The 54,729-nt window shown below is 72.3% G+C and carries 57 protein-coding genes (2 of these 57 running past the window's edge); 32 read left to right on the top strand and 25 right to left on the bottom strand.

Going from position 1 to position 54,729, the window contains the following annotated elements; genetic code table 11:
- The 6 genes from AB6L24_RS23245 to mshD all read right to left on the bottom strand — a co-directional run.
- Positions 1-65, bottom strand: partial view of a CHAD domain-containing protein gene (locus AB6L24_RS23245; protein WP_405658003.1) — the 5' end (the start) only. 1,303 nt of this gene lie to the left of the window's left edge; only the first 65 of its 1,368 coding nucleotides appear in the window; its start codon is at positions 63-65; its stop codon lies off the left edge, out of view.
- Positions 46-2,439, bottom strand: coding sequence for an RNA degradosome polyphosphate kinase (locus AB6L24_RS23240; RefSeq protein WP_405658000.1), 2,394 nt, complete (start codon positions 2,437-2,439; stop codon positions 46-48). Before AB6L24_RS23240 ends, AB6L24_RS23245 begins: the two co-directional genes overlap by 20 nt.
- Positions 2,440-2,550: 111 nt before the next feature.
- Positions 2,551-3,540 (bottom strand): ABC transporter permease, encoded by a 990-nt coding sequence (locus AB6L24_RS23235; RefSeq protein WP_405657997.1) that lies wholly within the window; start codon positions 3,538-3,540, stop codon positions 2,551-2,553.
- On the bottom strand, positions 3,537-4,445 hold the full coding sequence (locus AB6L24_RS23230) for an ABC transporter ATP-binding protein (RefSeq protein ID WP_405657994.1): 909 nt from the start codon (positions 4,443-4,445) through the stop codon (positions 3,537-3,539). Before AB6L24_RS23230 ends, AB6L24_RS23235 begins: the two co-directional genes overlap by 4 nt.
- Positions 4,442-4,882 (bottom strand): GntR family transcriptional regulator, encoded by a 441-nt coding sequence (locus AB6L24_RS23225; protein WP_405657991.1) that lies wholly within the window; start codon positions 4,880-4,882, stop codon positions 4,442-4,444. The genes AB6L24_RS23230 and AB6L24_RS23225 overlap by 4 nt, the downstream gene beginning before the upstream one ends.
- Before the next feature lie 111 nt (positions 4,883-4,993).
- Positions 4,994-5,926, bottom strand: coding sequence for a mycothiol synthase (mshD, locus tag AB6L24_RS23220; protein WP_380846598.1), 933 nt, complete (start codon positions 5,924-5,926; stop codon positions 4,994-4,996).
- 211 nt (positions 5,927-6,137) lie between these two features.
- Between mshD and AB6L24_RS23215 the strand changes: the two genes are divergently transcribed.
- Both AB6L24_RS23215 and AB6L24_RS23210 read left to right on the top strand, forming a co-directional pair.
- Complete coding sequence (locus AB6L24_RS23215; RefSeq protein WP_405657986.1) at positions 6,138-7,973, top strand: bifunctional metallophosphatase/5'-nucleotidase; 1,836 nt, start codon at positions 6,138-6,140, stop codon at positions 7,971-7,973.
- A gap of 53 nt (positions 7,974-8,026) precedes the next feature.
- Positions 8,027-9,310, top strand: a complete 1,284-nt coding sequence (locus AB6L24_RS23210) for a DUF2993 domain-containing protein (RefSeq protein ID WP_405657983.1) — start codon at positions 8,027-8,029, stop codon at positions 9,308-9,310.
- 151 nt (positions 9,311-9,461) lie between these two features.
- Here the strand turns inward: AB6L24_RS23210 and abc-f are convergent, their stop codons facing one another.
- From abc-f to AB6L24_RS23180, 6 genes are all read right to left on the bottom strand, one after another.
- A complete protein-coding gene (abc-f, locus tag AB6L24_RS23205) occupies positions 9,462-11,231 on the bottom strand; it encodes a ribosomal protection-like ABC-F family protein (RefSeq protein ID WP_405657980.1) in 1,770 nt (589 codons plus the stop codon).
- Between the two features lie 195 nt (positions 11,232-11,426).
- The gene (locus AB6L24_RS23200; protein ID WP_405657977.1) at positions 11,427-12,842 is read right to left on the bottom strand and encodes an ATP-binding protein; all 1,416 of its coding nucleotides are present in this window, start codon (positions 12,840-12,842) and stop codon (positions 11,427-11,429) included.
- Positions 12,839-13,600 carry a response regulator transcription factor gene (locus tag AB6L24_RS23195; RefSeq protein ID WP_405657974.1) on the bottom strand — a complete coding sequence of 254 codons (762 nt, stop codon included), beginning with the start codon at positions 13,598-13,600 and terminating at the stop codon, positions 12,839-12,841. The genes AB6L24_RS23200 and AB6L24_RS23195 overlap by 4 nt, the downstream gene beginning before the upstream one ends.
- Positions 13,601-13,783: 183 nt before the next feature.
- The gene (locus AB6L24_RS23190) at positions 13,784-14,845 is read right to left on the bottom strand and encodes a S1C family serine protease (protein WP_405657971.1); all 1,062 of its coding nucleotides are present in this window, start codon (positions 14,843-14,845) and stop codon (positions 13,784-13,786) included.
- A 277-nt stretch (positions 14,846-15,122) separates the two neighbouring features.
- Positions 15,123-16,166, bottom strand: coding sequence for a LacI family DNA-binding transcriptional regulator (locus tag AB6L24_RS23185; protein WP_380846580.1), 1,044 nt, complete (start codon positions 16,164-16,166; stop codon positions 15,123-15,125).
- A gap of 23 nt (positions 16,167-16,189) precedes the next feature.
- Positions 16,190-17,035, bottom strand: a complete 846-nt coding sequence (locus AB6L24_RS23180) for a response regulator transcription factor (RefSeq protein ID WP_405657968.1) — start codon at positions 17,033-17,035, stop codon at positions 16,190-16,192.
- A 278-nt stretch (positions 17,036-17,313) separates the two neighbouring features.
- Between AB6L24_RS23180 and AB6L24_RS23175 the strand changes: the two genes are divergently transcribed.
- The 11 genes from AB6L24_RS23175 (at position 17,314) to AB6L24_RS23125 (ending at position 24,930) form a co-directional block, all read left to right on the top strand.
- Positions 17,314-18,159 carry an alpha/beta hydrolase family protein gene (locus tag AB6L24_RS23175; RefSeq protein WP_405657964.1) on the top strand — a complete coding sequence of 282 codons (846 nt, stop codon included), beginning with the start codon at positions 17,314-17,316 and terminating at the stop codon, positions 18,157-18,159.
- A 22-nt stretch (positions 18,160-18,181) separates the two neighbouring features.
- Positions 18,182-18,436: a MoaD/ThiS family protein gene (locus AB6L24_RS23170; RefSeq protein ID WP_030362231.1), complete on the top strand. Its 255-nt coding sequence runs from the start codon at positions 18,182-18,184 to the stop codon at positions 18,434-18,436.
- 10 nt (positions 18,437-18,446) lie between these two features.
- On the top strand, positions 18,447-19,688 hold the full coding sequence (locus tag AB6L24_RS23165) for a hypothetical protein (RefSeq protein ID WP_405657961.1): 1,242 nt from the start codon (positions 18,447-18,449) through the stop codon (positions 19,686-19,688).
- Between the two features lie 129 nt (positions 19,689-19,817).
- Complete coding sequence (locus tag AB6L24_RS23160; protein WP_405657958.1) at positions 19,818-20,570, top strand: DUF2993 domain-containing protein; 753 nt, start codon at positions 19,818-19,820, stop codon at positions 20,568-20,570.
- 219 nt (positions 20,571-20,789) lie between these two features.
- Positions 20,790-20,870 carry a putative leader peptide gene (locus AB6L24_RS23155; protein WP_350893136.1) on the top strand — a complete coding sequence of 27 codons (81 nt, stop codon included), beginning with the start codon at positions 20,790-20,792 and terminating at the stop codon, positions 20,868-20,870.
- 208 nt (positions 20,871-21,078) lie between these two features.
- Entirely contained in the window at positions 21,079-21,924 is an 846-nt protein-coding gene (locus AB6L24_RS23150) for a sulfurtransferase (protein ID WP_380846564.1), read from the top strand.
- Positions 21,925-21,955: 31 nt separating this feature from the next.
- Complete coding sequence (locus AB6L24_RS23145) at positions 21,956-22,243, top strand: DUF1416 domain-containing protein (protein ID WP_405657955.1); 288 nt, start codon at positions 21,956-21,958, stop codon at positions 22,241-22,243.
- 80 nt (positions 22,244-22,323) lie between these two features.
- Positions 22,324-22,581, top strand: coding sequence for a DUF3099 domain-containing protein (locus AB6L24_RS23140; RefSeq protein ID WP_405657952.1), 258 nt, complete (start codon positions 22,324-22,326; stop codon positions 22,579-22,581).
- Positions 22,582-22,814: 233 nt separating this feature from the next.
- Positions 22,815-23,387 (top strand): FABP family protein, encoded by a 573-nt coding sequence (locus tag AB6L24_RS23135; RefSeq protein WP_405657949.1) that lies wholly within the window; start codon positions 22,815-22,817, stop codon positions 23,385-23,387.
- Positions 23,388-23,417: 30 nt separating this feature from the next.
- Complete coding sequence (locus AB6L24_RS23130) at positions 23,418-23,930, top strand: Fur family transcriptional regulator (protein ID WP_405657946.1); 513 nt, start codon at positions 23,418-23,420, stop codon at positions 23,928-23,930.
- A gap of 34 nt (positions 23,931-23,964) precedes the next feature.
- The gene (locus AB6L24_RS23125) at positions 23,965-24,930 is read left to right on the top strand and encodes a YgfZ/GcvT domain-containing protein (protein WP_405657944.1); all 966 of its coding nucleotides are present in this window, start codon (positions 23,965-23,967) and stop codon (positions 24,928-24,930) included.
- Positions 24,931-24,965: 35 nt separating this feature from the next.
- Here AB6L24_RS23125 and dtd read toward each other — a convergent pair whose 3' ends face one another.
- Positions 24,966-25,391 (bottom strand): D-aminoacyl-tRNA deacylase, encoded by a 426-nt coding sequence (gene dtd / locus AB6L24_RS23120; protein ID WP_405657941.1) that lies wholly within the window; start codon positions 25,389-25,391, stop codon positions 24,966-24,968.
- A 371-nt stretch (positions 25,392-25,762) separates the two neighbouring features.
- On the opposite strand from dtd, the gene AB6L24_RS23115 reads away from it, so the two are divergent.
- Positions 25,763-26,395 (top strand): ABC transporter substrate-binding protein, encoded by a 633-nt coding sequence (locus AB6L24_RS23115; RefSeq protein ID WP_405657938.1) that lies wholly within the window; start codon positions 25,763-25,765, stop codon positions 26,393-26,395.
- Positions 26,396-26,613: 218 nt separating this feature from the next.
- The gene (locus AB6L24_RS23110; RefSeq protein WP_405657935.1) at positions 26,614-27,597 is read left to right on the top strand and encodes an asparaginase; all 984 of its coding nucleotides are present in this window, start codon (positions 26,614-26,616) and stop codon (positions 27,595-27,597) included.
- A 234-nt stretch (positions 27,598-27,831) separates the two neighbouring features.
- On the opposite strand, the gene AB6L24_RS23105 is transcribed toward AB6L24_RS23110, so the two are convergent.
- Complete coding sequence (locus AB6L24_RS23105) at positions 27,832-28,017, bottom strand: hypothetical protein (RefSeq protein WP_030362219.1); 186 nt, start codon at positions 28,015-28,017, stop codon at positions 27,832-27,834.
- Between the two features lie 276 nt (positions 28,018-28,293).
- Between AB6L24_RS23105 and AB6L24_RS23100 the strand changes: the two genes are divergently transcribed.
- A complete protein-coding gene (locus tag AB6L24_RS23100) occupies positions 28,294-29,157 on the top strand; it encodes a winged helix-turn-helix domain-containing protein (RefSeq protein WP_405663274.1) in 864 nt (287 codons plus the stop codon).
- Positions 29,158-29,234: 77 nt separating this feature from the next.
- Here AB6L24_RS23100 and AB6L24_RS23095 read toward each other — a convergent pair whose 3' ends face one another.
- Positions 29,235-29,423, bottom strand: a complete 189-nt coding sequence (locus tag AB6L24_RS23095; RefSeq protein WP_087884725.1) for a hypothetical protein — start codon at positions 29,421-29,423, stop codon at positions 29,235-29,237.
- Between the two features lie 124 nt (positions 29,424-29,547).
- On the opposite strand from AB6L24_RS23095, the gene AB6L24_RS23090 reads away from it, so the two are divergent.
- Positions 29,548-30,459, top strand: a complete 912-nt coding sequence (locus AB6L24_RS23090; protein WP_405663271.1) for a winged helix-turn-helix domain-containing protein — start codon at positions 29,548-29,550, stop codon at positions 30,457-30,459.
- The gene (locus tag AB6L24_RS23085; protein WP_405657931.1) at positions 30,460-31,176 is read left to right on the top strand and encodes an HAD family hydrolase; all 717 of its coding nucleotides are present in this window, start codon (positions 30,460-30,462) and stop codon (positions 31,174-31,176) included. It begins immediately after the preceding gene.
- A gap of 28 nt (positions 31,177-31,204) precedes the next feature.
- Here AB6L24_RS23085 and AB6L24_RS23080 read toward each other — a convergent pair whose 3' ends face one another.
- Positions 31,205-32,182: a hypothetical protein gene (locus tag AB6L24_RS23080; RefSeq protein WP_405657928.1), complete on the bottom strand. Its 978-nt coding sequence runs from the start codon at positions 32,180-32,182 to the stop codon at positions 31,205-31,207.
- A 277-nt stretch (positions 32,183-32,459) separates the two neighbouring features.
- On the opposite strand from AB6L24_RS23080, the gene AB6L24_RS23075 reads away from it, so the two are divergent.
- Positions 32,460-33,620 carry a phosphotransferase family protein gene (locus AB6L24_RS23075; RefSeq protein WP_405657925.1) on the top strand — a complete coding sequence of 387 codons (1,161 nt, stop codon included), beginning with the start codon at positions 32,460-32,462 and terminating at the stop codon, positions 33,618-33,620.
- A 149-nt stretch (positions 33,621-33,769) separates the two neighbouring features.
- Entirely contained in the window at positions 33,770-34,567 is a 798-nt protein-coding gene (locus tag AB6L24_RS23070; RefSeq protein ID WP_405657922.1) for an ATP/GTP-binding protein, read from the top strand.
- Here the strand turns inward: AB6L24_RS23070 and AB6L24_RS23065 are convergent.
- Both AB6L24_RS23065 and AB6L24_RS23060 read right to left on the bottom strand, forming a co-directional pair.
- Positions 34,548-35,279: an ABC transporter permease gene (locus tag AB6L24_RS23065; RefSeq protein WP_405663269.1), complete on the bottom strand. Its 732-nt coding sequence runs from the start codon at positions 35,277-35,279 to the stop codon at positions 34,548-34,550. The genes AB6L24_RS23070 and AB6L24_RS23065 overlap by 20 nt on opposite strands.
- A gap of 103 nt (positions 35,280-35,382) precedes the next feature.
- Positions 35,383-36,501 carry an ATP-binding cassette domain-containing protein gene (locus AB6L24_RS23060; RefSeq protein WP_405657919.1) on the bottom strand — a complete coding sequence of 373 codons (1,119 nt, stop codon included), beginning with the start codon at positions 36,499-36,501 and terminating at the stop codon, positions 35,383-35,385.
- A gap of 74 nt (positions 36,502-36,575) precedes the next feature.
- Here AB6L24_RS23060 and AB6L24_RS23055 point away from each other — a divergent pair, with 74 nt between their 5' ends.
- Positions 36,576-37,511: a TetR/AcrR family transcriptional regulator gene (locus AB6L24_RS23055; RefSeq protein ID WP_405657916.1), complete on the top strand. Its 936-nt coding sequence runs from the start codon at positions 36,576-36,578 to the stop codon at positions 37,509-37,511.
- On the opposite strand, the gene AB6L24_RS23050 is transcribed toward AB6L24_RS23055, so the two are convergent.
- Positions 37,495-38,232, bottom strand: coding sequence for a TetR family transcriptional regulator (locus AB6L24_RS23050; RefSeq protein ID WP_405657913.1), 738 nt, complete (start codon positions 38,230-38,232; stop codon positions 37,495-37,497). The two genes, AB6L24_RS23055 and AB6L24_RS23050, sit on opposite strands and share 17 nt — an antisense overlap.
- 74 nt (positions 38,233-38,306) lie before the next feature.
- Between AB6L24_RS23050 and AB6L24_RS23045 the strand changes: the two genes are divergently transcribed.
- Positions 38,307-40,436 carry a HelD family protein gene (locus AB6L24_RS23045; protein WP_405657910.1) on the top strand — a complete coding sequence of 710 codons (2,130 nt, stop codon included), beginning with the start codon at positions 38,307-38,309 and terminating at the stop codon, positions 40,434-40,436.
- 114 nt (positions 40,437-40,550) lie between these two features.
- Positions 40,551-41,453 carry an SRPBCC family protein gene (locus AB6L24_RS23040; RefSeq protein WP_405657907.1) on the top strand — a complete coding sequence of 301 codons (903 nt, stop codon included), beginning with the start codon at positions 40,551-40,553 and terminating at the stop codon, positions 41,451-41,453.
- A gap of 133 nt (positions 41,454-41,586) precedes the next feature.
- On the opposite strand, the gene AB6L24_RS23035 is transcribed toward AB6L24_RS23040, so the two are convergent.
- On the bottom strand, positions 41,587-42,723 hold the full coding sequence (locus AB6L24_RS23035) for a pyridoxal-phosphate dependent enzyme (protein WP_405657904.1): 1,137 nt from the start codon (positions 42,721-42,723) through the stop codon (positions 41,587-41,589).
- Between the two features lie 155 nt (positions 42,724-42,878).
- Here AB6L24_RS23035 and AB6L24_RS23030 point away from each other — a divergent pair, with 155 nt between their 5' ends.
- The 5 genes from AB6L24_RS23030 to AB6L24_RS23010 all read left to right on the top strand — a co-directional run bounded on the left by AB6L24_RS23030 (position 42,879) and on the right by AB6L24_RS23010 (position 48,217).
- The gene (locus AB6L24_RS23030) at positions 42,879-43,787 is read left to right on the top strand and encodes a LysR substrate-binding domain-containing protein (protein ID WP_405657901.1); all 909 of its coding nucleotides are present in this window, start codon (positions 42,879-42,881) and stop codon (positions 43,785-43,787) included.
- Positions 43,788-44,764: 977 nt separating this feature from the next.
- Positions 44,765-45,601, top strand: a complete 837-nt coding sequence (locus tag AB6L24_RS23025; RefSeq protein WP_385718155.1) for a DUF4097 domain-containing protein — start codon at positions 44,765-44,767, stop codon at positions 45,599-45,601.
- A gap of 80 nt (positions 45,602-45,681) precedes the next feature.
- A complete protein-coding gene (locus AB6L24_RS23020) occupies positions 45,682-46,689 on the top strand; it encodes an ATP-binding cassette domain-containing protein (RefSeq protein WP_405657897.1) in 1,008 nt (335 codons plus the stop codon).
- The gene (locus AB6L24_RS23015) at positions 46,686-47,489 is read left to right on the top strand and encodes an ABC transporter permease (RefSeq protein ID WP_405652769.1); all 804 of its coding nucleotides are present in this window, start codon (positions 46,686-46,688) and stop codon (positions 47,487-47,489) included. The genes AB6L24_RS23020 and AB6L24_RS23015 overlap by 4 nt, the downstream gene beginning before the upstream one ends.
- A 131-nt stretch (positions 47,490-47,620) precedes the next feature.
- Complete coding sequence (locus tag AB6L24_RS23010; protein WP_405657894.1) at positions 47,621-48,217, top strand: hypothetical protein; 597 nt, start codon at positions 47,621-47,623, stop codon at positions 48,215-48,217.
- 37 nt (positions 48,218-48,254) lie between these two features.
- Here the strand turns inward: AB6L24_RS23010 and AB6L24_RS23005 are convergent, their stop codons facing one another.
- The 3 genes from AB6L24_RS23005 to AB6L24_RS22995 form a co-directional block, all read right to left on the bottom strand.
- The gene (locus tag AB6L24_RS23005; protein ID WP_405657891.1) at positions 48,255-49,334 is read right to left on the bottom strand and encodes a protein phosphatase 2C domain-containing protein; all 1,080 of its coding nucleotides are present in this window, start codon (positions 49,332-49,334) and stop codon (positions 48,255-48,257) included.
- Between the two features lie 71 nt (positions 49,335-49,405).
- Positions 49,406-49,885 (bottom strand): nuclear transport factor 2 family protein, encoded by a 480-nt coding sequence (locus AB6L24_RS23000; RefSeq protein ID WP_405657888.1) that lies wholly within the window; start codon positions 49,883-49,885, stop codon positions 49,406-49,408.
- A 72-nt stretch (positions 49,886-49,957) separates the two neighbouring features.
- Positions 49,958-50,626: a haloacid dehalogenase type II gene (locus AB6L24_RS22995; RefSeq protein ID WP_405657885.1), complete on the bottom strand. Its 669-nt coding sequence runs from the start codon at positions 50,624-50,626 to the stop codon at positions 49,958-49,960.
- Between the two features lie 199 nt (positions 50,627-50,825).
- On the opposite strand from AB6L24_RS22995, the gene AB6L24_RS22990 reads away from it, so the two are divergent.
- The gene (locus AB6L24_RS22990) at positions 50,826-51,287 is read left to right on the top strand and encodes a pyridoxamine 5'-phosphate oxidase family protein (protein WP_405657882.1); all 462 of its coding nucleotides are present in this window, start codon (positions 50,826-50,828) and stop codon (positions 51,285-51,287) included.
- Between the two features lie 87 nt (positions 51,288-51,374).
- Here the strand turns inward: AB6L24_RS22990 and AB6L24_RS22985 are convergent, their stop codons facing one another.
- Positions 51,375-51,902, bottom strand: coding sequence for a DUF1062 domain-containing protein (locus tag AB6L24_RS22985; RefSeq protein ID WP_405663266.1), 528 nt, complete (start codon positions 51,900-51,902; stop codon positions 51,375-51,377).
- Between the two features lie 285 nt (positions 51,903-52,187).
- Between AB6L24_RS22985 and AB6L24_RS22980 the strand changes: the two genes are divergently transcribed.
- The 3 genes from AB6L24_RS22980 (at position 52,188) to AB6L24_RS22970 (ending at position 53,837) form a co-directional block, all read left to right on the top strand.
- A complete protein-coding gene (locus AB6L24_RS22980) occupies positions 52,188-52,670 on the top strand; it encodes a helix-turn-helix domain-containing protein (RefSeq protein WP_405657879.1) in 483 nt (160 codons plus the stop codon).
- Between the two features lie 46 nt (positions 52,671-52,716).
- A complete protein-coding gene (locus AB6L24_RS22975) occupies positions 52,717-53,355 on the top strand; it encodes a hypothetical protein (RefSeq protein ID WP_405657876.1) in 639 nt (212 codons plus the stop codon).
- Positions 53,356-53,504: 149 nt separating this feature from the next.
- The gene (locus AB6L24_RS22970; protein WP_030362193.1) at positions 53,505-53,837 is read left to right on the top strand and encodes a DUF2516 family protein; all 333 of its coding nucleotides are present in this window, start codon (positions 53,505-53,507) and stop codon (positions 53,835-53,837) included.
- 91 nt (positions 53,838-53,928) lie between these two features.
- Here AB6L24_RS22970 and AB6L24_RS22965 read toward each other — a convergent pair whose 3' ends face one another.
- Positions 53,929-54,729 carry the 3' portion of a PP2C family protein-serine/threonine phosphatase gene (locus AB6L24_RS22965; protein WP_405663264.1) on the bottom strand. Its footprint extends 645 nt past the window's final position, so 801 of the gene's 1,446 nt are visible here — the last part of the coding sequence; the start codon falls outside the window, past its right edge; it ends in the stop codon at positions 53,929-53,931.

Here is a 54,729-nt window from a genome sequence, read left to right as displayed (position 1 = left end):
GCCTGGTCCTGCAGGTAGACCGACAGCGTCTCGCCCGCCGTCATCTCATGGTGTTGCTGTGCCACGCCGGCGCCTCCGGGCGTCTATGAGCATCTCCTGTACGTTCCGCAGGGGCTGGCCGTCCGGGTCCGTGGCATGCCGCGTCCAGTTGCCGTCCGCCCCCAGGTGCCACGAGGCCGTGGTGTCCGACATGCCGGTCTCCAGGAGCCGGTTCAGGGTCGCCCGGTGCGCCGGGGCCATCACCCTGACCAGCGCCTCGATACGGCGGTCGAGGTTGCGGTGCATCATGTCGGCGCTGCCGATCCACACCTCGGGCTCGCCCCCGTTGCCGAAGGCGAAGATCCGGGAGTGCTCCAGGAAGCGGCCGAGCACGGAGCGCACGCGTATGTTCTCGGACAGGCCCGCGACCCCGGGCCGTACCGCGCAGATCCCGCGCACCCACACGTCCACCGTCACCCCGGCCTGCGAGGCCCGGTACAGCGCGTCGATGACGGCCTCGTCCACGATCGAGTTGACCTTGATGCGGACGTAGGCGGGGCGGCCCGCGCGGTGGTGCTGGATCTCCCGGTTGATGCGGGTGATCAGGCCGTCGCGCAGGGACTTGGGGGCGACGAGGAGGCGCCGGTAGGTCTCGCGGCGCGAGTAGCCCGAAAGCCGGTTGAAGAGGTCGGAGAGGTCGGCGCCGACTTCCTGGTTGGCGGTGAGCAGCCCCAGGTCCTCGTAGAGGCGGGCGGTCTTGGGGTGGTAGTTGCCGGTGCCCACGTGGGAGTACCGGACAAGGTTGTCACCCTCCTGCCGGACCACGAGCGACAGCTTGCAGTGGGTCTTCAGGCCGACCAGGCCGTACACGACGTGGCAGCCGGCCTCCTCCAGCTTGCGGGCCCACTTGATGTTGGCCTGCTCGTCGAAGCGGGCCTTCAGCTCGACCAGGACGAGGACCTGCTTGCCGGACTCGGCGGCGTCGATGAGCGCGTCCACTATCGGGGAGTCGCCCGAGGTGCGGTACAGCGTCTGCTTGATGGCGAGGACGTTCTCGTCGGCGGCGGCCTGTTCCAGGAAGGCCTGCACGGACGTGGAGAACGAGTCGTAGGGGTGGTGCAGGAGCACGTCGTGGTCGCCGCGCAGGGCCGCGAAGATGTCGGGCGCGGACGCCGACTCGACCTCGGCGAGGTCGCGGTGGGTGCCCGCGACGAACTTCGGGTACTTCAGCTCGGGCCGGTCCAGGCCCGCGATGGAGAACAGGCCGGTGAGGTCGAGGGGGCCCGGCAGCGGGTGCACCTCGGACTCGCCGATCTTCAGCTCCCGCATCAGCAGGTCGAGCACCTTGCGGTCGATGGACTCCTCGACCTCCAGGCGCACCGGCGGCCCGAAGCGGCGCCGCATCAGTTCCTTCTCCAGGGCCTTGAGGAGGTTCTCGGCGTCGTCCTCCTCGACCTCCAGGTCCTCGTTCCTGGTGAGGCGGAACATGTGGTGCTGCTTGATGTTCATGCCCGGGAACAGTTCCTGGAGGTGCTTGGGCGCGGCGATGACGTCCTCGATGGGGACGTAGCGCTGCGGGGAGGCCTCCAGGAAGCGGGACAGGAGCGGCGGGACCTTGACGCGCGCGAAGTGCTCGTGGCCCGTGACCGGGTTCTCGATCACCACGGCGAGGTTCAGGGACAGGCCCGAGATGTACGGGAAGGGGTGCGCGGGGTCCACGGCCAGGGGAGTGAGGACCGGGAAGATCCGGTGCATGAAGAGGGTGTAGAGCCGGGACTGCTCCTTGTCGGTGAGCTCGTTCCAGCGCACCACGTGGATGCCCTCGTCGGCGAGCGCCGGGGCGACCTCTTCCTGGTAGCAGGCGGCGTGCCGGGCCATGAGCTCACGGGAGCGGGACCAGATCAGCTCAAGGACCTCGCGGGGCTGCAGGCCCGAGGCCGAACGGGTGGCGACGCCGGTCGCGATGCGCCGCTTCAGGCCCGCCACCCGGACCATGAAGAACTCGTCCAGGTTCGAGGCGAAGATCGCGAGGAAGTTCGCCCGCTCCAGGAGCGGGGTGTTCGGGTCCTCGGCGAGTTCGAGGACGCGTTCGTTGAAGGCGAGCCAGCTGCGCTCCCGGTCCAGGAAGCGGCCCTGCGGCAGCTCCGCGCCGCCGTACCCGGCCTGGGCGTCCTCGTCGTACCCGTCGAGATCGGCGTCGATGTCGGGGTCCAGGTCGGAGACCGTGGCCGCGATGGTGTGCGGCCGGTGGGCGGCGAGGGAGCCGACGGACGGCTGCGCGTGGCGCACTCCGGGAACGTCGGCGTGCTGGTTGTCGGACTGCGCGGTGGGCTCGCTCATGCGCCCATTGTTCCGCGTGGTGCCCGCTCCGGGCGCGCCGAAGGCCTCGGGCGCGAGACGGGCCTGGCCGTTCGGGCGCGCTCCGTCCTGCGCGGGTTCGGGCACGGTGGGGGGCTGCATTGCCTGAGCGTCGCAAGGCTGTCTGAATCAGTGGTTACGCCGACATGACGCCTGGGGGTTCGCATAGAGACCCCCAGGCATCTGCACGGGAGAGCGTGCCTCAGGGGCAGTTCAGGGCGTCCGACGGCGCAGCACCCGGAAGCAGGCATACACCGCCGCGGCCGCGAGCGCGAGGACGATCCCGGACTCGATGAGCTGTACGTACCAGAAGTGCGACCGGGGGTGGAAGTCCGCCCACGCCTCGACGACGCGGGTGTCGGCGGGACAGGAGGGGGCGGCCTGATCGGGGAGGCACTGGCCAGGGGCGAAGCGCTCTCCGGCGGCGTTGGTGACGCCCTGGTCCACGACGTAGTTGTCGGCGGGGACGTCGCCGGGGAACCAGTTGGTGCGGTCGCGGGCGCTGGAGCCGGTGGCGGTGCGGACCGGGAAGAGGTCCCAGCGGACGCTGCCGAGCAGCCACAGGACGGCGCCGGTGACGGCGCCCGCGGCGGACACGGCGAGCAGGGTGCGGCGCAGGAGCAGCCCGGCGAGCGCGCCGACGGCGGCGGCGAGCAGGCAGTACGCGACGGCGACGGGCCCGGTGGCCGCGTACACCGGGCCGTCGGACCAGCCCAGGTGCAGGGAGTCCCCCACGGCGTGCACGAGTCCGGAGCCGCCGGCCTGGAAGACGCCGAGGACCGCGAGGCCCGCGGCGACGGCGAGCGCGGCGGCCACGGCGAGGCGCGCGCCGAGCCAGCGGGCCGGTGAGTCCCCCTGCGCCCAGGCGAACCGGTGCAGCCCGGCCTCCAGTTCGCGGGCGACGAGCGGGCCCGCGGTGAAGGCGGCGACGGCGAGCGGCACGAAGAGCAGGGCGACCGCGCCGCGTTGGAGGTACGTGTGGAGCAGGTCTTCGGCGTTGGAGAGGCCGAAGGGCTTGATGAGTCCGGGGTTGCCTTCGTGGGCCAGGCGCACGTAGCCCGTCACGGCGAAGGCGAGGACGACGAGCGCGAGCGCGGACCACAGGGTGGCGCGGTGCAGGCGCAGGACGGACCGGTGGGCGCCGGGCAGGAAGGAGGCGCGGGCCGGCTTCGTCGCGGCCGGGTGCAGGGAGGCGGTCGTCATGCCGTCACCGCCACGCGGTCGTCGGGGTTCGCGCCGGGGGTGAGCAGCGGCGGCGCGTCGGGGGAGCGGAGATGGGCGAGCAACAGCTCCTCCAGGGAGGGTTCTTCGACGTCCCAGCCGCTGTCGAGGCGCAGGGGTCCTTCGGAGCGTACGAGGGCGGTGAGGCCGCGGCCGGTGGCGTGGGACTCGACGACGGTGTGCGCCGCGAGATCGGTGAGCGGCCGTGCCCCTGTGACCAGGGAATGGGCGTGGACCAGGTCGTCGATGCCGCCGCCGAGCCGGACCCGGCCGCCGGACACGAGGAGCAAGTGGTCGCAGGTCTCAGCGAGTTCGCCGACTATGTGGGACGACATGACGACGGTGGTGCCGTGTTCGGCGGCCTCGGCCATCAGCGTGCCCATCAGCTGGTGGCGGGCGAGCGGGTCCAGGTCGGCCATCGGCTCGTCCAGGAGCAGGAGTTCGGCGCGCTTGCCGAGCGCGAGGGCGAGCGCGACGCGGGTGCGCTGGCCGCCGGAGAGGGAGCGGACGCGGGCGCCCGGGTCGAGTTCCCCGGCGGCCACCACCCGTGCGGCGAGGGCGGCGTCCCAGCGGCCCGGGTTCAGCTCGGCGCCGAGCCGCAGCGTCTCGGCGACGGTGAGCCGCGGGTAGAGCGGCTTGTCCTGCGCCACGTACGCGATCCTGGTGCGGACGTCGGCCGGGGCGGTGCCGAGCACGGCGAGCCGTCCGGACGTGGGCCGCAGCAGGCCCGCGGCGAGCGCGAGCAGCGTGGACTTGCCCGCGCCGTTGGGGCCGACGACCGCGCAGACGCGGCCCGCGGCGAGGCGGAAGGAGCAGCCGCGCAGGGCGGGTCGGCGGCGGCCGTAGGTCAGGGCGAGGTCGGCCGCCTCGATGGCGGTGTCGGTCATGCGGGGTCCCCCTCGGTGGGTGCTCCGTGCGGTACGGGTTGCTGCCGCGCGCCGCGGGTCGCTTGCGGGAACTTCTCCTCCAGTACGGCCGCGAACAGCGCGGCCACGTCGTCCCGGTCGAGCCCCGCGGCGCGGGCGCGCGCGGCCCACTCCAGGAGTTCGCCGTGCAGCGGGGAGTCGGCGGGCGCGCTCCCGAGCGACCTGCGGACGAAGGTGCCGAGGCCGCGGCGGGCCTCGACCAGGCCCTCGCGCTCCAGCTCCCGGTAGGCCTTCAGGACCGTGTTCGGGTTGATGGCGGTGGCCTCGACCACCTCGCGTGCCGTGGGCAGCTTGTCGCCGGGCGCCAGCAGGCCGAGGCGCAGGGCCTGCTGGGTCTGCTGGACGATCTGGAGGTAGGTGGCGACGCCACTGCGCCGGTCGATGCGGTACTCGACCACTGCCTTGCACCACCCTTTCACTAATTGAGTAGTGAAAGGGTGATGCAAAAGAGGGGGCGGCGTCAAGTGACGCCGCCCCCCGGGTTGTTGCGCGCTCGCCCGGACCCCGGGTCAGGACTCCGTGCGGTACATCAGATCCGTCTCGTGCGTGACGAAGCCGAGGCGCTCGTACACGCTCACCGCCGCCTTGTTGTCCGCGTCGACGTACAGCATCGCCGTCGGGAGCCCGGCCGCCGCGAGGTGCCGCAGACCGATGGTGGTGAGCGCCTTGCCGAGCCCGCCGCCCTGCGCACCGGGCCGCACCCCGACGACGTACACCTCGCCGAGCCGCTCCGCCGCGTGCGTCTTCGTCCAGTGGAAGCCGACCAGATCACCGTCCGCCTCCCGCTCGGCGAGGAAGAACCCGGCCGGGTCGAACCACGGCTCGGCCTTGCGGTCGTCGAGGTCGCGCTGGGTCAGGGAGCCCTGCTCGGGGTGGTGGGCGAAGGCGTCGGCGTTCACCGCGAGCCAGGCGGCGTCGTCCTCGCCGGGCACGAAGGCACGTACGCGCACACCCTCCGGCAGCACCGGCTCCGGCAGGTCCAGGTCCGCCAACGGGCGCCGCATCTGCCGCAGTTCCCGGAACAGCGTGAGCCCGAGCACCTGGGCCAGGTGCCGCGCCGCCGAGTGCCCGCCGTGCGCCCACACCCGCAGCCGCCGCCCCGACTCCGCGAGCAGCGCGGTGCCGAGCGCCCGCCCGTGCCCGTGCCCCCGGTGCGCCGGATGCACGACCAGCTCGGCGGCGGGGGCCTCGACGGGGTCGGTGTCCTCGAGCTGGGCGTAGCCCACGAACTCGCTGTCGACGGAGAGCAGCAGATGCCGCACGCCCGGTCGGGCCCCGCCCCGCAGTTGCAGCCGTCCCTGCTCGGAAACGGCCTGCTGGCCGTCCGTGCGAGCCGCCTCCGCGAGCAGCCCGAGCACGGCCTCGGCCTGGTCGGCCGTGAGCACGTCGAGAGTGTCGATCTGGCGGAGGGCGGATGCCTTGGCGGGCTGCTCGTCAGTCATGGGTCGAGGGTACGGCGACGGGCAGGGGGCGGACTCACTGAGCCCGTCCGGCGATTGAGGACGAGCGCGCAGCCCGGTCAAACCTCGGCCGAAGCCAGTCGGCAGACAAATGGCAACCACCCTGTAACCAGCGGAGCTCTGTTGCGCTACGCGCGTCGACCATAGGCTGCCCGACGGCCCAAGTCGTCCTCACACCCCCCGGAGGGAACCCGTGTCGGCCATACCGAAGCACCGAAGGCCCAGGCGCCGAGCCACCCGCGTCCTAGCCGTCGCGGCAGGCATCGCCACCGTCGGGGCGCTCGCCGTCGCCCTGCCCGCGAGTGCCGGGCAGGACGCGCGGGACGGCGCCATGGCCAAGGACAAGAAGCGCACGGTCGACGTGCAGCTCCTGTCCTTCAACGACTTCCACGGCAACCTCCAGGCCCCCGCGGGCTCCTCGGGCCAGGTCACCGAGAAGCAGCCGGACGGGACCGAGAAGAAGATCGACGCGGGTGGCGCCGAGTACCTGGCGACGTCCCTGCGCACGGCCCGCAAGGGCCACCCGTACTCCATCACCGCGGCGGCCGGCGACCTCATCGGCGGCAGCCCGCTGCTCTCCGGGCTCTTCCACGACGAGCCGACCGTCGAGGCCCTGAACAAGATGGACCTCGACGTCTCCAGCGTCGGCAACCACGAGTTCGACGAGGGTGCCAAGGAACTGGCACGCATCCAGAACGGCGGCTGCCACCCCAAGGACGGCTGCTACGAGAAGGACAGGCACGGCAAGCCGAAGAAGTTCAAGGGCGCCGACTTCCCCTACCTCACGGCGAACGTCACCAAGGAGAAGACCGGCAAGCCCCTCCTCAAGCCCTACTCGGTGTGGAAGCACAAGGGCGTGAAGATCGGCTTCATCGGGCTGACCCTGGAGGGCACCCCGGACATCGTCTCGGCCGACGGCATCAAGGGCCTGAAGTTCCACGACGAGGTCGAGACGATCAACAAGTACGCGAAGATCCTCGACAAGCAGGGCGTGAAGTCGATCGTCACGCTCATCCACGAGGGCGGCTCCCCGGCGAGCCAGGCGTACAACTACAACTGTGACTCCCCGGGCGCGGGCGACGGCATCTCGGGCCCGATCACCGCGATCGCCAAGGCCGCTTCGCCCAAGGTCGACGCGTTCGTGACCGGCCACACCCACCAGGCGTACGTCTGCACCATCCCGGACCCCTCCGGCAAGCCGCGCATGGTCACCTCGGCGTCCTCGTACGGAAAGCTCTACACGGACACCACGCTGACGTACGACCGAAAGACCAAGGACATCGTCCGCACCAGCGTGAAGTCGGCGAACCACGTCGTCAGCCGCACGCAGTCGAAGGCCCGTGACATGCGGCGCCTCATCAAGCGCTGGGACAAGCTCGCGGCCCCCATCGCCGGCAAGCCCGTCGGCTTCATCTCCGGCGACATCCCCGGCCGCGGCGCCACCTCGCCCGAGTCCCCGCTCGGTGACCTGATCTCCGACGCGCAGCTCGCGCACGCCAAGTCCCTGGACCCCAAGGCGAGCCTGGCCCTGATGAACCCGGGCGGCATCCGCTCCGACCTCGTCCACAAGGCGAGCGGCAGTGAGGGCGACGGGGTCGTGACGTACGGCGAGGCGTTCACCGTGCAGCCCTTCAGCAACACCGTGAACCTGATCGACCTCACCGGCGCGCAGCTCCTGACCGCGCTGCGCCAGCAGGTCAGCGGCCCGAACGAGGCCTCGCCGAAGATCCTCCAGGTCTCCGACGGCTTCACGTACACGCTCGACATGACGAAGTCCGGCGCCGACCGGATCGTCACCGACTCCGTGAAGCTGAACGGCAAGGCGATCGATGCGAACGCCACCTACCGCGTCGCCCTGAACTCCTTCCTCGCGGGCGGCGGCGACGGCTTCGCCGAACTCGGCAAGGGCAAGAACCCGCTGGTCGGCGCGGACGACCTGAAGGCGCTCAACGACTACTTCGCGGCCAACTCCTCGGCGGACAAGCCGATCGCACCGCCGAAGGCGGACCGCATTACCGTTGTGAAGTAGCTCTCCGGCGAACGAGCTTGGGGTGGGGTGTGAACGTATGGTGAGATCGACTGATGCGTTCCCCCCACCGCATAGCCGCACATGCTCCGTCAGCGTCAGAAGAGATATCCCCCCACCAGCCGTACGTTGAGACATCTCGCCACAATCCGTACGAAGAGCTCGGCGCCCTCGCGCCCAACCCCCTGGAGGAATTCCTCAAGGAGGACAGCGCGGACAGCGCGGACAAGGCGGACAGCGAGGACGCCGAGGACAAGGCCGACGCTCCCTGGGAGCCGCCCAACCACCGGCGCGGCAGCCGTCGCCGCCGCAACCGGTTCGCCGGGCTCCCCCTGGCCGCCAAGGTCGTCGTCGCCCTCGCCGTCGCCGCCGCGTTCCTGGTCCTCGCCGACCGCTGGGCCCTGCTCTACGCCGAGCACGAGGCCGCCGACAAGCTCAAGGACCAGCTGGACCTGAGCGCGGCCCCCGAGGTCGACATCGAGGGCTTCCCCTTCCTCACCCAGGTTCTCGACCAGCGCCTGGACGAGGTGAAGGTGACCGTGCCCGACGTCGCCGCCGACCGCGTCTCGCTCGCCAAGGTCTCCGCGACCGCCACCGACGTGACCATGGAGGGCGACGGGCCCACCTCCCTGACCGGCGCCGTCATCGGGCGGATGCGCGGCGAGGTGCTCCTCTCCTTCGACGACCTCAACCGGGAGCTCGGCGCCTCCCAGGTCACCTTCACCGGCCACGGCCGCGACAAGGTGTACGCCCGCGGCACCCTGCCCGTCGCCGGGCACGACCTGAAGGTCCGCGCCGACGCCCGCATCGAGCGCAACGGCGAGCGCGGTGTCGCCACCGACATCGACCGGATGCGCCTCGACATCGGCGACATGGCGACCTACCGGCCCGGCGCGCGGGAGTCCGAGGGCCTGCACCTCAGCCGCACCGGCGCGCGCCGCGTCGCCGACGAGTCGTCCCAGGCCAAGGCGCTGCTCGCGGTGCCCGAGATCGCCCGGCGCCTCGGGGTGCCGGACGGCGCCGTGCGCGAGGCGCTGCGCAGCGACGCCAAGCTCAACGACGTCACCGGGTCGCCGGAGTTCGTCGACGACGTGATGCGGCTGAACCTGATCGACGTGGCGGCCGGGCACCCCGCCCTCCTGAAGCGCCTCGGCCTCGACCCCGCCCTCCTCAAGGGCCTCGACGACCTCACCCGGCCCGTCCTCGTCGACCGGCTCTCCCTCTCCTTCGAACTGCCGAAGCTTCCTGGCGAGGGGGCCATGCGGTTGCGGGGTGTGACGGTGGAGGAGGACGGGATACGGGTGGGGGTCGAGGGGTACGGGATCGGCTTCGGGACGTAGTCCCTGCGGGGCTTTCCCCGATCCCGCCCCTTCCCGGCTGTGACAATTTGCGGCTCCGCCGCGTGGGGGGCTGCGCCCCTGGACCCCGTAGGCGGTCGTCCCGTGGCGGGTGGGACGGTCCTCCCTCGAATCGGCGCTCCGCGCCTCGTCCTCAAACGCCGGACGGGCTGGGGGTGCCGTCTGCGTGCAGGGGTGCAGGTTTGGGCGGGTGGGTGGGAGACAGCCCCTCCGGCGTTTGAGGAGCGGGGTCTGGGGCGGAGCCCCAGGAAGGGTGACCCAGGGCCAGGGTCCGGCCCCGGTAACCCGCCCGGAGGCGCCGGTCGTGCGTGACGACGATCAGCGTGCCCGCGTACGTGGCGAGCGCCGCCTCCAGGTCCTCCACCAGCGCGGGCGAGACGTGGTTCGTCGGCTCGTCCAGGAGGAGCAGGTCGTAGGGGCGTGTGACCAGGCGGGCGAGTTCGAGGCGACGGCGCTGGCCGGTGGACAGGGCACCGACCGGGCGCCGCAGGTCGGACTCCCGGAAGAGGCCGAGCGCGAGCAGCTCCTCGGCGCGGTCCTCACCGAAGGAGGCGAGGAGCGAGCGCGCGGCCTCCGCGGGCGACAGCGGCGCCGCGACCTGTCGGAGCAGCCCGACCCGGGCGGGCCGCCGGACCATCGCCCCCGGCGACGGCTCGACCTCCCCCGCGAGCACCCGCAACAGCGTCGACTTCCCGGCCCCGTTGGGCCCGGTCACGAGCAGCCGCCCACCGGCCGGAACCCGCAGGGAGTCCAGGGCGAGCCGCCCGGGCACCCGCAGATCGGCCACCTCGACCGCACCGTCGGCCACTCCCACGACGCTCGCAGCGAACCGCAGCGGCTGCGGCGGCGCGGACACCGGGTTCTCCGTGAGCCGGCCGAGGCGTTCGCGGGCGTTGCGGATGCGGCCCATCGCGCCGTGCGCCCGCGACCGGGCCCGGAAGGCGCCCGCGCCGCTGAAGGCCGCGGGGGCCTTGCGCGGGATGGCGTCGAGCCGCGCGATGCCCGAGTCGGCGAGCCGCGACTGCCGTGCCACTTCGGCACGCCAGTCCTCGTACTCCCGCTCGTGCCGGGCCCGTTCGGCGGCCTTGGCGGTCAGGTAGCCCGCGTAGCCGTCGCCGTAGCGGCGCACGGATCGGGTGACATGGTCGACCTCCAGGATGGTGTCGGTGACGCGGTCAAGGAACGTCCGGTCGTGGGTGACGGCGACGAGGGTGCCGCGGTGGGCGCGCAGCCGCTCCTCCAGCCAGGCCACGGCCTCGTCGTCGAGGTCGTTGGTCGGCTCGTCGAGGAGCAGCAGTTCGGGCGCGGAGGCGAGGGTCGCGGCGAGGGCGAGCCGGGAGCGCTGCCCGCCGGAGAGCGTGCCGAGCCGCCGCGAGCGGTCGAGGCCGGTGTGCTCGCCCAGGTGCCGCAGGGCGATGTCGACGCGCCGGTCGGCGCCGTAGCCGCCGCGGGCCTCGAAGCGGGCGACGAGCGCGGAGTAGGTGTCGTACGCGGCCGGGTCGGCGCCGTCCAGGTCCGCGCCGGCGGCCTGGATCCGGCGCTCCAGGGACCGCAGTTCGGCGAGCGCGAGGTCGACGGCGTCGCCGACGCGTGCCCAGTCCGGCAGGTCCAGGGTCTGGGCGAGGTGCCCGGTGCCGCCCGGGGCGACGACGGTGACGGTGCCGTTGTCGGCCCGCTCGCGCCCGGCGAGCAGCCGCAGCAGCGTGGACTTGCCCGAGCCGTTGTCCCCGATGACTCCGACCTTCTCGCCGGGCCGGACGGTGAGACGGACGCGGTCGAGGACGAGGTGGTCGGCGTAGCGCTTGGTGACGTCGGTGAGGGTGAGCTGGGAGGTGGTGGGAGAGGGGGCGGCGAGGGCAGGGGCGGCGACGGTGGCGGCGGGTGCTGCTGGGGCACGGAACAAGTGAGGCTTCTTTCGCAGACGACGGTGGCCGGGGCGCGTAAGGCGTGTGCACCCCTTCGTGAGTGACGAGACGTCTCGTCTCGCTTCAACGAGGACGACAGTAACACCCACGAGCCATCGACGCAAGACGCACCGTCTCGTTGGAATGGCCTACAGGTGGTCAGGTCCCATCCAGGCCCGCCGACCAGGGCCGCTTCACGGCGTCGCGGGCGGCGGCGTCCCCGCCCCCGGCAGCCGCACCCGGGCCACCGTGCCGCCACCGTCCGCGGGCCCGAGGGCGACCTCGCCGCCCGCCTGCCGCACGGTCCGCGCGACGATGGACAGGCCGAGCCCGGAGCCCGGCAGGCTGCGGGCGGTGGGGGAGCGCCAGAAGCGGTCGAAGACGTACGGCAGTTCGTCGGCGGGAATGCCGGGCCCGTGGTCCCGTACCGTCAACTCGCCGCCCTTGAGCCCGACTTCGATGACCGTGCCCGCCGGGCCGAACTTCACCGCGTTGTCGAGGACGTTCACGATGGCCCGCTCCAGGGCCGCGGGCTCCGCCCGTACGAACCACGGGGCGAGGTCGGCCTCGAAGGTCAGCTCGGGGCCGCGAAGGCGGGCCCGCTCCAGGGCCGCGTCCACGACGTCGTGCAGGGCGACCACCTGCACCTTGCCGCCGCCCTGGGCCGCGTCGGGGCGGGACAGCTCCTGGAGGTCGCCGATGAGGGAGGCGAGTTCGGTCATCTGCGCCTTGACGGAGGCGAGGAGCGCGCGGCGGTCGTCGGGCGGGATGGCGCGCCCGGTCTCCTCGCTGCGGGCGAGCAGCTCGATGTTGGTGCGCAGGGAGGTGAGCGGCGTCCGCAGCTCGTGGCCCGCGTCGGCGATGAGCTGCTGCTGGAGGTCCCGGGACGAGGCGAGGGCGGAGGTCATCGCGTTGAAGGACCGGGAGAGCCGGGCGATCTCGTCGTCGCTGTCGTCGTCGGCGGGCAGCCGCAGGTTCAGGTCCTCGGTACGGGCGACGTGCTCGACGGCGGCGGTCAGTTCGTCGACGGGGCGCAGGCCGGTGCGGGCCACCCAGAGCCCGGCGGCGCCGGCGCCGAGTACGCCCACGCCGGCGACGAGGGAGAGGACGAGGACGAGGTTGTTGAGGGTGTCGTTGACCTCGTCGAGGGGGCGGGCCACGGAGACGGCGAGGGGCGCGTTCTGCAGCGGGTAGGTGAAGACGCGGTACTCGACGCCGTTCGCCGCGCGCGTGTTGTGGTACGTCTCCGCCGACTCCTGGCGGGCGACGGCGAGGTCGGACTCCTTGATGTCGATCTTCTGCCGCCCCATGATGACGCAGCTCGCGTTGTTCGCGAAGACGACCTGGATGGTCTGCTTGTACAGGTCCGGGTTGCTGGGGAAGGTACGCAGACACCGCCCGCCCTGGACGTCGATCTGGTCGACGACGTCGGAATCCGAGGGGCGATTGCTCCGCAGCGCGTCGTCCAACGAGCTGACGAGCACGTTCCGTACGACGAACCAGCACGCCACCGCCGCGGCCGCGACCGCCACCGCGACCGCCGTGGCGACGAGCAGGGCGAGCCGGGAGCGCAGCGGGAGCGCGCGGAAGCGGCGGACGAGACGGTTCACGCGCCGCCGCCGGACCCCGAGGCATCGGCGCGCAGCACGTACCCCACTCCCCGCACCGTGTGCACGAGGCGCGGCTCGCCGCCCGCCTCCGTCTTGCGCCGCAGATACATCACGTACACGTCCAGGGAGTTGGACGACGGCTCGAAGTCGAAGCCCCACACCGCCTTCAGGATCTGCTCGCGCGTCAGGACCTGGCGGGGGTGGGCCAGGAACATCTCCAGGAGTGTGAACTCCGTGCGGGTCAGCTCCACCGTGCGGGTCCCGCGGGTCACCTCGCGCGTCGCCAGGTCCATGCGCAGGTCGGCGAAGGTCAGGCCCTCGTCCTCCGTCGCGCTCTGGCCGGGCGCCGTCGCGTACGTGCTGCGGCGCAGCAGGGCGCGGATGCGGGCGAACAGTTCGTCCAGCTCGAACGGCTTGACCAGGTAGTCGTCCGCCCCCGCGTCCAGGCCCGTGACCCGGTCGCCGACCGTGTCCCGTGCGGTCAGCATCAGGATCGGCGTCGTCGAGCCCGCCGACCGCAGCCTCCGCGCGGCCGTCAGGCCGTCCATGCGGGGCATCTGGATGTCCAGTACGACCAGGTCGGGGCGGTAGGCCGCGGCCTTCTCCAGTGCGTCGGCGCCGTCCACGGCGACCTCCGTGCCGTAGCCCTCGAACGCGAGGCTGCGCTGCAGGGCCTCGCGCACGGCCGGCTCGTCGTCCACGATCAGGATGCGCTGCTGCGGATGCGAAAACTCACGGTCGCCTTCGGCGGGACTCATGGGGGTTCGGCTTTCTGGTCGGGCGGGGGCGGTCGGTATCAGCGTCGCATGGGGGGTGGGGGTGGGCCCTGCGGGGCATTCCCCAGTCCCGCCCCTTCCCGAAACCGGGGCTCCGCCCCGGGCCCCGGGGGTGGATGTCCCCTTCGGGTGGGACAGCCTCCGCCGATGCGGGGTGCCCCCGGCCTACCCGTCCGCCCCGGCCCGCAGCTTGCCCAGGTCCGCCTTGACCGTGTTGATGGGGATGGCGAAGCCGAGCCCCACGCTCCCGGACTCGGACCCCCCACCGGCCCCGGCCCCGGAACCGGCCGAGTACATGGCCGAGTTGATCCCGATGATGTTCCCGTTCATGTCGATGAGCGCACCCCCGGAGTTCCCGGGGTTGAGCGACGCGTCGGTCTGCAACGCCTTGTACGTCGTCTTCGAGGACCCCGTGTCCCCGTTGAACTGCTCCCCACCGAACTCGAACGGCCACCCCCCACCGGGCCCCTGGCCCTGCCCCTGCTCCTGCCCACGCCCGGGATCGGCGGAGACGGTCACGTCCCGGTCGAGCGCGGAGACGATGCCGCTGGTGACGGTCCCGGTCAGCCCCTCGGGCGAGCCGATGGCGACGACCTCCTGCCCGACCTGCACGTCGTCGGAGTCACCGAGGTTCGCGGCCTTGAGACCGGACGCCCCCTCCAGCTTGATCAGGGCGAGGTCCTTCTTGCTGTCGGTGCCGACGGTCTTGGCCTTGTAGGTCTTGCCGTCGCTGGTCCGGACGGTGATGTCGGTGGCGCCGGAGATGACGTGGTTGTTGGTGACGATCTCGCCGTCGGAGGTGATGATCACGCCGGACCCGGTGGACTTGCCGGAGCCGGTGCTGGCGTTGATCTCGACGATGCTGGGGGAGACGGCGGCGGCGACCCCGGCGACGGTTCCCTTGCTGCCGGCGGAGACGCTGGTCCCGTTGACGTTCCGCGTGCCACCGCTGCCGCTGTCGTCACCGGTCAGCGTCTGGAAGGCGTACGCGGTGCCACCGCCGACGGCCGCGGCGGCGAGGGCGACGGCGGCCAGGAGGGCCACGGGGCCACGGGCGCGCCGACGCCCGGAGTGAGCGGGCCCACCGGCGGGGCCGGGCCCGAAGGCGGGCGGCGGCGGAAAGCCGGGCTGCTGCGGGGCCGACGGGGCCGGGGCGGCCGACGGGGCCGGGGCCTGCGGGTGCGGGCCGGACGGGTTCTCATCGCTCTGGCGGAAGAGTTCTGTCATGTCTCCGATCGTGTTCCCGCCACATGAGAGCCCCCTGAGGACGCCCTGAGAACCCCGACAGAACCGCGTTTGCCCGATATAAAGCCCCTACGTGCCCCGGCACAAAGCCACCTACGTGCCCCGGCACAAAGCTGCCCACGGACCCCGGCCCGAAGAACGCGCAGGCTCCGGGCACCCGGGCCTCCGGGCACCCGGGCCTCCGGGCACCCCGGCCTCCGGGCACCCCGGTCTCAAGGCACCCCGGCCTCAAGGCACCCCGGCCCCGGGCACCCGCGAACTAAAGATCAGCCGCGGCCGCAGGCCCGCACCCGCACGACTGCCGCACCACGAGCCGCGAAGGAAACACCTTCAGCCGCTCCCGCCGCGACCCGGCCACCCGCAGCCCGTCGTCAAGCACCAGGTCGACCGCCGCACGGGCCATCGCCGGGCGGTCGGAGGCGACCGTGGTGAGGGGCGGGTCGGTGAGCCCGGCCTCCTTGACGTCGTCGAAGCCGGCGACGGCCAGCTCGCCGGGCACGTCGATGCGCAGCTCGCGGGCGGCCCGCAGGATGCCGATCGCCTGGTCGTCCGTGGAGCAGAAGATCGCGGTGGGGCGGTCGGGGCGGGAGAGGAAGCCGAGGGCGAGCTGATAGGCGTCGTAGCGGTTGTAGGGGGCCTCGAAGAGGCGGCCCTCGACCGGCAGACCGGCCTCGCGCATGGCGCGCCGCCAGCCCTCGACGTGGTCGGAGACGGGGTCGCCGACGGTCGGGGTCTCGGCGGTGCCGCCGACGCAGGCGACGTACGCGTGACCGTGTTCGAGCAGGTGCCGGGTGGCGAGCTGGGCGCCGCCCACGTCGTCGGTGACTACGGCGACGTCGTCGATGGCCTCGGGGCGCTCGTGCAGGAGCACCACGCGCGCGTCCCAGGCGTCGATCTCGGCGGCGGCCTGGTCGGTCAGGCCGTGGCTGACGAGGATCAGGCCGGAGACCCGCATGCCGAGGAAGGCGCGCAGGTAGTGCGTCTCACGTTCCTCGACGTAGTCGGAGTTGCCGACGAGCACCATTTTTCCGCGCTCGGACGCGGCCTGCTCGACGGCGTGGGTCATCTCCGCGAAGAACGGCTGCCGCGCGTCCGGCACGATCATGCCTATGAGGTCCGTGCGCCGGGACGCCATGGCCTGGGCGACCCGGTCCGGGCGGTAGCCCAGCTCCTTGATCGCGGCGAGTACGCGCTCGCGCGTGGCCGGGGCGACCGGCCGGGGTCCGTTGTTGATGACGTAGCTCACGACCGCGGTCGAAGTACCCGCCAGTCGCGCCACATCGTCCCGCGTCACCTTGGCCACGCGCGCAGTCTACGCGGATGGACTCAACCCTGAGCAGGGCGTGCGACGGCTTCCTTCGCCCGTTCGGCGGCGGCCCCCGGCGCCCGCCCCGCGGCGGGATTCGCGGCGGCCGCCCCGGCGCCGTCGGAGTCGCCCGTGCGCGCGGCCCGATCGGCCTTCTCCGCGGTGTCCCGCGCGGCCTTCTCGGCCCGCTCGGGCTTCTCCGGGACGACGAAGCGGTAGCCGACGTTGCGCACGGTGCCGATCAGCGACTCGTGCTCGACGCCGAGCTTGGCCCGCAGCCGGCGTACGTGCACGTCCACCGTCCGCGTACCGCCGAAGTAGTCGTAGCCCCAGACCTCCTGGAGCAGCTGGGCGCGGGTGAAGACCCGGCCGGGGTGCTGCGCGAGGTACTTGATCAGCTCGAACTCCTTGAAGGTCAGGTCGAGGACCCGGCCCTTCAGCTTCGCGCTGTACGTCGCCTCGTCCACGGACAGGTCGCCGTTGCGGATCTCCATGGGGGAGTCGTCGGCGGTGATCTGCTGGCGGCCCATGGCCAGGCGCAGGCGCGCCTCGACCTCGGCGGGGCCCGCCGTGTCCAGGAGCACGTCGTCGATGCCCCAGTCCGCGGTGACGGCGGCGAGGCCGCCCTCGGTGACGACCAGGACCAGGGGACAGCCCGGTCCTGTGGAGCGCAGGAGCTGGCAGAGGCTGCGGACCTGGGGCAGGTCGCGCCGCCCGTCGATCAGGATGACGTCGGCACCGGGGGTGTCGACGAGCGCCGGGCCCTCGGCGGGGGCCACCCGCACTTGATGAAGGAGCAGGCCGAGGGCGGGAAGCACCTCCGTCGACGGCTGGAGGGCGTTGGTCAGGAGCAGCAGAGAACTCATCGCGGCCCACCTGCCTGGGTCGTCCGCCGGTTCCTCTGACTGTCGTGCACGTTTCGCTCGCCCATTACGTCGGTTCCTCCTCGGTCCCTGCGAGGACGTATGCGGCACTGCTTCGTACTCGTGGTACACCTCCCGCGCCCCGGGTGGTGACCGCGCGCGCCGTTCTTGAGGCTTCGTTTACGGGGCCTTGGTGAGCCTTCGTATACGAGGTGCCTGGAAAGCACGAAAGGACCCGGGGGCTTCGCTGCCCGGATCCTCTGCGCAGCAGAATAGCCCACATGAGTTCCGGTCCGGCAGGTCAAACGGCGCGATCTTCTGTGCAGCCGATCACTCGCGTTCAGCCGCGCGCCACGTCGCGTTCCACGCTCCTTACCTCGGACGGGGTGCGCGTCGAAGCCGCGTACGACCCCGGTCCGGGGCCGGTCGGCGGGCCCGCGATCGTGCTCGCGCACGGCTTCACGGGGGACCTGGGGCGGCCGCACGTGCGCCGGGCCGCGACGGTGTTCGCGCAGCGTGCGGCCGTGATCACGTTCTCGTTCCGGGGGCACGGCGGCTCCGGTGGGCGCTCCACGGTCGGCGACCGCGAGGTCCTTGACCTGGCGGCGGCCGTGGCGTGGGCGCGCTCGCTCGGGCACGCGCGCGTGGTCACGGTCGGTTTCTCCATGGGCGGCTCCGTGGTGCTGCGGCACGCCGCGCTGCACGGGGGGCGCACGGAAGCGCGGGTCGACGCGGTCGTGTCGGTGAGCGCACCGGCCCGGTGGTTCTACCGGGGTACGGCGCCGATGCGGCGGTTGCACTGGGTGGTGACGCGGCGGGCGGGGCGGCTCGTCGGGCGGCTCGGTCTGCGTACCCGGATCCACCCGCACGAGTGGGCGCCCGTCCCGCTGTCACCCACGGAGTCCGTGCCGCTCATCGCCCCGACCCCGCTCCTGATCGTGCACGGCGACCAGGACCCGTACTTCCCCGTCGACCACCCCCGGATGCTGGCCGCCGCCGCGGGCGACGCGGCCGAGCTGTGGCTGGAACCCGGCATGGGGCACGCCGAGCACGCGGCGGACGACGAACTCCTTGGGCGGATCGGCGCCTGGGCCACGGCATCATGGACGTCGGCAACCGCCGAGTGACTTGAGCGAAAGGAGGGGAGCCATGGCATCGGGGACCATCCGGTACTGGGCCGCCGCCAAGGCCGCCGCGGGGATCGCCGAGGAGCCGTACGCCGAGGCCACGCTGGCCGAGGCGCTCAGCGCGGCCCGCGCGCGACACCCCGGAGAACTCGACCGCGTGCTGCTGCGCTGCTCGTTCCTCATCGACGGCGACCCCGTGGGTACCCGCGCCCATGAGACGGTACGGCTTGCCGAGGGCGGCACGGTCGAGGTGCTCCCGCCGTTCGCAGGAGGATGACCCGTACGCGATGAGCAACGAACCGTACGACCCTTATCAGCAGTACCCGCAGCAGCCTCAGCCCCAGCAGTACCAGGGCCAACAGCAGCCCTACGACCCGCAGTACGGGCAGTACGCGCAGTACCCGCAGGAGCCCGCCGCCCAGCAGGGGTATCCGCAGGACCAGGGTGAGTGGGGGTACCAGGAGCCCTACGCGCAGCAGCAGTACGCCACTCAGCAGTGGGAGGGGCAGACCTGGGACACGCAGGTGTCGGCTCCGCTGCCCGCGGTGGACGTGACCGAGACCGCGTATCTGCCGCCACAGGCGTACGCCGAGCCGCCGCAGGGGTACCAGGCGCAGGCATCCGGGCCGGACCACTCGGGGTCGTACCCGCAGGAGCCCGCCCCCGCACCCGCACCCGCACCCGCAGGGCCCGCCCCCGTGGACGAGCCCGAGTCCGAGCCCGCCACCGACGCCTCCGGATACGGCCCCGCCACCCTCACCGGCAACGCCCGCGTCACCGACGCGCAGCGGGCCCGGGCCGAGGGGCGGTCGCCGATCATAGAGCCGGGGATGCAGCCCGCCCTGCTGACGGCGCTGCTCGGGCTGCTGCTCGCCGGGGGCGCCGCCGCGGGGCAGTACGCGCTGCTCGTGCCGCTGGTGATCCTGCAGGGCGTGACCGCCGCCGGATGGTTCCGGCTGAACGGGATGTGGCCCGCCCGGCAGGGCATCGCGCTGGCGTTCCTCGGCGGTGTCGCCGCGGACGTCGCGCTGCTCGCCACCGGCGAGGGCAACGCCCCGGCCGCGATCCTCGGCACCCTCGGCGTGTGGGTGCTGCTCGTCCTCGTCCTGCAGCTGCGCAGCCGCGCGGGCGCCGACGAGCGGATGTACGGCCTGATGGCCACCCTCGCCTCCTCCGCGCTCGCGATCATCGCGGCCGGGCACCTGGCCGCCGTGGACGACGCCACGACCGTCGGCGGGGTCGCGGTCGCCGCGGCCGTGCTCGCCCGCGCGCTGCCGCTGCCGACGCCCGCGTCGGTGGTCGTGGCGCTGCTCGCGGCGGCCGGTGCGGGCATCGCGGTCGGCGGTGCGACGGACTTTGGCAGTGAGGGCGCCCTGCTCGGGCTCGCCGCGGGCGTCTGCGCCGTGATCGGGCACCGGGTCGCCTCCTACGACTACCCGTCGCGGTTCGTGCACTTCACGGCCGGTGTCGCGCTGCCGCTCGCGGCCGCCGCGCCCGCCGTGTACCTGCTGGGGCGCGCCCTCGGCTGAGCCGGGGCGGGCGCCGCCCGCAGCGTCACAGTCGATCTACAGGTCCCCGGCCGGGCACAGCGGCCGGGGACTTGTCCTTTAGGCTCGCGGCAACGGAACAGCCGAGGCGGGGGACGGGGAACAGCAGGCATGAGCAAGCGCGCGATACGCATACTTCTGATCGTCGTGGTGGTCCTCGGGGGCCTCTTCGTCGCCGCCGACCGGTTCGCGGTGTCTTTCGCGGAGAGCGAGGCCGCGGAGAAGATCAAGGCCCAGGAGGGCCTGAGCAGCACGCCCGACGTGTCCATCAAGGGCTTCCCGTTCCTCACCCAGGTCCTCGGCGGCAAGCTCGACGACGTCGAGATCGGCATCAAGGACTACGACGCCAAGTCCGACGGCGACACCATCCGCATCGCGAACCTCAACGCCACCGCGCACGGCGTCGACTTCTCCAGCGACTACAGCTCCGCCACCGCCGACTCCGCCGCGGGCGTCGCCCGGATCTCCTACGACGAGCTCCTGAAGGCCGCCAAGGCCGAGCCGGTGAAGCTGCCGCTCGGCGCCACCGGCGAGGTCGTCGGCCTGTCCGACGGCGGCGACGGCAAGATCAAGGTCGAGGTCGAGGTCAGCAAGGGCGGCACCAAGCTCCCCAAGCCCGTGCACGTGCTCAGCTCCCTGAGCGTCGAGGGCGACACGATCAAGGTGCACGCCGACACGATCCCGGACAGCCTGGAGGTCCTCGGCGTGAAGATCCCGCTGCCCGAGGGCATCGCCCGCGACATCACCGACTTCGAGGAGAAGGTCACCGACCTGCCGGGCGGCATCAAGCTCGACACCGTGCAGGCGGCCCCCGACGGCGTGGACGTGGCCGTGAAGGGCGAGAACGTGGACCTGGTGTCCTGACCGACCCGGCCGATCGCCTCCCCGGCGAGAAGTTGTCCGTAGTACGAGACGCGGGCGTCCGTCCCTCAGATGGTGGGCGGGCGCCCGTGGCGCGTCCGGGGACCGCCGGACCCCGGCCACCGGCCGGAAAGCATCTGCGTGATCACATCTTGGACGAAAACGTCTCAGTATCCGACACGCCGGTGACACGGCCACCCCTGCGTCCCTACGATCGGACGCATGCACCGACAGGCGGACCTCACGAAGCGGCGGGCAGTGGACCTGTGCCGCGTCGCCGCCATGCTCTGTCGCACTTTCTGAACCGGACCCTCAACTCCGGTGTTCCCCGGGCCTGTTGACCCCCTCACGGCCGACAGTGCCACCCGTGCCGTATGTCCGGCGCCTCCCCGCGTACCCATACGTGCACACACCGCTCGAGCGGTGCGATCCGCGTCGTCCGCGTGACCCGCGTATCGCACCCACCGCACTTCCCCGCATCCCCGCCGTAACTGCCCCGGAGGAGAACAGCATGAGCCGCAGCGACGTCCTGGTAGACGCCGACTGGGTCGAGGCCCGCATCGACGACCCGAAGGTCGTGATCGTCGAGGTGGACGAGGACACCTCGGCGTACGACAAGAACCACATCAAGAACGCCGTCCGCATCGACTGGACCAAGGACCTCCAGGACCCGGTCCGCCGCGACTTCATCGACCAGGAGGGCTTCGAGAAGCTGCTCTCCGCCAAGGGCATCGCGAACGACTCCACCGTCGTCCTCTACGGCGGCAACAACAACTGGTTCGCCTCCTACGCCTTCTGGTACTTCAAGCTCTACGGCCACCAGGACGTGAAGCTCCTCGACGGCGGCCGCAAGAAGTGGGAGCTGGACTCCCGCGACCTGGTCGACGGCGCGCAGGTGCCCAGCCGCCCCGCCACCTCGTACAAGGCCAAGGCCCAGGACACCTCCATCCGCGCCTTCCGTGACGACGTCGTCGCCGCGATCGGCTCGAAGAACCTCGTCGACGTGCGCTCGCCCGACGAGTTCTCCGGCAAGCTGCTCGCCCCGGCCCACCTCCCGCAGGAGCAGTCGCAGCGCCCCGGCCACGTGCCGAGCGCCCGCAACATCCCGTGGTCGAAGAACGCCAACGACGACGGCACCTTCAAGTCCGACGACGAGCTGAAGGCCCTCTACGAGGACGAGCAGGTCGACCTCGCGAAGGACACCATCGCGTACTGCCGCATCGGCGAGCGCTCCGCCCTGACCTGGTTCGTCCTGCACGAGCTGCTCGGCCAGGAGAACGTCAAGAACTACGACGGCTCCTGGACCGAGTACGGCTCCCTCGTGGGCGTGCCGATCGAGCTCGGCGCCAACAAGTAAGCCCCGACCTTCCCCATCCTCAGGAGTACCCATGTGTGGAGCCAAGGCCGGCGGCCCTGACGCCTCGACCATCAAGCCCGGTGAGACCACCATCCAGGGCCAGGTGACCCGCGACGGCGAGCCCGTCACCGGTTACGTCCGCCTGCTGGACTCGACCGGCGAGTTCACCGCGGAGGTCCCCACCTCCGCCACCGGACAGTTCCGCTTCTACGCGGCCGAGGGCACGTGGACCGTACGGGCCCTGGTGCCCGGCGGCTCGGCGGACCGCACGGTCGTCGCCCGGACGGGCGGCCTCTCGGAGGTCGCGATCGCTGTCTGAGCGAAGACAGGCCGATGGGCCGCACCCCAGGGGTTGGACGCCGCTGGAGGGGTGCGGCCCTTCGGTTTTACGCTGGAGTCATGTACGCGCGACGGCGCCATGTGTACTTCGTCATGATGGGCACCTGCCTGGCCCTGTTCGTCCTGGCGTGGGGTGTCGTGCGGCTCTGGTCGATCCCCGTCGCCGTCGGCATGTGCGTCGTGGCGATGGTGATCCCGCCGGTCGCCGCGATGGTCGCCAACCGGCGCGGTCCCGAGGACCGCTGGTGGGACGACCCCTCGGGGGACCCGAAATCCGACGAGTGGTGGGACGAGCTGGACGGCAAGCACCGCCGCTAGCCGGGTGGCCCACCTCGGCGGGAGGGGGCGGCGTGGCCCGACTACAGTAGGACCCGGCTCTGTACCGCCCCACATACCGCTCACCAAGGAGCTTTAAGTGCTTGAGGCCTTCTTCTCCGCCCTCCTTGTCCTGGTCTGCGTCGGCGTCCTCGCCTTCGCGGGTCTGACCGTGAAGAAGCTGTACCAGGGCCAGCGCTGACCGCACCCCCCACCGAGAGACTCCTGAGCACCCCATGATCGAGATCCCGTCCGACCTGCACCGTGACCTCGTCCCCCTCGCCTGGCTCCTGGGCGACTGGGCCGGCGCGGGCGTCACCGACTTCCCCGGCTCCGCCAAGGCGAATTTCGGCCAGGAAGTCTCCTTCTCGCACGACGGGCGGGACTTCCTGGAGTACCACTCGCACACCTGGGTGCTCGACGCCGACGGCAACAAGGTCGAGCCGCTGGAGTCCGAGTCGGGCTTCTGGCGCATCGACAAGGACCGCAAGGTCGAGACCGTCATGGTCCGCCAGGACGGCGTCGTCGAGGTCTGGTACGGCGAGCTGGCCGACCAGAAGCCGCAGATCGACCTGGCCACCGACGCCGTCGCCCGCACCGCGGCCTCCGGCCCGTACAGCGGCGGAAAGCGGCTCTACGGGTACGTGAAGGGCGACCTGATGTGGGTCGGCGAGAAGCAGACGCCCGAGGTGCCGCTGCGGCCGTACATGTCCGCGCAGCTCAAGAAGGTCGTCTCGCCCGAGGACGTCGCCGAGATGGCGCGCAATCTGGGCGACCTGCCCGACGACGGGATCGCCTTCTTCAAGTAGGCCGTTCCCGGTGGGCCTAGACTTCGGGGTGTGGTGAGCACCGACTCCGACTGGAAGAGCGACCTGCGGCAGCGCGGATACCGCCTGACGCCGCAGCGCCAGCTCGTGCTCGAAGCCGTGGACACACTGGAGCACGCGACCCCCGACGACATCCTCTCCGAGGTCCGCAAGACGGCGTCGGGGGTCAACATCTCCACCGTCTACCGCACCCTGGAGCTCCTGGAGGAGCTGGGCCTGGTCAGCCACGCCCACCTCGGCCACGGCGCCCCCACGTACCACCTCGCGGACCGCCACCACCACATCCACCTGGTGTGCCGGGACTGCACGCACGTCATCGAGGCCGATCTGGACGTGGCCGCCGAGTTCACCGCGAAGCTGCGCGGGATGTTCGGGTTCGACACCGACATGAAGCACTTCGCGATCTTCGGGCGCTGCGAGAAGTGCGCCGCGGCCGCTGCCGACGGGGGCCCCGCCGAGCGGGAAAAGGCCGACGAGGCCGCCGAGACCGCCGCGGAACAAGCCGCCGAGGCGGCCGCGGAATAAGCGGCCCGGTCCTCGGGTCGTAGTCTTTGTGAACATGAAGAGCCCCCTGCTTTCGCTGCCCGGCGCCGTCCCCGCCGAGGGCGTGGACGAAGGTGTCGCCGCGCACTACGGCGACCTGTTCCGCGAGCAGCGTGCCCTCGCCGACGGCACCGGATTCGTCGACCTCTCCCACCGCGGCGTGGTCACCGTCACCGGAGCCGACCGGCTGAGCTGGCTGCATCTGCTGCTCACCCAGCACGTCAGCGATCTGCCCGCGGGGCGGGCCACCGAGGCGCTGATCCTCTCCGCGAACGGGCACATCGAACACGCCCTGTACCTGGTGGACGACGGCGAGACGATGTGGGCGCACGTCGAACCCGGCACGCAGGACGCGCTCATCGCGTACCTGGAGAGCATGAAGTTCTTCTACCGCGTCGAGGTCGCCGACCGCACCGCCGAGTTCGCCGTGGTGCACCTGCCCGCCGGGTCCATCGCGGCCGTCCCCGACGGCACCGCCGTCCGCGAGACGCCGCACGGCCGTGACGTCTTCCTGCCCCGCGCGGACCTCTCCTCCTACGCCGAGACGCACGGGCCCGCCGTCGGGCTCCTCGCCCACGAGGCCCTGCGCGTCGAGCACCACCTGCCGCGGCTCGCCTTCGAGACCGACCACCGGACCATTCCGCACGAGCTGGGCTGGATCGGCAGCGCCGTCCACCTCCAGAAGGGGTGCTACCGCGGGCAGGAGACCGTCGCCCGCGTCCAGAACCTCGGCAAGCCGCCGCGGCGCCTGGTCTTCCTCCACCTCGACGGCAGCGACGTGCACCTGCCGGCGCACGGCACGCCCCTCCACCTCGCCGCGGACGGCCCCGACGGCCGCAAGCTCGGCTTCATCACCACATCCGTACGCCACCACGAGCTGGGGCCCATCGCCCTCGCCCTCATCAAGCGCAACGTTCCCGTCGACGCGGAGCTCCTGGCCGGGGCGACGGCTGCCGCCCAGGAGACGGTGGTCGAGCCCTGACGCGGGGGGCGATCGAGGCGAGGTGGTCGGGATGGTCAGATGTCCAGGAGGACCGTGAACGGGCCGTCGTTGGTGAGGCCCACGCGCATCTGGGCGCCGAAACGGCCCGTGGCCACCGTGGCGCCGAGGGCGCGGAGCTGGGACACCACCTCGTCGACGAGGGGCTCGGCCACATCCCCGGGGGCGGCCGCGTTCCAGGTGGGGCGGCGGCCCTTGCGCGCGTCGCCGTACAGGGTGAACTGGCTGATCACGAGGAGCGGGGCGCCGACGTCCGAGCAGGACTTCTCGTCCGCGAGGATCCGCAAGGACCAGAGCTTGCGGGCGAGTTGCCCCGCCTTCTCCTTCGTGTCGGCGTGCGTGACACCGACCAGCACGCACAAGCCCTCGCCGACGATCTCCCCGACCGTCTCCCCGTCCACGACGACGCTCGCGCCGTCCACCCTCTGCACCACCGCACGCATGCCGCCCATCATGCCCTGCGCGCACGCGCCGTCCGCGCGCCGGTCCAGAACCCCCCATCCGGGGCCGATTGGGGGCACTCACGCACAGAGCGACCACTCGGGGTGGCACGATGCTCACACGCGGTGTACCGCGCCGGCTGAGGGGACGGTAGAGCCACATGAGCACACCCAGTACGCCCAGTACGCCCAGCACGCCATGGTCGCCCGGGGCGTCATGGCCGTCGGGGGCGAGACCCCCGGGCGGGACGGCAGGGAGGGGCGGGACCGCGAGCATGGGCGGGCCGGCGAGGGCAGTAGGGGCGGCAGGGACAGTGGGGACAGCAGGGGCAGTGGGGGCGGCAGGAGCAGCGGGGGCAGCCGGGACGGTGGGCATGGCGGGGGCCGCCGAGGCGGGCGGAGCGGCCGGTGCGGCGGGCATCGGCGGCACCCACGTCCCGCGCCCCCCGGTCCAGCGCACCGACAGCCCCGTCCTGCCCGACGTACCGGCCCACGACCTGACCACCCTGCGCCTGCCGGAGCTGCGCGAACTGCGCCGCTCCACGCAGCAGGACGAGGCGGACCTGAGCTACGTACGACGGCTGCTGCAGGGCCGTATCGACATCCTGCGGGCGGAGACCGCGCGCCGCAGGGTCCCGCGCGCGGCGGGCCGGGACCCGGAGGCCACCGCCGGTGAGGAGTCGCCGCTGGTCGTGGACCGGCTCTCGGAGATCCTCACGGACGGCCCGGCCCGGCACCGCTCGTCGGCCCGCCATGTGACGCTCGGCACCCCGCACAGCGAGGAGTACCGACGCCTGGCCGCCGAGATGCTCGCCGACGTGGAGCTGTCCGACCTGGCCGCCCGCACGGACGAGGAGCTGCACGCGGCGATGGGCCGGCTCGTCCGCTATGAACAGCAGGTTTCCCGGCGGCGTCAGGAGATGCAGCGGACGACGGACGATTGCAGTGCGGAGATCGCCCGCAGGTACCGTGAAGGAGAAGCACAAGTAGACGACCTGCTCGCGTGACCTGCCGGCCCCGGTGGGCACCGCCGCCCCACCGGGCCCGGTGACCCCGGAGGACCCGGCGGCCGCCGTCGGCCGTGACCCCGGTGGACGTCCGCGTGCGGCGCCCGCCGAGATCCCGTGATCCCGGTGGACGCCGTGTCCGGCACGGCCGCCGCGATCCCCCGGACCGGCGTTCCCGCGGGCGGTCCGTCGCACCGCCCGCACCCGGAAGGCCGAAGATGCCGAAGACGACGCCGCCGTCCGCCGCCACCAGTTCCCCCGTCATACCCCCGGTCCTCGCCGAGGTCGTCCGGTCGGGCTTCGTCGAGGGCCACCACCGCGGCAGCCTGGTGCTGCTCGGGGCCGACGGCGACGTGCAGCTCGCGCTCGGCGACGTGAGCAGCCCGGTCTTCCCGCGCTCCACGAACAAGCCGATGCAGGCGGCGGCGGTGCTGCGGGCCGGCCTCGACCTGTCCGGCGAGCGTCTCGCCCTGGCCGCCGCCAGTCACTCCGGCGAAACGTTCCACCGGGACCTCGTACTGAAGATGCTGGCCGAGCACGGTCTCACCCCCGCCGAGCTGCAGTGCCCCGCCGACCTGCCCCTTGACCCCGAGGAGGCCGAGACCTACCTCGCCTCGGGCGCCGTCCGCGACCGGGTCACGATGAACTGCTCCGGCAAGCACGCCGCGATGCTCGCCGTCTGCGCCCTCAACGGCTGGCCCAAGGAGAGCTACCTCGACCCCGGGCACCCCCTCCAGCGCCTCATCCACGACGGCATCGAGGCCGCCGCGGGCGAGCCCGTCACCGCCGTCGGCACGGACGGCTGCGGCGCGCCCCTGATGGCCATCTCCCTGACCGGCCTCGCCCGCGCCTACCGGTACTTCGTCCTCGCCCCCGAGTCCAGCCCCGAGCGCCGCGTCGCCGACGCCATGCGGACCCACCCCGAGTACGTCGCCGGGACCCGGCGCCCCGACACCTGGCTGATGCGGGAGGTGCCCGGCGCGCTGTCGAAGATGGGCGCCGAGGCCGTCCAGGCGGTCGCGCTGCCCGACGGCCGGGCCCTCGCCTTCAAGATCGACGACGGCTCGACGCGGGTGCTCGGCCCGGTCCTGGCCCGCGCGCTGCGCCTGCTCGGCACGGACGCCCCGATCCTGGACCGGATCGGCAGGGCGCCGCTGCTCGGGGCGGGGCGTGAGGTGGGGGAGATCCGGGCGGTGATCTGAGGCCGGGCGGCGGTCGCGCCGGTACGGGGGCGGTTGTCCGGGAACAGGGAGCGCCCGCTGCGACGCTTCGACGGGGTGGCCCACGGTGTGGGCCACCCCGTCGCTTCTTCGGGGCCCGGGCCGGGCGTTGGCGGGGCCTTGGATGGGCCCGTGCCCCGGGTCTGACGGCTGACCGAACTCCCGGCTCCCCTCCGGATGAGAGCTCGGTCAGCCCGACTGGTGAGCCGGGCCGCCTCAGCCCGACTGGGCGAGCAGCAGCACGAGGATCAGCGCCCCGATGCCGCCCGCGGTGGTGTTCTTGGCCTTGATGCCGACGGTGAGCAGGACGAAGGCGATGATGCCCATCGGCCCGTACTTCCACTGGATGGCCTGCTCGAATCCAATGACGAGGGCGGCGATGACGACGGCGATGAACGGCATGACGGTCCCCCTTCCGGTTCGGGGGCGGCGGGCCCCCTGGTCGGCCGCCAACGGGTCGCCCCGAACGCCGGGTTCGCCCGGCGGCCTGGGCTGGTGGCCAACCCCCGAAGGGTCTGACCATGTCGCCCAAGTTGGCTACCAACTCCAACTGACTTATCTCCGCGATGGCGCGTCTCATAACCACCTTCTCAGCAACTCCCCAAAGATGGCGAGAAGTTGTACTGTTTGGTTGTGAGCCCGGACCAGGCCGCCGTCAACGAGCGGAAGAGGCCGACCATGACTCCGCACCGCTCGCACCACGAGGTGGCGGACGAGCTGCGCGACCGGATCAGATCCGGGCGACTGCGGCCGGGACAGCGCATGCCCACGCAGGCCGAGCTGGCGTTGGAGTTCGGCGTGGAGCGCGGCGCCGTACGCCAGGCGCTGCGCATCCTGCAGAGCGAGCAGCTCCTGGCCAACGTTTCCAAGGGCAGCCCCGCCACGGTCGCGGCCCCCTCCGGGCCGAGCCCCGACACGGTCCGGCCCGAGCCCACGATGGTCGGGCTCGCCCCGCGCATCGCCGCGGCCTTCCAGGCGCCGCACGTGGAGATCGACGCGCTGTGCCTCACCTCCATCTCGCTGACGATGGCGATCGGTGAACCGCTGCGGCAGATCCACGCCGGACAGCTGAAACCGGCCAAGGTCGACGTCCGGGTGCTGCTGCCGAGCCGCGACATCGACCTCGCCTTCCCCGCTCCGGTGGAGGGCGAGGACGAGGGCGGCCAGGTGCACCGCCGCTGGCTCGACCAGCGCAACGCGCAGGGCCAGGTCCTGCGCCACAACCTGCGGACGCTGCGGACGACGCACGGGATCGACGTACGGGTGGAGTTCCGCGCCCTGCCCTTCACACCACCGGTCAAGCTCTATCTGCTCAACGGCTCCGAGGCGCTGTTCGCGTACTACACCCTCACCCAGCGCCGGGAGGAGATCGGCCAGGAGTCCCTGGAGATGTGGGACGCGCAGGGAACGCAGTCGATGCTGTTTCCGTTCCACTCGGGGGACGGGCTGCGGGACACGACGTTCGTGGAGCAGTCCCACCTGTGGTTCAACGCGCTCTGGGAGACGATCAGCCAGGACCTGAAGCTGAACCCCGGTCCGTAGGGCGGACGGCGGGCGCCGTGCGTGGCGCCTGTCGCGTCCGCGCGGGCTCGGACCGGTGGTTCAGCGCTCGGTCCCGGTCACAGTGCGGGTCCCGTCACCATCAGGGCGAGCACGACCGCCCCGATGGAACTGCAGGTGGGGTTCTTCGCCTTGACGCCCACGGTCAGCAGCAGCAGACCGATGAGGCCGAGGGTTCCGTACTTCCACTGCACGACCTGCTCGATGGTGACGGCGAACACGGCTGCGAGGAGGGCTACGGCGGGCATGATGGTTCCTCCTTCTGCCATCTCGGGCGAGTTGGCAACCAACTCACTAGAGTTGTCCCCACTTGGTAACCCTTCATAAACAACTTTCCGTCAACTCCCCTGAGATGGCGTCCAGTTGTATCGTCTGGTCGTGACCAAGGAGAACGGTGCAGTGAACGGCAGCAGAAAGACCTCACCCCAGGACATCGCCGACGCCCTGCGCGACCGCATCCGCACCGGCACCCTCAAAGCGGGCGACCGCCTCCCCACCCAGGCCCAGATCGCCCAGGAGTTCGGCGTGGAACGCGGCACGGTGCGCCAGGCGCTGCTCTCGCTGCAGCGGGACGGGTTGCTGAACCACATCAGCAGGGGGAGCCCGCCTCGGGTGGCGGGGGAGGGGGTCGCGTCCGCGGCGCCGGGGGTGCAGCCGGAGCCGCAGCCGTCGATGGTGGCGCTGGCTCCCCGGTTGGTGGAGGCGTTCCAGGAGCCTCATGTGCGGATCGACGTCGTCTCCTTCACGGCGGAGACCCTGATGAACGCCGTCACGGAGCCGATCCGCCAGATCCACCAGGGCCAGCTGTGCCCGGAGTCCATCGACGTCCGCATCCTCTTGCCCAGCAGCGCCATCGCCCTGGCCTTCCCGGTGCCGGTCGAGGCCGAGGACGAGCGCGACCGGGTCCGGCTCCAACAGCGCTGGCTCGCGCAGCGGAACGCGCAGGGGCAGGTGCTGCGGCACAACCTCATCTCTCTGCGGCAGTCGCACGACATCGACGTTCACGTCACCTTCCGCGCCTTGCCGCTCACGGCGCCGGTCAAGCTCTACTTGCTCAACGGCTCCGAGGCCCTGCTCGCGTACTACACGCTGGAGTCCTCGGACGTGCCGCTGGACGCGGAAGCCGGGGAGAGCGTGCGCGCGTACGACGCCGGGGGTCTGACCACCACCCTGTTCCCCTTCCTCGCCGGGAGCAACTCGCGTGACTCCAGCTTCGTGACAGAATCCCAGAAGTGGTTCGACGCCCTCTGGGAAACGATCACCACGGACCTAACACTCTCTTAGGTGACTGGTGACTCGAATAACTCGACCAAGGGCCTTCGAAGCCTGATTCGCGGCGCCCGCTTCGTGCTCTTTGACTTCGATGGGCCCATATGCCGTCTGTTCGCCGGGCGTTCGGCGGCGCTGGTGGCGCGGCAGCAGGTCGAATGGCTGGAGGAGCAGGGCCTGCACGGGCTGTTGGCCAATGGTGTGCGGGACGATCCCGACCCGCACAGCGTCCTGCGCGCTGTGGATCTCCGGCACCCCGACAGCGACCTCGTCGTCGAGTTGGAGGAGCTGCTCACGCACGAGGAGTTGAAGGCGGTGGTGTCGGCCTGGCCGACGGCGTACGCGGACGCGTTGATCCGGACCTGGACCGCGACCGGTGCCCGGCTCGCGATCGCCACCAACAACTCCCCTCTGGTCGCGGTCAGTTATCTCACCCACCGCGGTCTCATCGAATGCTTCCACCCGCACATATACGGCCGCACGCAGAACCTGCACCTGCTCAAGCCGGACCCGTACTGCGTCGTCCGCGCCGTCAAGGCGTTGGGCGCCGAGCCGTCCCGCACCCTGATGATCGGCGACACCCCTTCCGACTACCTCGCCGCGCGCGCCGCCGGGGTGAGCTTCCTCGGTTACGCGCGCAACGAACGCAAGAAGCAGCGGTTGTGGGCTGCCGGGGTGCGGACCATCGTGCCGTCCCTCCGGCCCGTGCTCGATCTCGTCAGGGACGGATAGCGGCGAGGTCGCGCCGTGCGCGCGACGGTCAGTGGGACGGAGGCCGCCATACACGGTCCGTGTCGGAGAACACGGCGTCACGCGGCCTTATGTTCTCCAGTACGGCCCAGAGGTTCTGGAACCACGCCATGTGGAACTCGGCGATCTGTTTCGTCGAGCGGGTACGGGCCCCCTTGTCCCAGCCTATGAGCCTGGCAGGGCCGTGCCGGATGCCGAAGCCCTCGGCGTCCAGGATGTCCAACTCGCGATGGCGCCGGCCGTGGCGAACCTTCTTTCGCATGATGCCGTACGTCCCGTAGTACACCTTCTGCTGGTTGAGGATGTACAGCTTGGACACCGGAGTGTGCGGGGACTCGCGTAACTCGCAGGTGATGGAGACACCCGGATTCTCGGTGTGCACGCGGTCGAGAAGATCTTTGAGCAGGCCCCAGTACTCCTTGGCGAAGCGATTGCGCATGCGCCTGCGGTTCTCCGGCGAATCGGCGAAGTAGTGGATGCCGCTGCCGTCCGGGGCCGGTGTCAGTGAACCGGGCAGGCTCATGGGCGAGTTCAGGCTGACGATGATGATGCGGAGGGTGAGCGCTCGCGTCCGCGATGTCTCGTCGCGCAGTCGGATCAGGGGTTCCTTCACGGCCGAGTACAGCGTCTCCGTCGTGAATCCGAAGAAGTAGAGATGTACGTTTCTTTCGTCGAAGGCTTCCTTGACCGGGTCGGAGATGGCGTCGACGGTGTCGAAGACCTCCACGCCGTCCGCCTCCCGTGCGGCGCCGGATTCACTGATGGCGTTGAACAGGACGAGCGAGATGACGGAGATGTATGTCGTGCTGAGGAATTCGCCGCTCTTCAGGGCGCTCCCGAGTGGCTCGAACAATTCGGCCGCCAGACTGAGTGCCGCCACTCCGCCCAGCAGCCACCGGGTGAGCCGCGGCTGCAGGGCGGTGAGTGCCTGGCGCAGTTCCTCCAGTTTGGAGGGTGGTTCTCCCGGGGCGCGGCGACGTGTGGCCAACGCGGGCTCCTCCCCCTGCTGGGCCGCACCATGATGCTCTCGTGAACTCGGGTATGCCAGAGGCGAGTTCGGCCGCGTGTCGGGTTGACGCGATGGGGGCGGGATCGGGCGCCCGGGATGTAAGTACCATCCAGTTTTGTCCGCACTGATTGACCCTCGCAGGTTTGTTCGCACAATTTGTCCCTTGTGTGTGCTGCGCGTCGATCTGGTGCACGCACGTTCATTCCTGCCGGGGACTTCGGGCGGGTGGACAAGAGGCCGGCCGAGCACCCCGAGGGTGCTGCTGGTACTTTTCCTCCCTCCACGGTCAGTGGATCGGTCTCCGGCTGAGAGAACTGCGATGCCACTTGAGTCGACGCCCGCGGTCAAGGAGCGTGCCGCCCGGGTGAGTGGTGACGCCGACACGCTGGAGGGGCCGCTCAAGGGGTACCACCACGAGACATATGTCTTCCCGCTGCCGGCCGAGGCGGGTCAAGCGCCGGGGTGGCGCTGGAAGTTCAGAGAACCTCGGGATTCCCTTTTCTGGTTCGACCGCAGATGCTTCCATTCGGAGGAAGAACTCCTGGTGGCTCTGCGGGGCCGCATCACCCGGATCCCTGACGTGGGGGAGAAGGACGGTTTCAGGCTTCAGCAGTTCATCGAGGGGCGGACGCTCGGCGTGTCCGTCGCGGCCCACTCCGTACTTCCGGACGTATGGGTCGACCAGATCATCACGCTTTTCCGTGAGTTGACCCGTATCGCACCGAACGCCCTTGTCGTGAAGCGAAGATGCGAGAAGCGGGATCACGCGCCGGACGGCGACACGAAAGCCTTTCTGGAAGGGCTCATCCGGTTCACCGAAGAGCGCGTCTATCTGCGCAATGAGGACCGGTTCGGCGGCCTCTTCAAGGAATTCGGCATCGATCGCCAGTCCTTCGACGTGCTGCGGAGAAAGGCGCGCGGCATGAAGAAGTCGCGTCCGTTCTGTCTGCTGCACGGAGATCTGCACCGCGAGAATTTCATCGTCGACCTCCACGGGCGGCTGTGGACCATCGACTGGGAATTGGCGATGGTCGGTGATCCGCTGTACGACCTCGCCACGCACCTCCATCTGATGCGTTACTCACCCCAGCAGGCGGGCGAGGTGACCGACCGCTGGTGTGCGGCCGTGGAGGAGGCCAGGGAGGGCAGCTCCGCCGGTTGCGCGGAGGACCTGGATCGTCTGCTCGCCTACAAGCAGGCCCAGTCCGTCTTCACCGACGTCATCCGCATCGCCCAGACGCTCGACTCCGCGTCCGGTCCCGACGGCGAGCGCCTGGAACGCGCGGCCCACAAGGTGGGCGGCGTCCTCACTGCCGCGAGCGACGCCCTGGCCCTGAGCTCCGTGAAGTCCCACGGATACATCGTGGACGCCCTCAGACGCTGGACCCGCCCCGAGGGCGCCGCTTCACGGCGGTAGGCGTCCCTTGCTCTTCCTGGTCGGCCCGGCGGAGGGCACCATGAGCCACTGGGTGGGCGTATCGACTCCATGGGTATCAGGGGGACTTGATGGCCGGTCGCCGTGTCGCATGGAGGTTCCCTTCGCGGGGGTGGGCGCGGGCGGAGTCCTTGATCACCAAGGCTCTCCTTCTCGCCACCTTCGTTCTGGGTCTCGTCGCTCTGTTCGTCACCCCCCTCGGCGACGCCCTCGAAGGCAAGGCCTATCTCGGTGGTGCCATCCTCAGTCTTGTCGGGTACGTGCTCTACAGCGAGGTGCGCGGGCTCAACGACGCGCTGCGGCCGGCCGCTCGGCAGGAGGTCGCGGCGAGTGAGCTGCGGGGGTTCTTCGGGGCGGCGCTCGGGCGGGCGGAGCCTCGGATCGATGCGATCGGGTTCACGGGGGAGACCGTCGTCAACGAGTTGGCGCGGTCGCTCGACGGGCTGCACGGTGCGGTCCGGCCGGAGGTGGCCGTGCGGATCCTGGTGCCGGACTTCACGCGGGAGATGGCGATACCGGGCATGCTCGACGGGGACGGCAAGGCGGTGGATGACCCCGACTTCCGAGAGGAGCTGCTGCGGCAGGTGCGGGGGTACGCGCGGGGCATGGAGGTCCTGGCCAGGCGGCTGCGGCACGACCGCAGGGGCGGGCTCGCGGTGGAGTTCCGGGTGCTGCACATCTCGCCGTTCGTGAAGTTCTGCCTCGTCGACAGCGAGCACCTCTTCGACGGCATCTACGACGCCGTCAAGGAGGAGCCGTCCCGGGACGAGCCGGGGCGGCAGGTCCTCGACCTCATGGGGTACGACTCGCTGCTCACCCACTGGCACATCGACGCGGGCGCGGCGGCCCGCGAGAAGATCGTGCGCAGGCAGGAGCTGTTCGAGACCCTGTGGCGCGTCGCCCGCCCCCTCACCCCACCCGCCTCCTGAACAACACCTCCGCCAACCCCACCGCCCCCGCGAGGATCCCCGCGCACCACGCGAGGGCCAGCCACGGTGTGGAGCCGGCGGGCTGGTCGAGGAGGAGGGCGCGGAGGGAGTCGATGACCGTGGTGACCGGCTGGTGGTCGGAGAAGGTGGCGAGCCAGGACGGCATCGAGTCGGTGGGGACGAAGGCGCTGCTGGGGTAGGGGAGGAAGCTCACGAAGAAGGTGTAGCCGTTCGCGGCCTCGGGGGACTTGGCCAGGAGGCCCACCGCCGCCGACAGCCAGGACAGGGCCAGGACGAAGGCCAGGAGGAGGCCGGTCGCGGCCAGCCACCCGGCCGGTGTCGCCGTCGGGCGGAAGCCGATCGCGAAGGCGAGGGCCAGGACCAGCGCGGTCGCCAGGACGTTGCGGGCCACCGAGGCCAGGACGTGGCCCGCCAGGATCGCCGTGCCGCCGACGTCCAGGGAGCGGAAGCGGTCGATGATGCCGCCCTTGAGGTCCTCCGTCACGGCCACCGCCGTGCCGGCCGAGCCGAATCCGGCGCACAGGAGCAGGACTCCGGGGACCACGTACGTGACGTAGCGGGTGTCGGTGCCGGTGTTGATCGCCCCGCCGAAGAAGTACACGAAGATCAGGAGGAGGAGTACGGGGAGCGCGAGGGCTGTGATCAGCGCGTCCACGGCGCGGCGGCTCAGGCGCAGGGAACGGCCGGTCATGGTGAGGGAGTTCGACGGCAGGCGCGTCAGGAGGGGGGCCGACGGGAGGCGGGGCGGGAGGGGGTTCGACGGGAGGCGGGGCAGTGGGCCGGTCGGCAGGGTCTCAGGCATGGGTGGGCTCCTTGCGCGGCGCGGTGGTGGGTGCCGTCAGGGTCAGGAACACCTCGTCCAGGCTCGCCGTGCGCAGCGCGAAGTGCGCCACGTCCGTCCCCGTCGGGTCGAGTTCGTCGAGCAGCGCCCGTACGTGGCGCGCCGTGCCGTCGGTCGGGAGGCCCAGGGTGCGGGTGCGCGGGTCGTGGCGGGTGGCGTGCGGGACCGCCGCGTGGACGCGGAGGTAGGCGTCGGCCGTGGTCAGGGTGAGGTCGAGGTGGTGGCCCGCCACCCGGGACTTCAGCTCCGCCGGGGTGCCCTCGGCCACGATCACCCCGCCGTGCAGGACGGCGACGCGGTCGGCCAGCTGGTCGGCCTCCTCCAGGTACTGCGTGGTGAGGAAGACCGTGGTGCCGCGCGCGGCCAGGTCCCCCACGACGTCCCACAACTCGCGGCGGCTGCGCGGGTCCAGGCCCGTCGTCGGCTCGTCCAGGAAGATCACCTCGGGCTCGCCGACAAGGCCTGCGGCGAGGTCCACGCGCCGCCGCATGCCGCCCGAGTACGTCCTGACCAGGCGGTCGGCCGCGTCCGACAGGCCGAAGCGGGCGAGGAGTTCGTCCGCCCTGGCCCGCGCGGCGGCCCGGCCGAGGCCCACGAGGCGCGCCATCATCCGCAGGTTCTCCGCCCCCGTCTGCGCCTCGTCGACCGCCGCGAACTGGCCGGTCAGGCTGATCGCGCGGCGCACCTCGCGGCGCCGCGCCCGGATGTCGTACCCGGCGACCCGTGCCGTGCCCGCGTCCGGCTCCGTGAGCGTGGCGAGGATCCGGACGGCGGTCGTCTTGCCCGCGCCGTTCGGGCCGAGGAGCGCGAAGACGGTGCCGGGCGCGACGCGCAGGTCGATGCCTCGGAGGACGGGGACCGGGGTGTCGGTGCCGCTTCCGCCGTAGGACTTGGTGAGGCCGGTGGCCTCGATCGCGGTGGGGGCGGTCTTCGCGGCCGTGGTGGTGGCCGTGGTGGCCGTGGTGGCGGCGGTCGCATCCGTGGCAGTCGTGTCGGTGGCTTCGGTGGCTTCGGTGGCTTCGGTGGCTTCGGTGGCTTCGGTGGCGTCGGCGGCGTTGGCGGATGTGGGCATCGCCCCTCCCTAGGGTGCGGACATCTACTGCGTAAGGCATACGCATTACTGTGTAAGGGTTACGCAGAACTACGATGGCCGTCAAGCGAAGGCGCGGAGCGGGCGAGGAGGCCGGGGAGATGGCTGCGGACGGCGGCGGTGGCGCGGGTCTGCCCGGGGGGTCGGCGGCGGGGCCGGAGACCGGGCCGTCCGGAGGGTCGGGGGCGGAGTCGGACGCCGGGCTGTCCGGGGGCCCGGAGGCGAAGCCGGATTCCGGCCTCCCCGCGAGCCTCGAAACCGCCTGGGGCCTGCGCGAACGCCCCTCCAAGGGCCCCCGCCCCGGCCTCAGCCTCGACCGCATCGTCCGCGCCGGCATCGGCGTCGCGGCCGCCGAGGGCATCGGTGCCGTCTCCATGGGGCGCGTCGCCAAGGACCTTGGCGTCTCGACGATGTCCCTGTACCGGTACGTCTCCGCCAAGGACGAGCTGTACGTCCTGATGGAGGACGCCGCCGTGGGCGCACCGCCTCCGATGCCCGCCGACGTCGACGGCTGGCGCGCCGGCCTGGAGTGGTGGGCGCGCGTCCAGCGCGAGGTGTTCCACCGGAACCTGTGGCTCCTGCGGATCCCGATCTCCTCGCCGCCCGCGTCGCCGCACTCGCTCCAGTGGATGGAGCGCGGGCTCGCCGCCCTGGCGGACACCGGTCTGGACGAGGGCCGGAAGATCTCCGTGATCATGCTGATCGGCGGCTACGTACGCAACGAGGCCACCCTGATGGCCGACCTGCACGCCGCCATGACCGCCCGCGGCCTCGCCCCCGACGAGGTCATGCGCCGCTACGAGCGCACCGTCGACGCCCTCACCGCCCCCGACCCCGGCCGCTATCCCGCCCTGCGGCACCTCCTCGCCTCCGGCGCCCTCGGCGCGCCCGACGAGTCGCCGGACGCGGAGTTCGAGTTCGGCCTCGGGTGCCTGCTCGACGGGGTGGAGGTCCTCGTGGGGGCAGGTGGTGGGGCTACGCGTACTGCGTGAGCCCCGAACTCAGCTGGTCGAAGGCCTGGTTCGCCGCGCGCACGGCGTCCGCGCGCACATCCGTCACCGGCTCGCCCGCGGCCACGCGGCGCCAGTTCTCCAGGGCGAGGACGCGCTGCGCCGCCAGGATCTGGGCGGCGGCGAGACGGGCGGGCAAGGGGGCGGCGGGGGTGGCGGGAGTGATGGGGGCGGCGGGGGAGGCGAGGGTCGGCCCGGCCGCCTGTCCGGCCGCCGCTCCGCCCGGCGCCTCCGCCAGCGCCTCCGCCAGCGCCCGCTCGGCCCGCTCCTGGTAGCCGTACAGCCGTGCCACCAGGGACGGCGTGCCGTACAGGAGCCGGTGGAAGGCCAGGACCTCGGGCGCGTCGTTGAGACCGGTCACCGGGTCGTGCCGGGTCAGGCCCGCCAGGAAGTGGGCGCGCAGCGCGGTCAGCGGGGAGTGGTCCCGCGGGCGCCCGGTGACGACCCGCGCCGCCTCGTCCTCGTGGTCGGCGAACCGGTGCAGGACCAGGTCCTCCTTGGCGGGGAAGTACCGGAACAGCGTCGGCTTGGAGATCTCCGCCGCCGCGGCCACCTCCGCGACCGACACCTTCTCGAAGCCCCGCTCCAGGAACAGCGCGATGGCCGCGTCGGAGACGGCCTCGTACGTCCGCCGCTTCTTGAGCTGGCGCAGGCCCACCGGTTGCCGACGCGCGTCCGCGGGCTTCGTCTCGTCGTCCGTCATGCCCGGCAGCGTACCGCAGGGCGAGTCTCGGTAATAAATGTTACTCGGTAACGTTTTCTTGTACGCTCGACGGCATGACGGCACCCGGCACCTCCCTCGACGCCCCCGCACCCGACGAGCCCCCCGCCCCCGCTCTCGACGCCGCGCTCGCCCGGGAGCGGCGGTACCACGACCTCTGTCGCGCCGCGCTCGCCGCGATGGTCGACGGCGCCCAGGAGCACGTCGTCACCGGTGAGCACGTCGCCGCGTCCGGTGCGGACGCCGAAGTGCTCGGCTACCAGCTGCGCAGCCGCGCCAAGGAGATGCGCGAACTCCCCGAGGCCCCGCTGTTCTTCGGCGCCCTCGACTTCGACGCCGATGCGGCCGAAGCGGGCGACCACCGCGGCCAGCGCTACCACGTCGGCCGCCTGCGCATCACCGAGGACCCCGCGGCCCCGCCCCTGGTCGTCGACTGGCGCGCCCCCGTCTCGCGCGCCTTCTACCAGGCGGGCGTCCGCGACCCGCAGGGCGTCGCCGTACGCCGCCGGTTCGGCTGGGCGCCGGGCAGCGCGGGCGACTCGGCCGACCTGACGGGCCTGGAGGACGAGCACCTGACGGCGGGCGAGGAGGCCCCGGACGGCCCCGGCCCAGGATCAGGCCCCGCCCCCCACCCCCGCAGCCGCATCCTCACCGGCGAGATCGAGCGCCCCCGCGTCGGCCCCATGCGCGACATCGCCGCCACCATCCAGCCCGAGCAGGACGACCTGGTCCGGGCGGGGCTCGGCGCATCCGTCTGCGTCCAGGGCGCCCCGGGCACCGGCAAGACGGCCGTCGGCCTGCACCGCGCCGCGTACCTCCTGTACACCCACCCGCAGCGGATCCGCCGCTCCGGCCTCCTCGTCCTCGGCCCCAACCGCACCTTCCTGCGCTACATCGCGGAGGTCCTGCCCGCCCTCGGCGAGACCGGGGTGCGCCAGGCCACCGTCCGGGACGAGATCGCCCGGCAGCCGGTGCGGGGCGCGGACGGGCCCGACGCGGCCCTCGTCAAGCACGACGCCCGGATGGCCGAGGTGCTGCGGCGCGCGCTGTACGCCAGGGTGCGGCCCGGCGGCGCCGAGCCGCTCGCGGTGCCCGACGGCTCGTACCGCTGGCGCGTCCCCGCCGGTGACCTGGACCGGATCGTCGCGGACGTCCGCGCCGAGGAACCGCCGTACGAGACCGGCCGCGAGCGCGTCCGCACCCGCGTCGTGCGCCACATCCAGGAGCAGGCCGAGCGGCGCGCGGGCCCCGTCGGCAACGCCTGGCTGCAGAAGATCTCCCGTGCCAGGGCCGTCTCCGCGTTCGTCGACGCGGTGTGGCCGAAGGCGCGGCCGGAGGAGGTGCTCGCCGAACTCCTCGCGGACGCGGACGCGTTGGCGTCCGCCGCGGACGGGGTCCTCGGCGCCGCGGAGCAGCGGGCGATCCTCTGGGAGCGGGCCCCGCGCTCGTACAAGTCCGCGAAGTGGTCGGACGCCGACCTCGTGCTGCTCGACGAACTCGCGGGCCTCGTCGAGCGGCCCGCGGGGTACGGCCACATCGTCGTCGACGAGGCGCAGGACCTCTCGCCCATGGAGTGCCGCGCCATCGCGCGCCGCGCCGGCTTCGGCTCGCTCACCGTGCTCGGCGACCTCGCCCAGGGCACCACGCCGTGGGCGGCCCGCGACTGGCCCGCCCAGCTCGCCCACCTGGGCAGGCCGGACACCCCTGTGACCCCGCTGACCACCGGCTTCCGCGTCCCGCAAGCCATCGTCACGCTCGCCAACCGGCTGCTCGACGGCCTCGGCGTGGACGTGCCGCCCGCCCGGTCCCTGCGCGCGGACGGCGAACTCGCCGTGCATCGCGTACGGGACGTGGTCGCCGCCACCGTCGACGCGGTGCGCGGAGCGCTCGCCCACGAGGGCTCGGTCGGCGTCATCGCCGCGGACACCGCGGTCGCGGGGCTGAGGGCCGCGCTGGCGGCGGCGGGCGTCGGGACGGCCGACCCCGACGAGTTGGGCGCCCGCGTCACGGTCGTGCCCGCCTCCGTCGCCAAGGGCCTGGAGTACGACCATGTGGTCGCCGTCGAACCCGCGGACATCGTGGCGGCGGAGGAGCGCGGGGCGCACCGGCTGTACGTGGTGCTGACCAGGGCGGTCTCGCGCCTCGACGTGGTGTGTGGGCGGGGGGTGCCCTGGGAGGAGGCCTGACCGCGTCCGGTGGCCGGCCCCGCCCCCTTCCGGCGACCGGCCCCGCCCGGCCGCGTTCCGCCCTGCGCCCCTGGGGTGCGGCGGTTATGTTGGCGCGATGGAGGACCACCCGGCATGAGCCCCCGCAACCCCCACTCCGACACCCTCGCCCCGGCCGGCGGCGACGGGCGGTACGCCCTGCGGATGGAGCGGCGCCTGGCCCGTCCGCCCGCGAAGGTGTGGGCCGCGCTCACCCGGCCCGAGGAGCTGGCGCACTGGTTCCCGTCCCAGGTGCGGGTGGAGCTGGTGCCTGGGGGTGCGATGGAATTCGTGTTCCCCGGAGAGGCCGGTGGGTCCAGTGAGGCCCGTGATGATGCCGGTGCGGCCGAGCCCGGCATGACCGGTGTGGTGACCGACGTCGACGAGCCCCGGCTCTTCGCCTTCACCTGGGGCGAGGACCACCTGCGCTGGGAGGTCGCCCCGGACCCGGAGACCGGCGGCTCGCTGCTCACCCTCGTCCACACCTTCGACGACCGGTTCGGCGCGCCGAGCTTCGGCGCGGGCTGGCACCTGTGCGTCACGGCGCTCGGCGCCCACCTGGACGGCGAGCCGCCCGGGCCCGCCTTGGACACGGTGGACAAGGGGGAGTTGCACGAGGCCTATCTGGAGCAGTTCGACCTGGGCGGCGGGGAGATCACCCGTGCCGGGGTCGTGCGCTTCGAGCGGCAGTCGGTACGGGGCGCCGAGGCCGTGTGGGCCGAACTCGCCCAGGGCGCGGACGTGGTGGCGGGCGAGCTCGTGCCCGCCGGGTTCGCCGCCGAGGGGGTGCCGGCGGGTCCGGTCACGGAGGTGCGGGTGCCCGAGCTGTGCGCCTACGCGTGTCCGACGGGCGGCGTGGTCAGGTGGGAGCTTCGGGCGGGTACGGGGTACGGGGCGCGGCTCGTCCTCACGCACAAGGGGGCCGCGGACGCGGGGGCGGCGTTGGTGGCTTGGCATGCGCGGGTGGAGCTGTTGGCGGGGCGGTTGTTGGAGGGGTAGAGCTTTGGGGGCTGGGCTGGGCTGGGCTGGGCTGGGCTGGGCTGGGCTGGGCTGGGCTGGGCTGGGCTGGGCTGGGCTGGGCCGGGCCGGGCCGGGCCGGGTCTGTCGGGAGGCGGGTCGGCCGTACGGACACTCATCCCACCCCATGCGGATTCGCCTCCCGCCCCTCCGTGCTCAGGAGCACCACCGTCGCCCCGGCCCTCACCCCCAGCTCCGCCCGGCGTCCCCCCGCCCCCGCCCCCGTCAGCGCCGCCCGCGCCCCCGCGAGCGCGGCCGCCCCGCACGGCCCCGACGACACCCCGAGCGCCGCCAAGTCCCGTACCGCCGCGAGGGCTTCGGCGTCCGGCACCGTCACCGCCGCGTCCAGGCCGTCCCGCAGCACCGGCCAGGCAAGGTCGGACAGCGTGCCGCAGTTCAGGCCGGCCATCACCGTCTCCCCGGCCGCCACGGTCACCGACTCGCCCCGCGTCAGGCTGGCGAGCCCGGGCGCGGCCTCGGTCGGTTCCACGGCGAGCAGCGCCGGGCCGCGCGCACCCCGGCTCCGGTAGTGCGTGACGGCCGCCTGCGCCAGCGAACCCACCCCCACCGGCACGGCCACCAGGTCGGGCGCGCCCGCGCCCGCGTCGGCCAACTGCCCGTCCACCTCGGCGAACAGCGTGGAGTACCCCTCCACGATCCGCGCGGGCACCTCCTCGTACCCCTCCCACGCCGTGTCCTGCACAAGCACCGAGCCCTCCGCCCGCGCCGCCGCCGCGGCCTCCCGCACCGCCCGGTCGTAGTCCCCGGCGACCCGCGTCACCCGCGCCCCCTCGCCCTCGATCGCGGCCGCCGCCCCGGGGTGCACGCCCTGCGACACGAACACGTGGGCCCGCCGGCCCAGTCGGCGGGCGATCCGGGCCACCGCGCGCCCGTGGTTGCCGTCGGTCGCCGTGACCAGCTCCACGGGCGTGTCCGAGGCCCGCTCAGCGAGGACGCGGTGCACCGCCCAGGACGCGCCGAGCGCCTTGAACGCGGGCAGGCCGAGCCGCGCCGACTCGTCCTTGACGAAGACCCGACCCACGCCCAACTCGGCCGCCAGCGGCGGAAGTTCGGTGAGGGGAGTGGGGGCGTACTCGGAGAGGGTGCTGTGGAAGGCGCGGACCTCGGCGGGCGCGGGGGCGCAGGTCCACTCGCGGGCGGCGGGGCGGGCGTACCAGGCGGGCGGGGTGCCGGGGGCGGTGGTGTCGGAGCGCGTGGCGCGGGACGCGGTGGCGGGGCCGGTGTCAGTCATGGGGCAAGCCTCCGGCGTGCCGCACCCTTCGTTCCAGCTCATCTTTCCGACGTATATTCATCGGGAGGATCGAAGGGTTCGGGGGCAGTCGTAAGGAAGCCAGGGAGCCAGGGAGCCCTCGGGCCCCGGGCCCCGGCGAAAGGGGTGCCGACGCCGTGTACGACCTCCACCGCCTGCGCCTCCTGCGCGAGCTGAAGCACCGCGGCACCCTCGCGGCCGTCGCCGCCGCCCTCTCGTACAGCCCCTCGACCGTCTCCCAGCAGCTCTCGCAGCTGGAGGCCGAGGCCGGCGTGGCGCTGCTCGAACCGGTCGGGCGGCGGGTGCGGCTCACCGCGCAGGCCGAGATCCTCGTCGCCCACACCGAGGCCGTCCTCGAACGACTCGAACGGGCCGAGGCCGACATCGCCGCCTCCCTGCCCGGCCTCACCGGGACGGTGCGCGTCGCCGCCTTCCAGACCGCCGCCCTCGCGCTCGTCCCGGACGCGCTGAGCAGGCTGCGCGCCGCCCACCCCGGACTGCGCCCGCACGTCACGCAGTTGGAGCCGGAGGCCGCGCTGCCCGCGCTGCTCGCCCGGGACTTCGACCTGGTCGTCGCGGAGGAGTACCCGGGCGGGGCCGGGCCGAGGGACGCGGCCCTCGAGCGGGCCGACCTGTGCGCGGACCCGATGCGGCTCGCCCTGCCCCGGCCGGTCCCCGAGGGTGCCGACGCCGACGACCCGGGCGCGGCCCTGCGGGCGCTCGCCGGCCTGCCCTGGGTCCTTGAGCCGGAGGGCAGCGCGGCTCGGCGCTGGGCGACCACGGTGTGCCGCGCCGCCGGGTTCGAGCCCGACGTGCGGTTCGAATCGCCCGACCTGCTGCTGCACGTGCGGCTCGTGGAGCGGGGGCACGCGGTGGCGCTGCTCCCCGACCTGGTGTGGGGTGGCGCCGCGCCGACGGTCGCGCTGCGGGGGCTGCCGCGGGGGCAGGTGCGCACGCTCTTCACGGTCGTACGGCGTGGGCGGGGGCGGCACCCGGCGGTGGCCGCGGTCCGGGGTGCCCTCCGGGACGCGGCGCGGTCCGCGTAGCCCGCGGGCGGGCTCTCTCCGGCCTGCCCGAACTCGCACCGGCCCGCCCGACAGCCCGGCACCGTCAGCCCCGCTCGGGGGCACCCCCGTATCGGCGCTCCGCGCCTCGTCCTCAAACGCCGGACGGGCTCTCTCCCACCCACCCGCCCCCACCATTCATTCGACCAGGCAGTCGGCACCTTCAGCCCCGAAGCACCGCACCCCGCTCCGCGCCTCCGCACCCCGTCACCGCACCCCGCGCCCCGCTCCGTGTCGCCGCACCCCGCACCTCGCTCCGTGTCGCCGCACCCCGCACCTCGCTCCGTGTCGCCGCACCCCGCACCTCGCTCCGTGTCGCCGCCCCCCCGCGCCCCGCTCCGTGTCGCCGCCCCCCGCACCTCGCCTCCGCACCCCTGTCTCCGCTTCGCGGCACCTTCCAGCCCACCCCGGCCGAATTCCAGCCCGTCCGGCGTTTGAGGACGAGGCGCGGAGCGCCGATTCGAGGGCGCCCCCGTCCCACCCGCCACGGGACACCCACCCCCTGGGGTCCAGGGGCGCAGCCCCGGTTTCGGAGAAGGGGCGGGACTGGGGCGCGCCCGCGAGGCCACCCCCACCCCTGGCGCCCCACCCGGCACCGCCATGGCGCCGCGACGGCGCCACCCCCTCCCCGTACCCCCTCCCGCTCCCCGCCCACGCCACACCTTGACGCCCTTCTGGCGTGCCGACGGCCACGTCCCGCAAACCGGCGGCCGAGGGAAACCCCCAGCTCACAGGGGTCGTGGTGGTGCGGCCCGGCGCCCCGGGCACCGCACCGAACCCCCCGTGGCACCATCAGGGTGCCAAGCGGGGTTGCATTGGCGCCATAGTGATGCCATGCTGGCGTCATGGACAGCACGGCTCCAGGGGCTGAGAACGCCGGCCCGCCGGAGTGACGCAGGACAACCCATCCGCCCGCTGCCACCAGCGGGTCCGCACACCTCAGCTCAGACAGGACGGCCATGCCTACTTTCGACACCCCCGAGCCCCTCTCCGCCCTCATCGAGTTCGAGATCGGCACCGCCCGCATCTCCGCCGGCAAGCGCCTCGACACCGTCGTCTCGGTGCTCCCGAGCGACGGCCGCGAGGACGTCGACGTGAAGGCCGCCGAGCAGGTCCAGGTCACGTGCAACAACGGCCGCCTGGTCGTCAAGGGCCCCAAGAAGCGCTCGCTGTTCGGCAAGGGCGGCTCGATCGAGGTCAGCGTCGAGCTGCCGGCCGGGTCGGACGTCCAGGGCCTCTCGCCCGCCGGCGTCTTCAGCACCGAAGGCCGCCTCGGCGACTGCCGGTTCGAGTCCGCCGCCGGTGACATCCACGTCGCGGAGGTCGGCGCCGCCTTCCTCCGGTCCGACCACGGCGACGTCCGCGTCGACCGCGCCACCGGCGACGTGGAGATCGACGCCGCGGGCCGCATCGACCTCGGCAACATCGCGGGCGCCGCCAACATCCGCAACCGCAAGGGCGACACCACGCTCGGCGAGGTCACCGGCGAGCTCCGCGTCAACTCCTCCAACGGCCGCATCGCCGTCGGCGTCGCCCACGCCGGCGTCGACGCCAAGTCGGACAACGGCACCATCAAGCTCGGCGAGGTGGCCCGCGGCCAGATCACCCTCCAGACCGCCGACGGCGACCTCGAGGTCGGCATCCGCGAGTCCAGCGCCGCCTGGCTCGAGGTGAACTCCCAGGCGGGCACGGTCCACAACTCGATCGGTTCGACCGACGGCCCCGGCCCGGACGCGGAGACCGTCCAGGTGCGCGCCCGCACCGGCCTCGGCGACATCGTGATCCGCCGCGCCTGACCGCACCCGCACGCGCAAGGACTCGTGACACGCAGAGACCGGCCTCGCATCAGCTACGGAAAGAAGAAGGAGGCGGCACGATGACTGCCACCACCGGTTTGACCGCCCCGCCGAAGGGGATCACCGCCCAGGGGCTGCGCAAGTCGTACGGCGAGAAGGTCGTACTCGACGGGATCGACCTGCAGGTCTCTGAGGGCACGATCTTCGCCCTGCTGGGCCCGAACGGCGCGGGCAAGACCACCACCGTCCAGATCCTCTCCACCCTCATCTCGGCCGACGGCGGGGACGCCCGGGTGGCGGGGCACGACCTGGCGCAGGAGCCGGACGCCGTCCGCAGCTCCATCGGCGTCACCGGACAGTTCGCCGCCGTCGACGGCCTGCTCACCGCCGAGGAGAACCTCTTCCTCATCGCGGACCTGCTGCACCTCGACCGGGCCGAGGGCAGGCGCCGCGCCGCCGAGCTCCTGGCCCGCTTCGACCTCACCGACGTCGCCAAGAAGTCCGCTTCGGAGTTCTCCGGCGGTATGCGCCGCAAGCTCGACCTGGCCATGACCCTGGTCGGCAGGCCCAGCATCATCTTCCTCGACGAGCCGACGACGGGCCTCGACCCGCGCAGCCGCCGCACGATGTGGGACATGATCCGCGACCTCGTCGCGAACGGCACCACGATCTTCCTGACCACGCAGTACCTCGAAGAGGCCGACCAGTTGGCCGACCGCATCGCGGTCCTCGACGGCGGCAAGATCGTGGCCGAGGGCACCGCGGACGAGCTGAAGCGCCGCATCCCCGGCGGCCACATCAAGCTCCAGTTCAACGACGTGCAGCACATGAACGCCGCCGCCCACCGCCTCGCGCTCTCCACCGTCACCCGCGACGACGAGGCGCTGAGCCTGCAGATCCCCAGCGACGGCAGCATCCCCGCCCTGCGCGCGGTGCTCGACGTCCTCGAAGGCGCCGGCATCCACGCCGAGGCGTTGACGGTGCACACCCCGGACCTGGACGACGTGTTCCTGGCTCTGACGGGGCAGGGCCGCAAGTCCACCTCTGACGTGAGCAGCGCGACCGCTGTGAAGGAGGCTCAGCGATGAGCACCAACTCGTACGCCGTGCGTGACTCGATGACGATGCTGCGCCGCAACCTCAAGCACGCGCAGCGCTATCCGTCGATGACGATCTCGGTCGTCGCGATGCCGATCCTGATGCTGCTGCTGTTCGTGTACGTCTTCGGTGGCGCGCTCGGCGGCGGTATCGACATTCCCGGTGTCGGCGGCGGCGGTGACCGCGGTGACTACACCAACTATGTGACGCCCGGCATCCTGTTGATGGCGATCACTTCGGGTGCGGTGTCAACGGCGGTGGCGGTGTGCTCGGACATGACCGAGGGCATCATCAACCGTTTCCGCACCATGGCGATCTCGCGGGCCTCGGTCCTGGTCGGTCATGTGGTCGGCAATGTCGTGCAGACTCTGATCAGTCTGGTCCTGGTGATCGGTGTGGCGCTGGCGGTGGGTTTCCGGCCGAACGCGAACGTGGTGGAGTGGCTGGCCGCGATCGGCCTGCTGGTCTTCCTGGCGTTTGCCCTGGCCTGGATCTCGGCCGCGATCGGCCTGGGCTCGGACAGTGTGGAGACGGCCTCGAACGCGCCGATGCCGCTGACGTTCCTGCCCTTCCTGGGCTCGGCGGTCGTGACCCCGGACTCGATGCCGGCGGGGATCCGCTGGTTCGCGGAGTACCAGCCCTTCACGCCGATGAACGAGACCCTGCGCGGTCTGATGCTGGGCACCGAGATCGGCAACGACGCCTGGATCGCCCTGGCCTGGCTGCTTGGTCTCTCCATCGTCGGCTACCTGTGGGCCAAGGCCTCCTTCAACAAGGACGCCAAGCGCTGAGCCCCGCGGGGCACCGCGGCACCACCCCCGACAGAACCACCGCACTCCTCAAGTGGGCGGCTTCCCGACCTGGGAAGCCGCCCACTCGCACGTGTACGCCCGGGCCCGCCACCGCTCCGTATCATCTGCGCATGTCTCAGTCGGAGTACCAGCGGAAGCTGCGGGCGCGCTACCTCGACGCGCCCGTCGTGCCCGCCCCCGAGCCCTGGCAGCTCGTGCCGGGCGGCATGATCGCCGTCGGCGGGCTGCTCGGCATCGGCTTCGCCGTGTGCCCCGGCAGCGGGCGGGACCTGGTGATGGTGGTGTCGAGCGACGGACACGGCCTGTTCGACGCCGTCACCGGCGAGAAGATCGCGCGGGACCGCGACCCCGACCCCGAGACCAGCACGCCGGACGACTCCCCGGACCTCACCTGCCCCGGCCTCGGCCCGGTCGCGGGCACCCCCGTCCACATCGCGGGCCTCTTCGGCGGCGGCCTGCACAGCACGTCGTCCGACGGTTGGACCGTGTCCGTCGTCAGCCCCGACTGGCCCTGCCACCGCGTGGTCCTCGCCGCGGGCGACAGCCTCCACCGCGGCGCGGCCGGTGCGACGTGGTGGCACGTCCTGCACGCCCGGTACTCGGAGTTCCGCGCCGCCGGGTTCTCCCCGTCAGGCCGCACCCTGGCCGTCGCCACGAGCAGCGACCTGACGCTGTGGACCCGCCGACGGGAGCCCGCCGACCGCTGATTGGTCGGCCGCCGACCGTTGGCCGCCGACCGTGCTGTCAGTCGTCGAGCCCCGTGACGTCGGCGACGACGCAGCTGACGTTGTCGGGGCCGCCGGACCCGTTGGCGAGGGCGACGAGTTCGCGTACCGCCTGCTCGGGGTCGGGGACCGACGCGAGCGTGCGGTGGATGTCCGCGGCGGGCACGACGGCCGAGAGGCCGTCGGAGCAGAGCAGGAAGCGGTCGCCCCGGCGGGCGTCGTGCAGACGCATGTCGGGGGTGGCCTCGGAGTCTCCGGCGAGGGCCCGGATCAGCAGGGAGCGCTGCGGGTGCGAGCCGGCCTCCTCGGGGCGCAGCCGCCCCTCGTCGACCATCGACTGCACCAGCGTGTGGTCGTGGGTGATCTGGAACAGCTCCTCGTCCCGCAGGACGTAGGCGCGGGAGTCCCCGATGTGGACGAGGGCCAGCTGGGATCCGGTCCACAGCATGGCGGTGAGCGTCGTGCCGACGTCCTGCGGGGACGGGGTGGACCCGGCGGCGGCGCGCACGGCCTGGTTCGCCTCGTCGACGGCGTCCGCGAGGGCGTTGAGGAGGCTGCCCGCGGGGACGGTGTCGCTCTCCAGGCGTTTGAGCACGTCGACGGCGGCCGCTCCCGCGGCGGTGCCGCCGCTGCCGTAGCCGTCGGCGACGGCGAGCAGCCGGGAACCGGCGTAGGCGGTGTCCTGGTTGGTCTCGCGGACGAGGCCGGTGTCGGACAGCGCGGCGTAGCGGATCGCCAGGGGCCCGGTGGGCTGGGTCATCATGGGGTCCTTCCAGGACAGGTGGTCGACGAGGAAGGCGGCGAGGTCGCGGCGGGCGGCGGTGTCGGCCTCGACCCCGGCCCAGAACGCCCGGATCTCCTGGGCCGCCGCGGCCGGCTCCAGGGCGCCGACGCGCCGGATGCGGGCCAGCGGCATGCCGAGGCGGCGCAGCCACGCCACCAGGCGGGCCTGGTCCAGCTGGTCCGGGGCGTAGAACCGGTAGCCGGTCGCCGGGTCGACGCGGGCGGGGGTCAGCAGGCCGAGCTCGTCGTAGAGCCGCAGCGCCTTCGGCGACAGCCGGGACGCCTTCGCGAACGCCCCGATGGTCAGCAGCCCCATGCCCGCACCCCTCCTCGTGCCGGGCCCGTCGCCCGGCTCCACCGATGCTGGGGCTTTCCCCAAGGTGAAGGTCAATCCTGCGGCACCGCGCAGGCCTCGGCGACGGCGGCCGTGTCCCAGTAGAAGGGGTCGACCTCGGTGATCCGGCCGTGCGCGACCTTGATCGTCTGGAGGATGGGGAAGTCGAGTGCGCGTCCGGTGGTACGGGCGACTGCGTGCACCCGGGTGCGTACGACGGCGGTCGTGCCCGTGGCGAGGAACTCCTGCTCGACCATGTCGAACACCGCCCACACCCGGCTCATCGCGAGGAAGAACCGCTCCATCCCGGCGTGCCCGCGCCAGACGCCGCCGTAGGGCAGCTCGGCGGCCTGGCGCAGGACGACGTCCGTCGAGAAGTAGGGCGCGAGCAGGTCGAAGGAGGCCGCGCCGGGGCCGCCCGCCGCCAGGTACTTCGCCTCGGCGGCGTACATGCCGGTGAGGACGGCTTTCGGGTCCGGGGTGCCGGCCGTGTCCGGGGTGCCCACTGTGTGCGTGGTGTGTGAGTTCGCCATGCGCGCAGCCTGCTCGGCGGGGCTGGCGCGCGCTGGCGGACATCGGACGTCGAGGTGCGCGGGGCGCGGGCCTCAGACGCCGAGCAGCTCGGCCACTCCGGCCAGGGACGTGACCTCGTGGGAGTGGTAGAAGGGCGCCGACGGCTCGGTGCCGCGGTTCACGTAGACGCGGTTCCGCACGCCGAGGTCCGTCGCCGACTGGAGGTCGTAGCGGGGGCTCGAGGACACGTGCAGGGTGTCCTCCGGGCGGCAGCCCAGCTGCTCGTACATGAACTCGAACGCGCGGAGCCGCGGCTTGTAGGCGCGCGCCGTCTCCGCCGTGTACACGGCGTGGAAGGGCGCGCCGAGCTTCGCGGCGTTCCGGTCGGCGTGGCTGTCCGCGGCGTTGGAGAGGATGACGAGCGGGAAGCGCGCGGCGAGCCTCGCGAGGGGCTCCGGGACGTCGGGGTGGGGTCCCCACTCCGGGATCGCCGCGAAGATCCGCGCGGGGTCCTTGGGCCGGTACGCGACGCCGGTGCTCGCGCAGGCCCGCTCGAAGGCGCGCGCCAGCACCTCGTCGTACGGCCGCCAGTCGCCCATCACCTCGTCGAGCTGATAGCAGCCGAACCGGTGCAGGAACGCGTCCAGGACCTCGGGCGGGGCGATGTCCTGGACGGCCTCCCGGGCGGCGGCCCCGATGGCGAAGTCCGTCAGCGTCCCGTACATGTCGAAGGTGATGAAGGCGGGCTCAAGGCGGCTCAACTGGCTCTCCTCTGACTCTCCTTGTGAAGGGCGGGCCTTTCGGCAACCGAGGGGGTGGACGGGTTTGTTCCGGGGTGCCGTCGGGCGGGGCGGGGCTCAGGGGGGAGGCCGAGGTGTTCCTCCGAGGTGTTCCTCGGTCGCTGGGCGTAGGCCCCGCGCCCCATGCGCGCGATGAAACCCCTGGTTAGGGTCGGTCTCCATGCAGAACACGGGAATCGTCCGGCGCGGGGCGGCGGAGCGCAGGCGGGACACACTGGAGCGGCTCGCCGCCGAGCGGGACGTATGGGTGTCGACCGCGCACCCCGAACGCGGTCCGCACCAGGTGCCGTTGTGGTTCCTGTGGGACGGGCGGGCCCTGTGGATGTGCACCGGCGCCACGTCCGTGACGGCCCGGAACGTCCGCGACGAGCCACGCGTGCGCCTGGCCCTTCCGGACACCTTCGACGTCGTGCTCATCCAGGGGGAGGCGGAGTGCTTCCCGGACGGCGAGGTCCCCGAGGAGGCGGCGGAGGCGTTCACCGCCAAGTTCGGGTGGGACCCGCGCGCGGAGGACGCGGCGTATCTGTACGTCCGTGTGGTGCCGAGGACGGTGCGGGCCTGGCGGGGGGAGCCGGAGCTGCGGGGGCGGGTCGTCATGCGGGACGGGGAGTGGCAGGAGTAGGGGGGCCCGGGGCTTGTTCGGCGGGTCGCGCCGGACAAGCCCCGGCCCTCAAGCGTCCAGGAGCCTTTCAGGAGCCCTCAGGACGGCTCAGCGCTTGAGCGTGAACGTGAAGCCGTCGGAGACCTTGCCGCCGAGACGTACGGCCGACACGACCTTCCCCTCCTCGGCCAGCCTCCCGACCTCGGCCCGCGAGAGACCGAACCCGTCGGCGATCAGCCGCACCGGCCTGACGGGTATCCGCGCCGCGAACCGCACCGCGACGTCGACGACCTCGCGGTCCAGGTGATCCGATCCACCGGTGTCGAGGCGCCAGGCCCCGCTCCAGTCGAGGGCGACGCGGTTGCGGCGCAGCAGCGCCGGGTCCTGGAGCAGGTCGGCCGCGAGGACGGGGTCGTTGGCGTGCATCCGGTCGAGCAGCCCGGGCCGTACGGAGCGCACCCGCACCCGCTCCATGACCGTGAGCTTCGCGGTCTCCCCGCAGCCGGCGCAGAGCACGAGGAGCCAGGCGTCGAGGAGCTTGTGGTGCGCGTTGACGCGGAACTTGCCGTCGGCCCGGAAGCGCCCGGACGCGCACGCGTGACAACGGCGGAGGACAGAGGGCAGGCAGGTGGGCATGACCACCCAGCGATTGAGCACAGAAGTACACCGATCTCAGTGAGAAATCCGCAGCAAAAAGGAGCGCGGCGCACAGGCGCGACGCGCGACAGATCAGCTCTCGGGAGGTCTCACGCGGTGTACAACGGCACGTCCTCACTCAGACGACTCGGCTGGGCAGCACGCTAGACGCGCGTGGCCGCGCTTCTCCAGCGGTTTTCCGGCAGCCCGCCCCCGCAGTGACTTGGCGCACTATTGCAAGCGGCTTGCTTGCAATAGTTAGCGACAGGGGTGCAGTATCGGAGCATGGCATCGCTCAACGTCGGCAGTCTCGGGGAGTACCTGCGTGAACAGCGGCGCACCGCGCAGCTGTCGCTCAGGCAGCTCGCCGATGCCGCCGGGGTGTCGAATCCGTATCTGAGCCAGATCGAGCGCGGGCTGCGCAAGCCGAGCGCCGAGGTTCTGCAGCAGGTCGCGAAGGCGCTCAGGATCTCCGCCGAGACGTTGTACGTCAGGGCCGGGATCCTCGACGAGAAGGAGCGGGACGAGCTGGAGACGCGCGCCGTCATCCTCGCCGACCCGTCCATCAACGAGCGGCAGAAGCAGGTGCTGCTGCAGATCTACGAGTCGTTCCGCAAGGAGAACGGCTTCGCGACCTCGGCGGACGCGGACGACACCGACCAGGACGCGTCGGGGGACGCGGGTGTCCGGGCCGACGGCAGTGACGACGACGCGCCACCCACACGCAAGCAATCCGCGGGCGAGCCTTTCCAGGGCGAGCAGTCCTAGGACGGGCGGCCCGCAAGCCGAAGCGAATCCGGGAGGACCATTCGCCATGCCCATCACCGACGACGTGCGCAAGACCATCACCGACCCCAAGCCCCTCTACTTCGTCGCCGGCAGCGCCGAACTGGCCTATCAGCAGGCCAAGAAGGTGCCCGGCATCATCGAGCAGCTCGCCGCCGAGGCCCCGGCGCGGATCGACGCCGTCCGCAGGACCGACCCCAAGGACGTCCAGGACAAGGCCGCCGCCCGCGCCAAGGAGGCGCGTGACGTCATCCAGTCCCGGGTCGGCGGGCTCATCAGCAACCTCGACACCGACCTGAAGAAGATCGGCGAGGGCGCCCAGGACCTGGCGCTGCGCGGCGTCGGCGTCGCCTTCGAGTACGTCGTCCAGGCGCGCGAGAAGTACGACCAGGTCGCCGAGCACGGCGAGCAGACCGTGCGCGCCTGGCGCGGCGAGGCCGCGGACGAGCTGGTGGAGCTTGCCGACACCGTCGAGCCCGACCCCGAGCAGTCGGCGCAGGCCGAGCAGGCCGAGCAGGCCGAGCAGGCCGAGCAGGCCGAGCAGGCCGAGGGTGAGAGCGGAGCCCAGGGCTCCGCCCGTAAGACCACCGCGGCCAAGAAGCCCGCCGCCGACAAGCCCGCCGCCAAGAAGACCACGGCGAAGAAGACCACGCCGCCCGCCAAGTAGGGCGTCCGTCGACTGACGGGGCGTCGGATCATCGGCGCCGCACCGGGCCGGGCACTCTCGGAGTGCTCGGCCCGTTGTTCGGGTAGCGGGTACGGTGACTGCGTACGTCGCGTAGGGACTCGCCGAGACTGGTGGTGGACGTTGTGCTGATGCAGGGGTTCTCGAACCTCATGTGGCTGCTGTCGCTTGCCCTGATCGCGTTCAGCGGCTTCGCGCTGCTCGACGCGGCGATCCGACGCGAGGACGCCTATCGCGCGGCGGACAAGAAGACCAAGCCGTTCTGGCTGATCATCCTCGGGATCGCCTTCGTGGTGAACCTGCTCTTCCCGATCCTGTCGTTCCTGCCCATCATCGGCCTCATCGCGACCATCGTGTACATGGTCGACGTGCGGCCCGCGCTGCGGCAGATCACCGGCGGGGGCGGCGGCCGCCGCGGCTCCAGCAGCGACGGTCCGTACGGGCCGTACAACGGCGGACGCTGAGGGTCGCCCCGCGCCCGGAAGGGGCGCGGGGAACTGCGCGACCAGCCCCCACCGGCCCGCAGGATCGGACCGCGCACCCCAGCGAAGCGTCTCAGCGAGCCCGGTCCAGGAGCAGTACGGCCACGTCATCCGTAAGGTCACCGCCGTTGAGGTCCCTGACCTCATTCACGGCGGCTTCCAGAAGCGCGTCCCCACGCAGGCCCGCCGCCATCTGGCGGCGCACCATCTCCACCATGCCGTCCTGCCCGAGCCGCTGGTTGCCCTCGCCGATCCGGCCCTCGATCAGGCCGTCCGTGTACAGCATCAGGCTCCAGCTGCCGCCGAGCTCCACCTGACGACGCGGCCAGCGGGCGCGCGGCAGCAGGCCGAGCGCGGGGCCCCCGTTGTCGTACGGAAGCAGCTCGGCGGGGCGGCCCGGGCGCGCGATCAGCGGTGACGGGTGCCCGGCCAGGCACAGGCCGGCCCGGCGGCCGTCCGGCGCGATGTCCACCGTGCACAGCGTCGCGAAGATCTCCTCGTCGGCCCGCTCGTGCTCCAGGACCCGCTGCAGCGTGGAAAGCAGCTCGTCGCCGCACAGACCCGCGAACGTCAGCGCCCGCCAGGCTATGCGCAGCTCCACGCCGAGCGCCGCCTCGTCGGGCCCGTGCCCGCAGACGTCGCCGATCATCACGTGCACCGAGCCGTCGGGCATGCGCACCGTGTCGTAGAAGTCACCGCCGAGCAGCGCACGGGAGCGGCCGGGGCGGTAGTGGGCGGCGAAGCGCAGCGGGGAACCCTCGAGGAGCGGCGTCGGCAGCAGGCCGCGCTCCAGGCGGGCGTTCTCCTGCGCGCGCAGCCGGGACTCGGTGAGCTGGCGCTGGGCGGCGTCGGCGCGCTTGCGCTCCACCGCGTA

This window comes from Streptomyces sp. RK9 (genome assembly GCF_045070545.1).
Classification (GTDB): Bacteria; Actinomycetota; Actinomycetes; order Streptomycetales; family Streptomycetaceae; genus Streptomyces; species Streptomyces alboflavus.
The sequence above is the reverse complement of the archived record's forward strand: the minus strand, read 5'-3'. Positions and strand labels throughout refer to the sequence as shown.

Coding starts and splice junctions, on each gene's coding strand:
- AB6L24_RS23050 (WP_405657913.1), bottom strand. CDS start 38,232: ATGACGGACGACGAGACGAAGCCCGCGGACGCGCGTCGGCAACCGGTG.
- AB6L24_RS23105 (WP_030362219.1), bottom strand. CDS start 28,017: ATGCCGTTCATCGCCGTCGTCATCGCCGCCCTCGTCATTGGATTCGAG.
- AB6L24_RS23035 (WP_405657904.1), bottom strand. CDS start 42,723: ATGACTGACACCGGCCCCGCCACCGCGTCCCGCGCCACGCGCTCCGAC.
- AB6L24_RS22970 (WP_030362193.1), top strand. CDS start 53,505: ATGCAGGGGTTCTCGAACCTCATGTGGCTGCTGTCGCTTGCCCTGATC.
- AB6L24_RS23195 (WP_405657974.1), bottom strand. CDS start 13,600: ATGAGTCCCGCCGAAGGCGACCGTGAGTTTTCGCATCCGCAGCAGCGC.
- AB6L24_RS23125 (WP_405657944.1), top strand. CDS start 23,965: ATGAAGAGCCCCCTGCTTTCGCTGCCCGGCGCCGTCCCCGCCGAGGGC.
- AB6L24_RS23020 (WP_405657897.1), top strand. CDS start 45,682: ATGACTGCCACCACCGGTTTGACCGCCCCGCCGAAGGGGATCACCGCC.
- AB6L24_RS23025 (WP_385718155.1), top strand. CDS start 44,765: ATGCCTACTTTCGACACCCCCGAGCCCCTCTCCGCCCTCATCGAGTTC.
- AB6L24_RS23065 (WP_405663269.1), bottom strand. CDS start 35,279: ATGACCGGCCGTTCCCTGCGCCTGAGCCGCCGCGCCGTGGACGCGCTG.
- AB6L24_RS23230 (WP_405657994.1), bottom strand. CDS start 4,445: ATGACCGACACCGCCATCGAGGCGGCCGACCTCGCCCTGACCTACGGC.
- AB6L24_RS23160 (WP_405657958.1), top strand. CDS start 19,818: ATGAGCAAGCGCGCGATACGCATACTTCTGATCGTCGTGGTGGTCCTC.
- AB6L24_RS22985 (WP_405663266.1), bottom strand. CDS start 51,902: ATGCCCACCTGCCTGCCCTCTGTCCTCCGCCGTTGTCACGCGTGCGCG.
- AB6L24_RS23165 (WP_405657961.1), top strand. CDS start 18,447: ATGAGCAACGAACCGTACGACCCTTATCAGCAGTACCCGCAGCAGCCT.
- AB6L24_RS23240 (WP_405658000.1), bottom strand. CDS start 2,439: ATGCAGCCCCCCACCGTGCCCGAACCCGCGCAGGACGGAGCGCGCCCG.
- AB6L24_RS23000 (WP_405657888.1), bottom strand. CDS start 49,885: ATGGCGAACTCACACACCACGCACACAGTGGGCACCCCGGACACGGCC.
- dtd (WP_405657941.1), bottom strand. CDS start 25,391: ATGCGTGCGGTGGTGCAGAGGGTGGACGGCGCGAGCGTCGTCGTGGAC.
- AB6L24_RS23010 (WP_405657894.1), top strand. CDS start 47,621: ATGTCTCAGTCGGAGTACCAGCGGAAGCTGCGGGCGCGCTACCTCGAC.
- AB6L24_RS23015 (WP_405652769.1), top strand. CDS start 46,686: ATGAGCACCAACTCGTACGCCGTGCGTGACTCGATGACGATGCTGCGC.
- AB6L24_RS22975 (WP_405657876.1), top strand. CDS start 52,717: ATGCCCATCACCGACGACGTGCGCAAGACCATCACCGACCCCAAGCCC.
- AB6L24_RS23135 (WP_405657949.1), top strand. CDS start 22,815: ATGATCGAGATCCCGTCCGACCTGCACCGTGACCTCGTCCCCCTCGCC.
- AB6L24_RS23145 (WP_405657955.1), top strand. CDS start 21,956: ATGTGTGGAGCCAAGGCCGGCGGCCCTGACGCCTCGACCATCAAGCCC.
- AB6L24_RS23055 (WP_405657916.1), top strand. CDS start 36,576: ATGGCCGTCAAGCGAAGGCGCGGAGCGGGCGAGGAGGCCGGGGAGATG.
- AB6L24_RS23110 (WP_405657935.1), top strand. CDS start 26,614: ATGCCGAAGACGACGCCGCCGTCCGCCGCCACCAGTTCCCCCGTCATA.
- AB6L24_RS22980 (WP_405657879.1), top strand. CDS start 52,188: ATGGCATCGCTCAACGTCGGCAGTCTCGGGGAGTACCTGCGTGAACAG.
- AB6L24_RS23180 (WP_405657968.1), bottom strand. CDS start 17,035: ATGAGTTCTCTGCTGCTCCTGACCAACGCCCTCCAGCCGTCGACGGAG.
- AB6L24_RS23095 (WP_087884725.1), bottom strand. CDS start 29,423: ATGCCCGCCGTAGCCCTCCTCGCAGCCGTGTTCGCCGTCACCATCGAG.
- AB6L24_RS23175 (WP_405657964.1), top strand. CDS start 17,314: ATGAGTTCCGGTCCGGCAGGTCAAACGGCGCGATCTTCTGTGCAGCCG.
- AB6L24_RS23005 (WP_405657891.1), bottom strand. CDS start 49,334: ATGGGGCTGCTGACCATCGGGGCGTTCGCGAAGGCGTCCCGGCTGTCG.
- AB6L24_RS23170 (WP_030362231.1), top strand. CDS start 18,182: ATGGCATCGGGGACCATCCGGTACTGGGCCGCCGCCAAGGCCGCCGCG.
- AB6L24_RS22990 (WP_405657882.1), top strand. CDS start 50,826: ATGCAGAACACGGGAATCGTCCGGCGCGGGGCGGCGGAGCGCAGGCGG.
- AB6L24_RS23235 (WP_405657997.1), bottom strand. CDS start 3,540: ATGACGACCGCCTCCCTGCACCCGGCCGCGACGAAGCCGGCCCGCGCC.
- AB6L24_RS23140 (WP_405657952.1), top strand. CDS start 22,324: ATGTACGCGCGACGGCGCCATGTGTACTTCGTCATGATGGGCACCTGC.
- AB6L24_RS23040 (WP_405657907.1), top strand. CDS start 40,551: ATGAGCCCCCGCAACCCCCACTCCGACACCCTCGCCCCGGCCGGCGGC.
- AB6L24_RS23155 (WP_350893136.1), top strand. CDS start 20,790: ATGCACCGACAGGCGGACCTCACGAAGCGGCGGGCAGTGGACCTGTGC.
- AB6L24_RS23060 (WP_405657919.1), bottom strand. CDS start 36,501: ATGCCCACATCCGCCAACGCCGCCGACGCCACCGAAGCCACCGAAGCC.
- AB6L24_RS23150 (WP_380846564.1), top strand. CDS start 21,079: ATGAGCCGCAGCGACGTCCTGGTAGACGCCGACTGGGTCGAGGCCCGC.
- AB6L24_RS23045 (WP_405657910.1), top strand. CDS start 38,307: ATGACGGCACCCGGCACCTCCCTCGACGCCCCCGCACCCGACGAGCCC.
- mshD (WP_380846598.1), bottom strand. CDS start 5,926: ATGACTGACGAGCAGCCCGCCAAGGCATCCGCCCTCCGCCAGATCGAC.
- AB6L24_RS23210 (WP_405657983.1), top strand. CDS start 8,027: ATGCGTTCCCCCCACCGCATAGCCGCACATGCTCCGTCAGCGTCAGAA.
- AB6L24_RS23100 (WP_405663274.1), top strand. CDS start 28,294: ATGACTCCGCACCGCTCGCACCACGAGGTGGCGGACGAGCTGCGCGAC.
- AB6L24_RS23190 (WP_405657971.1), bottom strand. CDS start 14,845: ATGACAGAACTCTTCCGCCAGAGCGATGAGAACCCGTCCGGCCCGCAC.
- AB6L24_RS23115 (WP_405657938.1), top strand. CDS start 25,763: ATGGCGGGGGCCGCCGAGGCGGGCGGAGCGGCCGGTGCGGCGGGCATC.